At 55.9% G+C, this 57,671-nt stretch carries 50 protein-coding genes, 1 tRNA gene and 1 riboswitch (1 of these 52 running past the window's edge); of the genes, 15 read left to right on the top strand and 36 right to left on the bottom strand.

From position 1 onward, the window contains the following. On the top strand, positions 1-3,335 hold the 3' end of the coding sequence (locus E0486_RS05825; protein WP_131851207.1) for a T9SS type A sorting domain-containing protein. It extends 3,349 nt beyond the left edge of the window; only the last 3,335 of its 6,684 coding nucleotides appear in the window; its start codon lies beyond the left edge, outside the window; it ends in the stop codon at positions 3,333-3,335. A gap of 131 nt (positions 3,336-3,466) precedes the next feature. Here the strand turns inward: E0486_RS05825 and E0486_RS05820 are convergent, their stop codons facing one another. The 4 genes from E0486_RS05820 to E0486_RS05805 all read right to left on the bottom strand — a co-directional run bounded on the left by E0486_RS05820 (position 3,467) and on the right by E0486_RS05805 (position 4,993). Beyond that, positions 3,467-3,871, bottom strand: a complete 405-nt coding sequence (locus E0486_RS05820; RefSeq protein WP_165917208.1) for a putative toxin-antitoxin system toxin component, PIN family — start codon at positions 3,869-3,871, stop codon at positions 3,467-3,469. Then, a complete protein-coding gene (locus tag E0486_RS05815) occupies positions 3,858-4,082 on the bottom strand; it encodes a hypothetical protein (RefSeq protein WP_131851205.1) in 225 nt (74 codons plus the stop codon). Before E0486_RS05815 ends, E0486_RS05820 begins: the two co-directional genes overlap by 14 nt. A gap of 151 nt (positions 4,083-4,233) precedes the next feature. Beyond that, a complete protein-coding gene (locus E0486_RS05810) occupies positions 4,234-4,557 on the bottom strand; it encodes a DUF6984 family protein (RefSeq protein ID WP_131851204.1) in 324 nt (107 codons plus the stop codon). 28 nt (positions 4,558-4,585) lie between these two features. Then, entirely contained in the window at positions 4,586-4,993 is a 408-nt protein-coding gene (locus E0486_RS05805) for a hypothetical protein (protein WP_131851203.1), read from the bottom strand. 615 nt (positions 4,994-5,608) lie between these two features. Between E0486_RS05805 and E0486_RS05800 the strand changes: the two genes are divergently transcribed. Beyond that, positions 5,609-6,406 (top strand): DUF6261 family protein, encoded by a 798-nt coding sequence (locus E0486_RS05800; protein WP_131851202.1) that lies wholly within the window; start codon positions 5,609-5,611, stop codon positions 6,404-6,406. A 140-nt stretch (positions 6,407-6,546) separates the two neighbouring features. Here E0486_RS05800 and E0486_RS05795 read toward each other — a convergent pair whose 3' ends face one another. From E0486_RS05795 to E0486_RS05780, 4 genes are all read right to left on the bottom strand, one after another. Further along, positions 6,547-6,870, bottom strand: coding sequence for a hypothetical protein (locus tag E0486_RS05795; RefSeq protein WP_131851201.1), 324 nt, complete (start codon positions 6,868-6,870; stop codon positions 6,547-6,549). A 288-nt stretch (positions 6,871-7,158) separates the two neighbouring features. Then, positions 7,159-8,037 (bottom strand): hypothetical protein, encoded by an 879-nt coding sequence (locus tag E0486_RS05790; protein ID WP_131851200.1) that lies wholly within the window; start codon positions 8,035-8,037, stop codon positions 7,159-7,161. Positions 8,038-8,069: 32 nt separating this feature from the next. Continuing rightward, positions 8,070-8,552: a hypothetical protein gene (locus E0486_RS05785; RefSeq protein WP_131851199.1), complete on the bottom strand. Its 483-nt coding sequence runs from the start codon at positions 8,550-8,552 to the stop codon at positions 8,070-8,072. 123 nt (positions 8,553-8,675) lie between these two features. Beyond that, positions 8,676-9,170 (bottom strand): hypothetical protein, encoded by a 495-nt coding sequence (locus tag E0486_RS05780; RefSeq protein WP_131851198.1) that lies wholly within the window; start codon positions 9,168-9,170, stop codon positions 8,676-8,678. A 79-nt stretch (positions 9,171-9,249) separates the two neighbouring features. Then, a riboswitch (cobalamin riboswitch) is annotated at positions 9,250-9,535 on the top strand. 111 nt (positions 9,536-9,646) lie between these two features. Here E0486_RS05780 and E0486_RS05775 point away from each other — a divergent pair. The 8 genes from E0486_RS05775 to E0486_RS05740 all read left to right on the top strand — a co-directional run bounded on the left by E0486_RS05775 (position 9,647) and on the right by E0486_RS05740 (position 21,141). After that, positions 9,647-11,608, top strand: a complete 1,962-nt coding sequence (locus E0486_RS05775) for a TonB-dependent receptor plug domain-containing protein (RefSeq protein WP_131851197.1) — start codon at positions 9,647-9,649, stop codon at positions 11,606-11,608. A 1-nt stretch (position 11,609) separates the two neighbouring features. Then, entirely contained in the window at positions 11,610-12,317 is a 708-nt protein-coding gene (locus E0486_RS05770; protein WP_131851196.1) for a Dph6-related ATP pyrophosphatase, read from the top strand. Positions 12,318-12,516: 199 nt separating this feature from the next. Further along, entirely contained in the window at positions 12,517-13,095 is a 579-nt protein-coding gene (locus E0486_RS05765) for a MarC family protein (RefSeq protein WP_131851195.1), read from the top strand. Between the two features lie 207 nt (positions 13,096-13,302). Beyond that, a tRNA-Arg gene (locus E0486_RS05760) sits at positions 13,303-13,374 on the top strand. A gap of 397 nt (positions 13,375-13,771) precedes the next feature. Then, positions 13,772-15,085 carry a site-specific integrase gene (locus E0486_RS05755; RefSeq protein WP_131851194.1) on the top strand — a complete coding sequence of 438 codons (1,314 nt, stop codon included), beginning with the start codon at positions 13,772-13,774 and terminating at the stop codon, positions 15,083-15,085. A gap of 236 nt (positions 15,086-15,321) precedes the next feature. After that, positions 15,322-16,734 (top strand): class I SAM-dependent methyltransferase, encoded by a 1,413-nt coding sequence (locus tag E0486_RS05750; RefSeq protein WP_131851193.1) that lies wholly within the window; start codon positions 15,322-15,324, stop codon positions 16,732-16,734. After that, positions 16,724-19,231, top strand: coding sequence for an ATP-binding protein (locus E0486_RS05745; RefSeq protein WP_131851192.1), 2,508 nt, complete (start codon positions 16,724-16,726; stop codon positions 19,229-19,231). The genes E0486_RS05750 and E0486_RS05745 overlap by 11 nt, the downstream gene beginning before the upstream one ends. Positions 19,232-19,233: 2 nt before the next feature. Next, the gene (locus E0486_RS05740; protein WP_131851191.1) at positions 19,234-21,141 is read left to right on the top strand and encodes a hypothetical protein; all 1,908 of its coding nucleotides are present in this window, start codon (positions 19,234-19,236) and stop codon (positions 21,139-21,141) included. Positions 21,142-21,307: 166 nt separating this feature from the next. Here the strand turns inward: E0486_RS05740 and E0486_RS05735 are convergent, their stop codons facing one another. The 3 genes from E0486_RS05735 to E0486_RS05725 are packed head-to-tail and all read right to left on the bottom strand — an operon-like array spanning position 21,308 to position 22,457. Next, positions 21,308-21,577 carry a hypothetical protein gene (locus E0486_RS05735; protein ID WP_131851190.1) on the bottom strand — a complete coding sequence of 90 codons (270 nt, stop codon included), beginning with the start codon at positions 21,575-21,577 and terminating at the stop codon, positions 21,308-21,310. Positions 21,578-21,595: 18 nt separating this feature from the next. After that, positions 21,596-22,063, bottom strand: a complete 468-nt coding sequence (locus E0486_RS05730; RefSeq protein ID WP_131851189.1) for a hypothetical protein — start codon at positions 22,061-22,063, stop codon at positions 21,596-21,598. Positions 22,064-22,106: 43 nt separating this feature from the next. Then, on the bottom strand, positions 22,107-22,457 hold the full coding sequence (locus E0486_RS05725; RefSeq protein ID WP_131851188.1) for a helix-turn-helix domain-containing protein: 351 nt from the start codon (positions 22,455-22,457) through the stop codon (positions 22,107-22,109). Between the two features lie 184 nt (positions 22,458-22,641). Between E0486_RS05725 and E0486_RS05720 the strand changes: the two genes are divergently transcribed. From E0486_RS05720 to E0486_RS05700, 5 genes are all read left to right on the top strand, one after another. Further along, a complete protein-coding gene (locus tag E0486_RS05720; protein WP_131851187.1) occupies positions 22,642-22,923 on the top strand; it encodes a helix-turn-helix domain-containing protein in 282 nt (93 codons plus the stop codon). Between the two features lies 1 nt (position 22,924). Further along, positions 22,925-23,350 carry a hypothetical protein gene (locus tag E0486_RS05715; RefSeq protein WP_131851186.1) on the top strand — a complete coding sequence of 142 codons (426 nt, stop codon included), beginning with the start codon at positions 22,925-22,927 and terminating at the stop codon, positions 23,348-23,350. Positions 23,351-23,355: 5 nt separating this feature from the next. Then, positions 23,356-24,294 carry a hypothetical protein gene (locus E0486_RS05710; RefSeq protein WP_131851185.1) on the top strand — a complete coding sequence of 313 codons (939 nt, stop codon included), beginning with the start codon at positions 23,356-23,358 and terminating at the stop codon, positions 24,292-24,294. Positions 24,295-24,610: 316 nt separating this feature from the next. Continuing rightward, positions 24,611-25,426, top strand: coding sequence for an energy transducer TonB (locus E0486_RS05705; protein ID WP_165917207.1), 816 nt, complete (start codon positions 24,611-24,613; stop codon positions 25,424-25,426). A 394-nt stretch (positions 25,427-25,820) separates the two neighbouring features. Next, positions 25,821-26,030: a hypothetical protein gene (locus E0486_RS05700; protein WP_131851183.1), complete on the top strand. Its 210-nt coding sequence runs from the start codon at positions 25,821-25,823 to the stop codon at positions 26,028-26,030. Positions 26,031-26,428: 398 nt separating this feature from the next. Here E0486_RS05700 and cysK read toward each other — a convergent pair whose 3' ends face one another. The 25 genes from cysK to E0486_RS05575 all read right to left on the bottom strand — a co-directional run. Further along, positions 26,429-27,340 (bottom strand): cysteine synthase A, encoded by a 912-nt coding sequence (gene cysK, locus E0486_RS05695; RefSeq protein ID WP_131851182.1) that lies wholly within the window; start codon positions 27,338-27,340, stop codon positions 26,429-26,431. An 18-nt stretch (positions 27,341-27,358) separates the two neighbouring features. Next, a complete protein-coding gene (gene epsC, locus E0486_RS05690; protein ID WP_207906207.1) occupies positions 27,359-28,174 on the bottom strand; it encodes a serine O-acetyltransferase EpsC in 816 nt (271 codons plus the stop codon). 300 nt (positions 28,175-28,474) lie between these two features. Beyond that, the gene (locus E0486_RS05685; RefSeq protein WP_131851181.1) at positions 28,475-29,227 is read right to left on the bottom strand and encodes a DUF2490 domain-containing protein; all 753 of its coding nucleotides are present in this window, start codon (positions 29,225-29,227) and stop codon (positions 28,475-28,477) included. 11 nt (positions 29,228-29,238) lie between these two features. After that, positions 29,239-29,436 (bottom strand): hypothetical protein, encoded by a 198-nt coding sequence (locus tag E0486_RS05680; RefSeq protein WP_131851180.1) that lies wholly within the window; start codon positions 29,434-29,436, stop codon positions 29,239-29,241. A gap of 47 nt (positions 29,437-29,483) precedes the next feature. Beyond that, positions 29,484-29,864 (bottom strand): phosphoadenosine phosphosulfate reductase domain-containing protein, encoded by a 381-nt coding sequence (locus E0486_RS05675; RefSeq protein ID WP_207906206.1) that lies wholly within the window; start codon positions 29,862-29,864, stop codon positions 29,484-29,486. Positions 29,865-30,042: 178 nt separating this feature from the next. Further along, entirely contained in the window at positions 30,043-30,348 is a 306-nt protein-coding gene (locus E0486_RS05670) for a hypothetical protein (RefSeq protein WP_131851178.1), read from the bottom strand. A gap of 159 nt (positions 30,349-30,507) precedes the next feature. Then, positions 30,508-31,137 carry a response regulator gene (locus E0486_RS05665; protein ID WP_131851177.1) on the bottom strand — a complete coding sequence of 210 codons (630 nt, stop codon included), beginning with the start codon at positions 31,135-31,137 and terminating at the stop codon, positions 30,508-30,510. Between the two features lie 5 nt (positions 31,138-31,142). Continuing rightward, positions 31,143-33,356 carry a PAS domain S-box protein gene (locus E0486_RS05660; protein WP_165917206.1) on the bottom strand — a complete coding sequence of 738 codons (2,214 nt, stop codon included), beginning with the start codon at positions 33,354-33,356 and terminating at the stop codon, positions 31,143-31,145. A gap of 375 nt (positions 33,357-33,731) precedes the next feature. Continuing rightward, entirely contained in the window at positions 33,732-34,343 is a 612-nt protein-coding gene (locus tag E0486_RS05655; RefSeq protein ID WP_131851175.1) for a response regulator transcription factor, read from the bottom strand. 83 nt (positions 34,344-34,426) lie between these two features. Continuing rightward, a complete protein-coding gene (locus E0486_RS05650; protein WP_131851174.1) occupies positions 34,427-36,646 on the bottom strand; it encodes a T9SS type A sorting domain-containing protein in 2,220 nt (739 codons plus the stop codon). A 318-nt stretch (positions 36,647-36,964) separates the two neighbouring features. After that, the gene (locus tag E0486_RS05645) at positions 36,965-38,920 is read right to left on the bottom strand and encodes a YhcH/YjgK/YiaL family protein (protein ID WP_131851173.1); all 1,956 of its coding nucleotides are present in this window, start codon (positions 38,918-38,920) and stop codon (positions 36,965-36,967) included. A gap of 19 nt (positions 38,921-38,939) precedes the next feature. Continuing rightward, a complete protein-coding gene (locus E0486_RS05640; protein ID WP_207906205.1) occupies positions 38,940-40,412 on the bottom strand; it encodes an MFS transporter in 1,473 nt (490 codons plus the stop codon). A gap of 17 nt (positions 40,413-40,429) precedes the next feature. Further along, on the bottom strand, positions 40,430-41,086 hold the full coding sequence (locus E0486_RS05635) for a bifunctional 4-hydroxy-2-oxoglutarate aldolase/2-dehydro-3-deoxy-phosphogluconate aldolase (protein WP_165917205.1): 657 nt from the start codon (positions 41,084-41,086) through the stop codon (positions 40,430-40,432). After that, positions 41,076-42,092, bottom strand: coding sequence for a sugar kinase (locus tag E0486_RS05630; protein WP_131851171.1), 1,017 nt, complete (start codon positions 42,090-42,092; stop codon positions 41,076-41,078). Before E0486_RS05630 ends, E0486_RS05635 begins: the two co-directional genes overlap by 11 nt. Positions 42,093-42,112: 20 nt before the next feature. Beyond that, positions 42,113-43,555 (bottom strand): glucuronate isomerase, encoded by a 1,443-nt coding sequence (uxaC, locus tag E0486_RS05625; RefSeq protein WP_131851170.1) that lies wholly within the window; start codon positions 43,553-43,555, stop codon positions 42,113-42,115. A 17-nt stretch (positions 43,556-43,572) separates the two neighbouring features. Continuing rightward, complete coding sequence (locus E0486_RS05620; RefSeq protein ID WP_131851169.1) at positions 43,573-45,222, bottom strand: UxaA family hydrolase; 1,650 nt, start codon at positions 45,220-45,222, stop codon at positions 43,573-43,575. After that, positions 45,219-46,736: a tagaturonate reductase gene (locus tag E0486_RS05615; RefSeq protein ID WP_131851168.1), complete on the bottom strand. Its 1,518-nt coding sequence runs from the start codon at positions 46,734-46,736 to the stop codon at positions 45,219-45,221. Before E0486_RS05615 ends, E0486_RS05620 begins: the two co-directional genes overlap by 4 nt. Positions 46,737-46,746: 10 nt before the next feature. Beyond that, positions 46,747-47,784 (bottom strand): pectinesterase family protein, encoded by a 1,038-nt coding sequence (locus E0486_RS05610; protein WP_165917204.1) that lies wholly within the window; start codon positions 47,782-47,784, stop codon positions 46,747-46,749. Further along, entirely contained in the window at positions 47,781-48,812 is a 1,032-nt protein-coding gene (gene pelA, locus E0486_RS05605; protein WP_207906204.1) for a pectate lyase, read from the bottom strand. Before pelA ends, E0486_RS05610 begins: the two co-directional genes overlap by 4 nt. After that, a complete protein-coding gene (locus E0486_RS05600) occupies positions 48,809-50,710 on the bottom strand; it encodes a DUF4350 domain-containing protein (protein WP_131851166.1) in 1,902 nt (633 codons plus the stop codon). The genes pelA and E0486_RS05600 overlap by 4 nt, the downstream gene beginning before the upstream one ends. Positions 50,711-50,725: 15 nt before the next feature. Then, complete coding sequence (locus E0486_RS05595; protein WP_131851165.1) at positions 50,726-52,393, bottom strand: glycoside hydrolase family 28 protein; 1,668 nt, start codon at positions 52,391-52,393, stop codon at positions 50,726-50,728. Between the two features lie 270 nt (positions 52,394-52,663). Then, the gene (locus tag E0486_RS05590) at positions 52,664-53,707 is read right to left on the bottom strand and encodes a Gfo/Idh/MocA family oxidoreductase (RefSeq protein ID WP_131851164.1); all 1,044 of its coding nucleotides are present in this window, start codon (positions 53,705-53,707) and stop codon (positions 52,664-52,666) included. An 84-nt stretch (positions 53,708-53,791) separates the two neighbouring features. Next, positions 53,792-55,429: a glycoside hydrolase family 43 protein gene (locus E0486_RS05585; protein ID WP_131851163.1), complete on the bottom strand. Its 1,638-nt coding sequence runs from the start codon at positions 55,427-55,429 to the stop codon at positions 53,792-53,794. A 17-nt stretch (positions 55,430-55,446) separates the two neighbouring features. Beyond that, entirely contained in the window at positions 55,447-56,400 is a 954-nt protein-coding gene (locus E0486_RS05580) for a pectinesterase family protein (RefSeq protein WP_131851162.1), read from the bottom strand. 65 nt (positions 56,401-56,465) lie between these two features. After that, positions 56,466-57,671, bottom strand: a 1,206-nt coding sequence (locus E0486_RS05575; protein WP_131851161.1) for a T9SS type A sorting domain-containing protein, incomplete at its 5' end; no start/stop codon positions are given.

Genomic DNA, 57,671 nt, shown 5'->3' with positions numbered 1-57,671 from the left:
TAAAGGCCGGCACCTTCGACTTCTCCGGCCCCACCTCCATCCTCGGCGACGTGACGGTGCAGCCGGCCGCCTTTGCCACCAACCGCACCTCCATCAAGATCGGCGGCAACTGGTACAACAACGGCACCTACCTGCCCAACGGCGGCGTGGCCACCTTCAACGGCAGCGGCAACCAGAGCATCGCGGCCACCTCCTTCAACAAGCTGGTGATCGACAAGCCTTCCGGCACCGCCACGCTGGCCGGCAACATCACCCTCAACAGCGACCTGCTGGTAACCGCCGGCACGCTCGACCTCAAAACCTTCAGCGCGGCCCGCAACACCATCGGCGGCACCCTGCAGGTGGCCGACGGCGCGGCGCTGTACGTGGGCGGCGCGGCCAACTTCCCCGCCAACTACACCTATTACACCTTCGGTGCTTCGAGCAACACCTACTACAACGGCAACATAGCGCAGAGCGTCACCGGCGTATCGTACGGCCACCTGGCGCTGTCGGGCAGCGGCACCAAAACGCTGGCCGGCCCCACCACCGTGCAGGGCAACCTCAGCATCGCCTCCGGCGCCACCCTCGACGGATCGGTCCACAACCTGTCGCTCTACGGCAACTGGACCAACAGCGGCACCTTCGCCCCGGCAACGGGCGCCGTGCTGGCCATGGGCACCGGCAAGACCATCACGGGCAACACCACCTTCAACAAGCTGACGGTGTACGGCTCCTACTCGCTCTCCAGTGCCGACATCACACTGCAATCGTTGCGCGTGCTGACCGGGGCTACTTATGCCGCAGGCCCCAACACCAACATCATCTACGGCGACTTCTACAACAGCGGCTCCATCACCGGCAGCGGCGTTACGACGTTCATGGGCACGCAGGTGCAGACCATCTCGCTGATCAACGCGCTGGTGAACACGTCGACCGGCGTGGTGAACTTCAACGGCACGGTAGCGCCGGTGCTCAACTCCACCAGCACGCCCACCTTCGCTACCCTCAACATCAACAACACGGGCGGTATCACGCCCAGCGTGGACTGGAAAGTGCTCGTGGCCTTTAATGTGAATGCAGGCGCCACCTTCAACACGGGCTCCTCCACCCATACCATCGCGGGCAGCTTCAGCAACAACGGGATCGTAACCGGCCCCGGCACGATGCTGTTCAGCCCCTCCTCGGCGAAGACCGCCTACCTCGGCGCCAACACGGGCACCAACTATTTCAGCAGCACCGGCACCGTCACCTTCGGCGGCACGGGCGCCCTCAGCGTCACCGGCACGCCCGGCGCGCTCAACAACGTGACCATCGCCAATTCCAACGCCGTGACACCGGCGGCCAACTGGAGCAACATCGGCGGCACCTTCTCCATCTCCGCGAACGGCGTGTTGAATGCCGGCTCCTATACCTATACACTGGCCGGCGACATGGAATCCGACGGCACACTCAACGGCGGCACGTCCACCTTCCTCTTCACGTCGCCGACGGCCCAGATCTCGGGCTCGTCGGCCACCAACTTCTACAACGCTACGGTGAACACGGGCGCGGCCCTCACGGTCAACTCGGAGTTCAACGTCATGCACGACCTGACGATGAACGGCACGATCGACGCCACCCTCGCCGGCGTCACCTTCAACGGCGCGATCAACGGCAACCTCACGGGCGCCGCCGCCACGCTCACGCTGGCCGACTTCGACGTGGAAAAAAGCAGCGGCAACACGCTGACGCTGCAGAAGAACGTTGCCGGCGTAGCCGACCTCAACATCACCTCGGGCACGCTCGACATCGGCGCGCTGACCCTGGCGCAGGACGCCACCGCGGGTGCCGTCAACACGCTCACCATCGAGAACAACGCCCGCCTCCGCATTGGCGGCACGAGCGCCATCCCCGCGTTCACGCAATACGCGCTGGACTCCTTCAGCATCGTCGAATACAACGGCGCCGCGCAGGCCTTCACGCCTTCGATCGTGTACGGCTCGGTGGAAATCAGCGCCGGCACGAAGACCACCTCCGCCGCGCTCACCGTGCTGAAGCACTTCACCATCAGCGGGGGCACCTTCACCGGCGGCGCCTTTACGCACAGCATCGGCGGCGACTTCACGCAAACGAGCCCCGGCGTATTTACCGCCACCGGCACCACGCTGCTGTTCAACGGCGTGCAGGCGCAGCACCTGGCGGCCGCCTCCACGCTCAACGTGGTGACGCTCAACAACGCCCTCGGCCTCAGCCTCGGCAGCCACGTGGCCCTCAGCGGCTCGCTGGCGCTTACGAGCGGCAAGCTGACGCTCGGCGACTACAACCTGGCCATCAGCAGCGGCAACTATACGAGCAGCGCCACGAACTACGTGGTGGCCACCGGCGCGGGTGCCTTCACCCTGCCGATCGCTGCCGGCGCGGGCAAGACCTTCGCCGTGGGTACGGAGGGCGCTTACCTGCCCGCCACGGTGACCCTCAACAGCGGCTCGCTGGCCGACAACATCTCGGTGCGCCTCCTCCCGACCGCGCAGATCAACGGCAGCACGGGCGGCGCCCTTTCGAGCTATGCCGTCAACGCCACCTGGATGATCTCCGAGGCAACGCCTGGCAACCTCAACGCCACCGTGCAGGTGCAGTGGCCCGCGGCCCTGGAGCTCCCGAGCTTCGCCCGCAACAGCTGCCGCCTGGCGCACCATACCGGCGGCGCCTGGGACTATGGCACGAGCGCCCTCATGGCCGCCGGCTCCAATCCTTACAGCGTATCGCGTAGCGGCTTCACGAGCTTCTCGCCCTTCTCGGTGCGGATGCTCAACGCCGTGCTCCCCGTTACCTGGACTTCCTTCAGTGGCGAGCGCCGCGCGTCGAACGACGAACTGCAGTGGGGCACCGCCACCGAAAGCAACAACGCGGGCTTTACAGTAGAAGAAAGCACCGACGGCCGCAGCTTCACGGCGATCGCGCAGGTTGCCGGCGCGGGCAACAGCACCGCCGGGCAGCACTACCGCTACACGCGCCGTAATGCACAGGGCACGCTGTACTACCGCATCAAGCAGACCGACCTCGACGGCCGCAGCGCGTATACTTCGATCATCCGCCTCACGGACGGCAGTAATGCCGCGGCAGGCACGGCTACGTTTACCACGAACCCGGTGCGCGGCAACGCGGCGCTGCAACTGGCCGCCGGCACGTCCGGCACCGTGCAGCTCGCCCTCTTCGATGCCGCCGGCCGCAGCCTGTGGCAGCAAACGGCGCGCGTCAGCGCCGGCACTCAAACGCTGACCGTCCCGATGGACAGCCGCGCCGCGGGTGTGTACTTTGTGACGATCGTGGATGCCGAAGGAAGCAAGCAGACGATCCGGCTGGTGAAAGAGTAAAGGTTCCGGTCGCATGGTCCCTGTTGCAGGCGACCGGGATGACGATGACGAAAAGATGTGTGTGAAATAAAAACGCCGGTCGAATGACCGGCGTTATTGGCGCTATAGAGCAAGTATCTACGTGCGATGCATCAGGAGGCGAGGTACTCCTTAATCGTCAGAATCCGGGTCTTGCCAAACTTCAGAAGATCCAGCAGATCCTGGTCGCCGGTAAGTAGGTGTGTTGCCCGCCCATCTTTACAAAGGGAAAGGAGAAAATTATCTTTCGGGTCGCGGCAGGCGGCCACGTTGCTCTGCACATCGACAAATTCCGCTTTTTCCTGCAGCGCCAACATCAATGCTTCGAGGTCAGGCAGGTTAAAGTATTTGCGAAACTTTGGACGCTGTGCCACCGTAAGGAACTCTTCTAAAAGCTCCTGGCTGAACAAGAGCACATGATTATCGGACAGCAGTGCCTGGTCCCATTTACGAGGAGCCGATCCTAGTAAAAAAGAGATCCACAGGTTTGTATCGACAACGAGCCTATGCTTTGCCACGTTTGGCCCGTTTGCTGCGAACGGCTTCAACCTCTTCACTGATTTCGTCCAACGATGGAACCTGCTTGCCGGCTTTAGCGCGGACTCGCTTTAATACCCGGGCGAAATCATCGCCACCCTGCTCCTCGATGCTGATAAGCTTCAGGTCGGCCAGGCTTTGAAGCAGCGCCGCCGCCTTTGGATTCAATATGTTCACCTGTACACTGCGCATACTCAAATTTACCGACAAATCTGTGAATAGGGGGCATCGCGGTTTCTGCGAACAGGCCGGACGCTTCTAATTGGAGGGTGACCTGAAGTGTTAGTCGTTTTAGACAGAACGTTTAAAAAATGATTCACCGCGACGGCTGCTGCTGTTGTGATCACTCCGCAAGCGTAACCTGTCCGGGCTTCGGGAACCGCCGCAAAGGCGTGAAGTCGACCTTCCAGATATCCAGGTCGAAGAGCTCGTCGAATTGATTCCGGGTAAGTACCAGGAGCACGGCCTGCCCATCTTCATCGATGTAGTTCACCTTCACCAGGTCGCCGGCATGCTGCCCGTTGCGGGAGAGCTGAATGCTGCCCATTCCCCCGTCATCGAGGTCCTCCACCTCGCCGGGTATGCGATAGGTACTGCCGGCCCCGATGAGCAGGAGGAGGTGCGCTATCAAAGCCTGTTCGTCTTGCCGGATGGGTCTTGGAGGCATAGGAGGAATGTTTTTTTCTGATAAATGCTTATTGCCGCACGTACGCAATGACCGCGGGCAAATTGCCCAGCGGGGCATACCACCCATTCCCCTCATTGAACCGGACGCCGTACACGCCGGCGTTCGCCAGCTCCAGCAGGTAGCCGATGGCCTTGCCGGTGTCCATAGATAGTATCAGCGCACTGCCGCTGCTGTCGATAAAGCCTTCGTTTTGCGGCATCGAACCAAAGGACTGCGCCTTCTGCCTGTCGGTGAACACAAATACCCAGGGTTTGTCGTCGATCACCCCGACAAAGGGCTTCCGGTCCTGCAGCGGCTCCCCGACCTTGGTAATAAAGTGCCATTGCTCCAGGTTCAGCGCCGCCTTCCAAAGCTGTTTGAGATCGTCTGCGCTCCCGGAGGTTGAGGCTTGCTGAACAAGCTTATCTATATCCACATCTTGCATCGGTGTTACGGTATTAGTTAGGTGAGGGTCAGGGGGTGTATTAGCTGAGGCAAGCTACGGCCGGTCGCCTAACGACCAGGCTTTGCGCTGGCCGGGAATGAAATTAAGCAAATAGTAAGACCGCCCGGAGGCCAAAGCGCAGCAGGCTTTGTTGGCCGCTGCACGGGGCAACCCGGAAAACGCAACCGGCTGTTCCTAAACCTACGCAAAAGCCCGCCCGCGCATTTCATAGTAGCCTTCGTCCGCACGCAAAAGCCATCCGCGAACCTGCAAACGCCCTCCGCAGAAAGGAAAAGCCACCCGCGAAGTTGCAAGCAGCCTCTGCGGAGCCGGAAAAGGGGCGCGCGAACTTGAAAACGGGCTCTTCGCCGCCGCGGAGGCACCCGCGAAGCTGCAAACGGCCTTTGCAAACCCCGCAAAGGCACCCGCGAAAGAGAAAACCGGCTTTGCCGGTCGTGAAAAGGCAGCCGCGAAGTTGCAAACGGCCTTCGCAGATCCACGGAGGGCACTTTCCGGTTCGCGGGTGCCCGTTGCCGTAATAAAAGCCAGGAATTCTTTTTTCTTCCGGGAAAAGAGTAAATTGGAGTAACCAAAAACCACTGTTTTATGTTGCAACAATTGTATTTCGAACGCCTTCCTCAGGCCGAAGCCCTCCGCTACCTCGAACAATTCATCCGCGTCATCCGCGCCGGCGGCAACTTATCCGATGCGCTCAGTGAAAACCTCACCGAATTGGAAGGCCGCCTGCAGGAAGGCAAGAGGGCCTTCCGCCAGGCTACCGGCGCCTCGCAAAGCGGACGGATGGAGGAACTGGAGGCCGAGCGCGACGGACTGGTGAGCGGCCTCGGCAAAATCTGCGACGGCCATCGTATGGATCCTGATGCGGCCTGCAAGCTGGGCGCGCAAAAGCTCCATGACAACTTGCGCCTGTATGGCGGCGCCGGCACCATTATCCGGATGACCGTGAAGGCCGAAACCACCACCATCAACTCCTTCCTCCGCGACTGGCGCGAAAAGCCCGGGCTCGCCGCCGCCGTGGCCGCCCTCGGCCTGCAGCGCTGGGCCGACCACCTGCAAACGGTGAACACCGAGTACGACACGCTGTCCATCGCCCGCGGCCAGGAGCGCGCCAGCCAGGAGCTGCAGGTAGACTATTCGGTTAAAGACAAACTCACCGAGGCCCGCCCCCTCTACGAGGAGGTGGCCACGCACCTCAATGCCGGCCGGGCCGCGGCCAAACGCCTGCGGCAGGACGACCGCCCCTGGCTCAACGCCATCGGCGCCGCCAATGCCATCACCGAGGAATACAGCGCCCTGCTGGCGGCGCGGGCGACGCAGGCCGAAAAGGCCAAAGCCGCGGAAGCCGCTTCGGGGACGCCGGGCACAGATACGCCGCAAGCCTGACTCAATGATCTTTGGGCACACAAACGCCGGTCTGCCGACCGGCGTTTTTTATGGAAGAACGATCAATACCCGAAGGTTTCCCTGGTGGGCCTGTCCCGCTCCTTTCAAAAGAGGCGGCGAGGTGCCGTCCACTTCAACCCTCACTCACCCAGCAGGCTCCGGAACAACCCGTATTGGTGCCCGACCTGGTTGAGCAGGAGGACGAGCACGCACAGGACCAGCACGGCCCGGTATTTCCGTTGATACAACAGCGCGGCCGCGGCCAGCCCTGAAGCGAGCAGGAAAGCGGCCGATACCAGGAACGGCCGCGACAGGGAGCGGACGATCGACACGGGGATCAGCGGCGACTCCAGCTCGTAGCGCGTTCTGAAATACGCGAACAGCTGCAGCCCCACCAGCAGGAAGAGCAGGCCGAGCAGGATGCGCGCGGCCAGGATGCGGGAACGTGTGGGAGGCGTCGGCATGCTGCAGGTTAAAAAGGTAAATGGGTTTAGATTACTCACCCGGCACGAACCCGGTGAGGTGGCCGTTCCGGCGGATGTAAAACGAATCGGAGTTCTTCGCCTTCAGCAGCAGGTCGTCGTTTTTTTTTTGCGAAATCGGGGTAAATGCGCCGATTGTTTTTTTTTAGTTTCATAACGAAAAACGTTGCTGCTGAAAACCGATCTGTTCCAAGGTAGGGCCTTTCGGCTGGTCGTGGATGCGGCAGCGCTGGTCTACCTGCAGCAGGCCTGTGCGCCGCCCCTCACCACTTACTGCGGCGACAAGGAAAACTTCTTCGTGGAAGCCTGGGTCACCACACCCGAAGCGGCGATCGAAATGAACCCGTTGTAACTGCTCCAGCGCCCCTTTTCTACGGAAAACTCCCCGACAGCCTGGTACGTCACTTTCATCATTGTTTTACTGCCTTTGGCTGTGCCGAACATGGGGCTATTGAAGTCGCCGGAAATAAATTCCTCCAGGTCGTACTTCAGCACCGCGATTTTACCCGCGCCGGACTCTTTCACGTCGAGCAACGTCACTTTGTTTTTCCGGTACGCTGTGTCACATTTGAAATTTTGGTCCATAGAAATGAAATTCACATCCAACGACCAGGAGTCGCCGACTTTTACCGGCTTGCCGGGCAGTTGAAAGAAAACAGCGATAAGGTTCCGCTGGTCGTTCTTGACGTAAAAGCTCTCGATGGCGCCGCTGTCATAAACCGCTCCTCTCAGCATCACGGCACCGGTCATCTTTCCCATCAAATCGACCATAGCGCTCACCGAGCTATCCTTGCTCTTTTTAGCCGATGGCTTGTCGTCCAGCAGCATTTCAATGTCCACAACGTGCTCCTTCTTTCTGGAAAGCCGGGTTATCAGGGGCATGTCATCGACGGCCTTATTCAAGTCCTGGAAAAAAGCATTTGCCCGCGACAATCCCGCATGGATGCTGTCCTTATTCAATAGTTCGAATATGCCCCCGAGATTGATGGAGAAATTCGCCACGCCGGAAGTATCCACCTCCTGCATGGTCGTTTTGTAATGCACCACTTCATTCGTCTGCAGTTTCCATCGGAGCGCCAGGGAGGGATCCATTTGTCCGTAGCCGTGTGCTGAAAGAAGAAGGGCAAGCAGGGAGAGGAGTTGTTTCATGAGTTGATTTATGGTCGTTCTGCGGGCCCGGGTTACTTGACCTCGTGCCCCGCGTAATAAAAGTCCGCGCCGCCCTTGTACTGCAGGATGCGCTCCACCAGCTCCTCGCGGCCGATCTCGAGCGCGTCGATCCGCAACACAAGGTCGGCAAAATCGCGGAACTGCAGCACCAGCTCCTCGTCGCCGTTTTCGCTGTGGCGGTAATATACCGTTTTAAAGCACTGCATCCGGTGCCATTCAAACAGGCCCTTGTCGCGCAGCTCGATCCCTTCGGCGCTCAGTACGAGCTCCGCCTTCCGCCGGATCAACTCCGACAGGAAATAAAAGAACAGGGCGAAGAAGACAACGCCGACGATGCTGGCGAGCACCGGGCTATGCCGGTAGAAGATGCGCGTCTTCTGATAAGGACCCAGGAAGTAATAAAGGAGCATCGCGCCACCGAGCAGCACGAAGCCGAGCAGCTTCGTCCGCGACTGGCGGACCACGAGCGGTTCTTGCGGCACCGGGCTACTCATGGCAAACGCACGGGTAATGGGCCAACGGGCAATGCTTCATTTCAAAAAAAGTTTTTAACGCGTCTTCCCGTTCCTGGCAGGAAAGAAGGGGCGCAAGGACCAGCGCGCAGCGGCTGCCGCGGATCAGGCCGTTGGGGCAGGAACGCCCGTAGGCTCTTCGATCGTAAAGACGTATTGCCCCGGGTTGCTGCGGCTGACGTACAGGAATACATGCCCTTCGAGCACGTGGTACTTCAGCGTGGTGGCGTCGAGGGGCAGGGCCTGCGCCAGCCGTTTGCCGCCGCACAGGGCGGGGTCCTGGTAATACAGCAGGGTGCGTACGGTTTCCTGCAGCTCGGCGCGGTTGGCCAGCAGCACCAGCGTGCCCGCGCCCATAACGGCCGCCGCGGCCTGCAGGTCGGAGCCATCGCCGGGCACTTCCTCGGCGTAGGAGCGGTCGCGGAAGTCGCAGTGATCGAAGAGCACCGGGTAGCGGTCGGCACTGAGCTTGAACAGGTGCAGGCGTGCAGCTCCTTCGCCGGGGTCGGCCGCCGCCGGCTGCCTGCGCCGCCGCGCCAGGAAGTAGAGGATGTAGACGGTGAGGGTAAAAAGCCCGAGCAGTTTGAGGTAAGGTGACATAGATGCAGATAAGGTTTCAAGATACAAAACAAAGCGCGTCCTGGATAGCGATCTATCTACGCAAGGAGCCGTTTCCCCTATCTTCGCCCCCGCAATCGGTTCCCGGTGCGCAATCGCCGGGATGAAAAGGGAATCCTGTTGGAATCAGGAGCTATCCCCGTAGCTGTAAGATCCGAGGCGGATCATTGAATAATGTCTATTGAATAATGTTTATTGAATAAGTGCATTTCCCTGCGTTATTCAATATTGATTATTCACTATTCAATGCCCACCTCCCAGGCAACTTGCCACTGTGGCGCCACAAGCGCCATGGGAAGGCGCCCGAAGGATTGAGCCAGAAGACCTGCCTGTTGCGATGGTCCCGGCCTGTGCCGGGATGACGATTCAATTTTGCTTTCGGGTGAAAAGCAAGGAATGGAAAGTTTGCGCTTTTTAGTTCCCCTTTTACCGGAAGCAGTCACCACAAAACCCTTTTTATGAAAAGAGTTTTCGCCGTGGCTGCCATCCTGGGCTGCAGCCATGCATTTGCACAAACCGACAGTGCCCAGCGCGTTTTAGCGGAGGTCGTAGTGACGGCCACCAAGTTTCCGAAGAATGTCAATGAGACCGGCAAGGTCGTGACCGTGGTCGGCCCCGACGTGCTGCGCCGCAGCAGCGGCCGCTCGGTGGCCGAAGTGCTCAACCGGCAGGCGGGCTTCGTCCTCATCGGCGCGCAGAACAACCAGGGCACCTACCCCGACCTGTACCTGCGCGGCGCCGGCATCGGCAAGACCCTTATCCTGCTCGACGGCGTTCCGATGAACGATCCCTCCACCATCGTCGGCTCTTTCGACCTCAACAGCCTGCCGGTGGAAAACATCGAGCGCATCGAGATCGTGAAGGGCTCGCTGTCCACGCTCTACGGCTCCGACGCCGTGGCCGGCGTCATCAACATCATCAGCCGCAAAGGCGCCGCCACCGGCCTCGAAGGCTCGGGCACCCTCGCCCGCGGCTCGTACAACACGTTCAAGGGCGCGCTCAGCGTGGCCGGCCGCAGCAAGCGCCTCTCCTACAACGCCTCGTACAACCGCCTGACGTCGGAAGGCTTCTCGAGCGCCGAAGACACGCTGCACACGGGCAGCTTCGACAACGACGGCTTCCGCCAGGACGCCTTCCAGGCCTCGGTGGGCATTCGCCTGTCGAAGAACGCCCAACTGCGCGTCTTCGGCCAGGGCTCGCACTACGTAACCGATCTCGACAACGGCGCCTTCAGCGATGCGAAAGACTACAGCGTCAAATTCGACCAGGCTTCCACGGGCGCCAGCGCCGACATCCGCTACGGCGCCGAAAACCGCCTCGTACTCAACTACAGCTACAGCGTGGCCGAGCGCCGCTACTGGGACGACTCGCTGTTCGTGGGTGCCTTCTCCGACTGGACGAAGCAACGGTATACGGGCCGCGCGCACTTCGCCGAAGCCTATACCAGCGTGCGCCTCGCCCCGCACTTCGAGCTGCTGGGCGGCGCCGACCTGCGCCTGCAGAACACCGACCAGTTTTACCTCTCGCACAGCGCCTTCGGCGACTATAAATCGGAGCTGTCGAAAGACTCGAGCAAGGCCACGCAGACCGGCGTCTTCGCCTCGCTGCTGCTCAGGGACCTTAAAGGTTTTAATGCCGAACTCGGTGGCCGCTACAACCACCACTCGCTGTACGGCGACAACTTCACCTGGAGCTTCAACCCGTCGTACCGTATTGCGGGGCAGGTAAAGCTGTTCTTCAACATCGCTTCCGGCTACAAGGTGCCCACGCTGTACCAGTTGTACGACGGCTCGGCCGGCACCCGCACGCTGAAGCCCGAAGAGTCGACCACGATCGACGCCGGTGTGGAAGTACGCCCGCTGCGCCAGCTGATGATCCGCGGCGCCTGGTTCAGCCGCGACACGAAGAACGGCATCGACTACAACAGCGCCACCAACCAGTACTTCAACTACAACCGCCAGAAAGACCACGGCGTGGAGCTGGAGCTGCAGGCCCGCAACGAGCGCTACTTCGCCTCCGCCAATTACACGTGGGTAACGGGTGAAGTGAACACGCTCCAATATGTATACGATCCTATCACTTTCAGCTACTCGGTAAAAGGCGATACGAGCTACAACAACCTGTTCCGACGCCCGAAGGACCTCGTGAACCTCACGGCCGGCTTCTATCCCTGCAAGTCGTGGACGGTGAGCGCTTCTTTCCGCTACGTGGGCGCGCGCGAGGAGTTCATCTTCGGCGGCTCGCCGAAGGAGCTGAAGGCCTACAGCATGGTGGACTTTTATACGGATTACCAGCTGCACCAGCAGCTGCGCCTCTTCGCCGACCTGCGCAACCTGTTCGACACGAAGTATACCGATGCCTATGGCTACAACTCCCGTCGCTTTAACTTCACGGTGGGCGCGACCCTTCAATTCAAGTAATATGAACGCCTTCCTCAACTGGAGCGGCGGTAAAGATTCGGCCCTCTGCCTGCACTATGCCGGGCAGCAGGGCCTTTCTTTTGACCGCCTGCTGACAGCCGTCAACGAAGCCACCGGCCGCATCGCCATGCACGGCGTACCACGCCCGTTGCTCGAAGCGCAGGCCGCCGCGCTCGGCAAAAAGCTCTCGGTCATGGAGCTCCCCGCGCAACCGGGCATGGAAGCCTACGAGCGCGTGCTGCTGGACACGCATGCCGGACTCAAAGCGCAGGGCTACGACTGCGCTGCCTACGGCGACCTGTTTCTCGAAGACCTGAAGCAGTACCGCCTGCAGCAGCTCGAAAAATCCGGTCTGCAGGGCCTCTTCCCGCTCTGGGGGCGCGACACGAAGGGGCTGCTGGAAGCGTTCATCGCTCTCGGCTTCCGTGCCGTCATCGTGGCCGTGAACGAAAGCTTTCTCGACCGCTCCTTCTGCGGCCGCGCGCTCGACGCCGCCTTCCTGCGCGACCTCCCCGCCGGTGTGGATCCCTGCGGGGAAAACGGCGAGTACCATTCCTTCGTTTACGACGGACCTGTATTTCTACGTCCGGTGCCGTTCCGGACCGGGGCGGTGCTGCAGCGAAGCTACCCGGCACCGAGAAGCTGTGATGACTGCTTTGCGGAGCCGCAGCCGGAAACGGTGTTTTCGTTCCTGGAGCTGGAAACGTGAGGCGTGAACCGTCAGGCGTGAGGCGTCAGGCGTGAGGCGTCAGGCGTGAGCCGTCAGGCGTGAGTGCTGACGCCCGCTTTGAATAACGTTCCGCTTGCGGGACATTTTTAATTACCGTGCATCGCGGCCTGACGACTCACGCTTCACGGCTGACGCCTCACGACTGCCGATTCCCGATATTTGCCGCAAACCCTTCGCCATGGAACTCAACCTCAAAGACCTCCTCACGGTGACCTTCACGCTCTTTGCCGTTATCGACATCGTGGGCGCAGTGCCGGTGCTGGTGACGCTCAAGAACCGCCTGGGCGACATCCATGCGGCGCGGGCCACGCTCATCTCGGGCGCCCTGATGATCGGCTTCCTCTACCTGGGTAAGCCCTTCCTGAGCCTCCTCGGCCTCGAGGTGAATTCCTTCGCCGTGGGTGGCTCGATCGTGATCTTTATCGTGGGGCTGGAAATGGTGCTGGGCGTGGAGTTCTTTAAAAGCGAAGGCGAGGCGCGCGCGGCAACGGTCGTGCCGATCGCCTTCCCGCTCATTGCCGGCTCGGGCACCCTCACCACCATCATCTCCCTCAAGGCCAACTTCGACTACACGACGCTCCTGCTGGGCATCCTGGCCAACCTGCTGTTTGTGTACCTGGTGCTGCGCTCGCTGCGCCACATCGAGCGGTTGCTGGGACCGTCGGGGCTCATCGCCATCCGCAAGTTCTTCGGCGTCATATTGCTGGCCATCGCGGTGAAAATCTTCGCCACCAATGCGCATGGGTTGCTGAAGTAGCGGGGAATAGTTTATTGGTATATTGATTTATTGGCAACAGGAATTTACCAACGGCGACCGACCACTGGTACTTAGCAACGGGCGGCGGCAATCAGGTCTGCCAGCCTTCAGAACCCTGAAAACCTTTAGAACCACCCGCAGCTCCGCTCCTCTGGAGAACCTTAGTTTCCCTATCTTTGTCGCCCGCCGGGCATTTGCGGCGGTATTGGCCTCGTAGTACAATGGATAGTATAAGAGTTTCCGAAGCTCCAGATCCAGGTTCGATTCCTGGCGAGGCCACAAATAACTACCGCTCTTTGTTTTTGCTTTCACTGCCTTCTCCGAAAACCCTCTACAGGCGTGAGTTACAGCCAAACAAAGAAAAACTAAGCAAAGCGCGGTATAACTAAATGCGACAACGAAACCGACTACCGACCCTTAAGTGGTCGGTTTTGTTTTATTAAGCACTATTTGCAAACAGACTAAAGCCGGAGCCCATTCGTTGCTTTTGCAAATTCTTAACACATTCAATTGCCTTCCTTTCCTTTCATTTTTCGGTTTCAATCTACCCATCTAGGCTAACAGGAAAACTGAGATAAACAACGGAAATCTAGTGCGTTGCACGCATCGTATGCACATTTTCACTCATGCGTTTTCCAGTCTATCAAACTAGTTTTGTTATTCAAAATTGAACCCAATGGCAAGAACAACCTTAAATGTAAATTTCAACCTTCGGGACACGCAAAGTACCACAGACACACCGGTAAACATGGTTATCCGCTACTGCAATCAAAAGCTCATTTACCCTACCAACGAACGCATTCACCCTAAGCACTGGCAGGGCGATAAATCCAAGAAGGGGTATCAACGTGCAAAAAGCACCGCCGACTTCTCTGAGTTTAACCGGTCGTTGGAAAAAATAAAGCACATAGCAGGTGAAGTGTACACCCAGTACAAAAACGATAACAACGGCGAAATACCTAGTCCAAACAAACTAAAAGACCTCTTGGATATCGCTTTGGACCGCAAATCGGGACCGGTACGCGACTTTATCCCCTATATCAAACAGTTTATTGAACAAGCAAAGGGGCGCAAAAACGCAAAGACCGGTAAATCGCTGGCTTACCCAACAATCCAGAAATACAAAACCACCCTAAAGCACATTGAGGACTATATCAAGGACACAGGCCATCGGGTAAACTTTGCAGAAATCGATATTGACTTCCGGAGCCGCTACATGGACTACCTAGTAGCAAACCGTGGCCTTTGCCTAAACTCAGTTGGAAAGTCGCTGAAAACGCTCAAACGATTCCTAAACGCCGCAACCGAAGCTGGCATCAACAAATACACGAAGTTTAAGCACCACGACTTTACAGCCCCTAGTGAAACAGCAGATAGCATATACCTAAATTGGGAAGAGATTGATGCCCTAGCTGAGCTCGACTTAGTCAACAACCCCAAACTCGACAAAGCGAGGGACCTGTTCCTTATTTCATGTTATACAGGCCTGCGCTACGCCGATGTGGTAAGACTTACAGTTGAAAACAATGTGGTTGACGGCCGGATCGAAATCGAAACCCAAAAAACCGGGGAGCCTGTCAAAATCCCTATCGATCCAGTGTTACACCAGATCATGGCAAAATACAACAACTCGTTTCCTCCCGCCATATCAAATCAAAAGCTAAACACGTACCTCAAGGAACTCGGGCAAAAGGTCGAATCGCTTAAAGTGAAAGTCGCCAAGCGCCGGACCATCGGGGATAAGAAAGTAACAAAGCAGTTCGAGAAGTGGCAGCTTTTAACCTGCCATGTAGGCCGCAGGTCTTTTGCTACCAACCTCATCAAAACAGGAGAGTTTACAACACATGATGTAATGCGCTTTACAGCACATACTAAAGAGGATACGTTGCTTAAATATGTAAAAATTACGCGCGAAGAGGTACACAACAAACTCGCAGATTACTTAGCTAAGAGAAAGGAAGAGAGTAAAACAGACCAAAAAGCTGCTTAATACAACCACCTTGGCATATGCCTACCTACCGTACGTATACCCGAATTTTCCCGACTTAAATTCGGCAAGTAACCGTAATAAAACCACTGTCATTAACCAGGCAGGTGCGGAAATGAACATTAAATCTGACTTTAAGTACTGTTTATCAAATACTTACAACAAGAGATACCTCAATCAGGGCCCTATAGGAAAATAACCAGAATATAAATAGATTTGCTTGACTTACTACCTCAAGAATGGAACCAATTGCTAATGAGCCTGTTAGGGAAAGGGATGCACCTGGTAATGTACGAGCTTTATTGCCGCAAGAAATCGATTTGTTGATAGCTGAAGAAATTAGCGCATTAACACAAACTGATAACAATTTCTGGTCATCGCCAGATCATGATAGAAAGGAGTATTTACACTGTTTTTTCCAGTATCCTGCAATGATGGTCCCTGTCGTCCAAAAAAAGCTGATCGAAATAATCATCAATTGCAAGCCAGGGATTTCGAATGTATTGGACCCGTATATGGGTTCAGGGACATCGTTGGTTGCATGCATGGAAAATGGACTCGATTGCTTTGGTCAGGATATTAATCCGTTAGCTGTATTGGTAACTAGAACAAGAACCGGCCCTTTTTACGTAAAGGCAATTGAAGAAAGGAAGTCAGATTTATTTAACTCAATTGAAAACGATCAATCAGAAAATATTGAAGCGAACTTTACCGGCTTGCACAAATGGTTTAAGCACTCTACGGCAGTTGAACTATCGAAAATAGTCAGGGCAATTCGAAAAGAAAAGCGACCGGCAATTCGACGTTTCTATTGGGTTATCCTTGCCGAAGTAGTTAGAATCAATTCAAATGATCGCACATCGACCTATAAACTACATACTCGGCCTGCAGACGAAATACAAAAACGAAGCTTATCATCGATCAATCTATTCAAAGAACATTTCGAATCTTGCTTAAAAGACCTTCTTTGGTATTCCAATCTCTTGACAAACGCAAACAAACTTTCTAAAGGCGCCTACCTGGGAGAGGTAAGCTTACGCCTTTTAGATAGCAAAACAAAGGTCTACACCCCTAACAACCAATCTAATTATTTTGATTTGCTCGTAACGTCGCCTCCCTATGGAGATAATAAAACCACTGTTACGTACGGCCAGCATTCGTATCTACCGCTACAATGGATTGACTTGTCTGACATTCATGAATTAGCAACCAGTGACTTTTTGAGGACAACATCCGAAATTGATAGCCGAGGGCTTGGCGGCAAGCTGCAAACCTTAGATGAAAAACAACTACAAGAATTGTTTAGGTGTTCACCATCGTTTTATGCTACTTATCGCTCATTAGAATCTAAATCTCCCGACAAATTGAAAAAGGTCGTAAGCTTTATCTATGACCTATCACTATCTATCCAGAATATACATGACTCCCTTAAACTTGATTCCTACCAAATTTGGACGGTTGGAAACAGAAACGTAGGCGGCATTGAAATTCCCAATGATAGAATAATTGAAGAACTCATTGTAAGTAAGGGTGCAATTGTCGTAACAAGAATCGAAAGAGAGATTTTAAACAAGAGGATGGCTTATCGTAACAAGGACGCTGAATTGATGAGCTACGAAGACATATTAATATTTAGGAAAATTGGAAACTAAAATAAACACTTCAGCCCACTTTGACATCAGCGCCGCTGTTGTGAAACAACTAGGCGAGGAATTAGTTACAGATGAGGTGACTGCAATTATGGAGTTAGTAAAAAACTCCTACGATGCTTGCTCAAATTGGGTAAGGATTGAAATTGACACGCGGGGCAAATTGTCAGAGGAACCATTTCGATACGTAAACGACAAAGGCTATATTATAATTGAAGATGGCGGCTTTGGAATGAATGAAGATGAGATAAAGAATGGCTGGCTAGTTATTTCATTATCGCACAAGAGGCAATTGAAGGAGCAAGGCCTTAAGACTCCATGCGACAGAACTCCGCTTGGAGACAAAGGTTTGGGAAGATTGAGTACCCAGCGATTAGGCAACAAACTGGAAATGCTCACAAGTAGAGTCGAAGAAAACCACATCCACCATATTGCTTTCAATTGGGACGATTTTACAGAAGATGTGGCACTAACAAGCGTACCAACTTATTTCAATAACATCGAGAAACGTTTCCAACCTAAAGGAACTAAGTTAGTTATACGTTGTTTGAAAGATCCTAATTTATGGGAAGGCAAACTTGCGGACAGAGTTAAGGGGCAACTATCTCAGTTAATTTTTCCTTTTAAGCAAAAGAGAACATTTCATGTTTACCTAACCATTAATGGTGAAAAAATTGACTTGGATGAAATAGGCGAAGCACTTAGGAGCCAAGCCGTGTCGCGTTATAAGGTAGAATATGCTTCTGGAAAACTTACTATCTCCGGAAGTGTAAAAATGTATAAGCTCTTCGGGGGCAATAACCCAGCCGATGATCGAGCTGTTTACCAAAACTTAGTTGCGGAAGACCAAGGAAAAAGCTTTTTCAGATTTCTTACAAATAAGGAAGAAAACCGGGCGTTCTTCCTTGATGGCTTAGAGTATAAAGGGACCAATGGCGTACTTTATACTTTTAAGAAAAGCTTTGATCTGGCAAACTTGCCGAAACGAGCATTAACTATGATAAATGGCAACGAAGAATTAGCGGACCCAGGGGATTTCTTCGGCGAAATTGATGATTTCAACTTACGAGAAAATGATTCGCTAGACTCTGTTTTTGACGACTTTTCTCAATTCAAAACCCTAGTAAAGAATCAGAAAGGCATTCGTGTTTTCCGCGATGGGTTTGGCATCAAACCATTTGGCATTGATGGGCAGGATTGGCTAAAGCTTGGTGGATCATGGACATCTGGCGGGTCTTATTATGGCCTAAAACCTAGCAATGTTATTGGCTTTATTTCTTTGAGTGCAGACAAAAACAAGTACCTCAGAGAAAAAACCGACAGAGAAGGTTTTATGGAATCTCCATATTCTCAAAACTTTTTCTTGTTGATGACAAAAATAGTAGATCAAATCAACGACTTATTGGAGAAGACAAGAAGAAGTTATTCAGAATACCGAAAGCAAATTGCCAAAAGCTCGGGAGGAATAACCGACATACGCGATTCTTTCGCAAGAATAAAAAATACATCAAGCCAAGCTAAAGACTTACAAGACCAAACCCATAAACTAACCCCGGTTTTAGCTAGGGTTGCGCAAGTCGTTCGACAAACGGTCAATCACTCTAAACAAACAAAGGCTAAAGATGAAAATGAACAACGTCAAAGAGATTTGCTGTTAGAAATTGATGACGCGCTGCAACGAGCAATGGAAGTATTAATCAAAGTTGACTCAATTCTAGAGATCGCAAAAAAGCTCGAACAAGATGCCAATTATATTAAGCCCAAAGTGGAGGATCTGGAAAGTCAACTTACAGAATTTGCGGAACTCGCCGGCCTGGGATTAACTGCCGAAGCATTATCACATGAAATTTCCCATATTGTTGATAGATTACTTGACCAAACTAATACAGTACAAAAGAAAATCAAGGGGAAAGAAATTGTTGATACTTCTTCCGTATTCGTCTACATCGAATACGTCAAAAATGCGATTCAATCTTTACGAAAACAACTAAGCCACCTCGCTCCTTCGTTGAAATTTGTTCGTGAAACGAAGCATGACATAAACTTGAACTCGTTTATCGAAGAGCTTGGGTCATACTATCAAGATCGTTTCGGCAATCAGATTAAACTCAAGATCAACTATTCGAAATCAGGGTTCGTAATAAGGATGAGTAGAGGCAAACTAACCCAAATAATAGACAACATCGTACTAAACTCTGAATATTGGCTTAAAGACAGAATGCGAACTAATAAAGGTTTTGAGCCGACCATAAGTATTGAACTGAACAATCCGTTTTTAGTTATTTATGACAATGGGCCTGGCATAGACCCTGAATTAGCAAAAAGGGTTTTTCAGCCTTTTGTAACGGGAAAACCAAGAAGTCAAGGCCGGGGTTTAGGGTTGTTCATTGTACAGCAGTTGCTTGATACTGTTTCTAGTGAAGTGTATCTTTTAGAAGATCGCAATGAACATAACCGGCAATTCAAATTCCAGATAAACTTTTCATCTATACTTGTTTAATCATGCCTAACGACCAAAAACCAACTGTTGACAGACTGCAGGATTTACTTGCTTTATTGAACATAACTAGCGTTTATTATGTTGACGACGAGAACAATCTCTCGGACATCGATTTCCAAGTAATATCTGGCGAAATAGAAAAGATATACGGCTTCAACAAACAAGATGCGTTACAAGCGATAAATTTCGATGGCGCGGATTGGGATATGCCAAAAGAAGGAGTTATTAGTCAGTTTTCAAGCGAATGGCAGACCCTACCATTTGAAAAGAAAAAAGAGATTTATGTAGAAATCTTGAAAATATCAGGTGGGGAGGAAATCAAACTTGACTTTGAAAGAGCAAAACGTGTACAAGAACAACTTCCTGGTGGAATTGTCAAGATTATGTCCCCTCAACAATGGGACACAGAAAAAACTAAACTCAATGAACTTATTGCAGACGGCGAAATGGCGCTTGTGCTTTTTGATGAAGACTTATCGCACGCAGGGATAAAATATCAATCTACAAAAGGTCACAACTTAATTGCTCAAGTAAAACAGTCTGCGGCTAATAACAAAGTCATTTGCTCATTACTAACACATAAAATCTCATCTGCAAGAGAGGAATTAGGATTTAGGGACAGTCTTATTGAGGAAAATCCTGAAATAAACCTCCAAGTAAACGACTTTTTTCCCTTGGCAAAGGAAAGGTTAGACAACCCGGAAGTTTTCGCAGACGGGATTAAGAAGACTCTTTTAAACAAATATTTTGAGACAATTAAACAACACACGAAAGCACTAATTAAGGCAAGCTATGAAGATGCAGCTAAACGTGTTGACTCCTTCGATACCTATGACTTTGACCAGACAATTTTGCAAACTTCTTTAAGAGAAGGTGTATGGGTACCCGAAACTATTATTAGAATTGCTGACATAGAGTTTGAGAACAAACTCAAAGAGCGAATGACCAAAAATGACTATGTTCCGATTATCAATGAACAATTAAAGTACGCAGAACCGTTTGCCGATATTCAATTTGATATTCCAAGTACCATGCAGCCTTACTCAGATAAACTCTTAATAAGGCACGCTGAAATTTATGATTCTGGGGATATTATCAATAAGCTCCGGAAACCGTTAGAAAATGGTGACATCTTCCAAATCGATCAGACCAAATACATTCTCGTAGCCCAACCTTGTGATATGATGATTCGCGGAATGGGCAAAAAGAAGGGGATTAGAAACGCAAAAGTTGCCACTCTGCTACGCATTGAAGAACTCGATTATAACAAAAAGAAGCAGCCCGATCTGGCAAAGGCTAAAGACCAACATCTTTTAGAATATTTCGAAAACGGCACTAACAAATTTGGGTTGGTGCATTTCAACTCTTACTTGATAGTTGATATAGATGTATTAGATCTATGCGTTTTCAATGAAAAGGGCGAAGCAGTTATCCACTTTGGTGAACCTAAAATAGATGTTTCTTACTTATCTAGCTGCTGGGAAACCCGTTTCGGATTCCTTTCTGCTCAGCTCGACGAATTGCGAAAGAAAATACTCTCAGTGAAGGAAATGATTTCAAGCTTACCTAAAGACCACCAAACGGTAATTTTGGACGAGTTTTTCCCTAAAGCTGTTATTGTTGCATCTAATCCGTTAGTACTCCCCATAATAAAAAACGATAATCTAACTACGCTAAACTTTGGAATTACACGCGTTAAACATTACAAAGGGACGGGTGCTAAAACACTATTAGAAAAATATACACAACACTTGTCAAGGACAGCCGAGCTACATGATTTTGCAGCCGGTGAGACAAAGGCTGTTCCTGCACAAGCTGCTTCTGGCGCTACTATTGTAAAAAAGAAGGAGGAAAATAAAGTTGTGGCTCAGGAAATTACAACTCAAACACGACCACCAAGGCTGAACTGAATTGCAAGGCTTTTACTGTTTATTGTTAGACTGTTTACAAAGCGATTTTAAATTCAAAAGGCACGTTTAAAAGCGTGCCTTTTATTTTGACAGCGTTCGTACCCTGAGGTTTTTCCACTTTGCAAATCGATGCTTCCAAGCGCCCAATTGGTAGGCTTTAGGAAACCTAGCTATTTTTCCAACGACTAAGCGGAGGATTGTTAATCTGATTATAATCAAGAATGAGACGATCATAAGCCCCATCATCTTCTACCCACCCTTGTTTTATTAGCTCAAATTGTGGACCACCAGGGTTAGCATCTGAAATTGAGACACTATAACCAGCATCTATCATTTTGTTTATATTCTTTGTTATGTGCATCTCTGTAATTTCCCTTAAGTGTATAAACTTCGTAAAGCGTTTCGTTTTATGATCTAACACCAGTATATGTTTCATATGTTATTGTGTAACGTCCTAAAATGATTTATTCAGGGTCGGCAACCTAGAATTGGCTTTCAAATAATTAAACAGCACCATACTTTCGACATAAGCTGGCGGCACTTCATCTTTAGTGTAAAAGACATGCAAATCTAAAAATTCAATTTTCTGTAAATGCATGAATCGGAACATGAATTTGAATGTTGACTCGTCAATCTTAGTTGTCTTATCTTTTCCCCTTGAAGCGACTAAACGGTTGCAAAGAGCATGCTTACCATATGTACCATCGTTTTTAACAGTTCCAGCCTTGCCACAATAGACAATTCTGCCATCTGGAACAGTCCACAAGTAGATTCCATATAGCTTGGCCTCTATGCTACGTCTTATCATTTCATTATAGCACGCACCCGATAGATCTCTTTCTAAGCTAGAATATTGGATGCGGCAAACTGTTGATTTTACTACATAGGGTGCAATTAAGTTTTTTACTTCATTTAACGTCATAAGCAAGCATTTAATAAATGCATTTTTCGGCGCTCAGAAACAGCTAACCTTTTTCTTGATTCTCTTTGCGTTCTTCAATTAGAATATTGACTTCTTTAAGGATCGCAGGTATTAAACTTTCTAATTCAACCTCATAAAGGCTAGCAAGCTCTGCCATTGTGATAATATCGATTGACTGCTTGCCACTCTCAACTTTTGATAAAGCACTTTGGCTTATTATTCCCGTCTTCACAACCATCGCCTGCGAAAAACCTTCATCTGGATCATCCGGTGATACCCTTGCTTTCCAAAGCAATCTGCCAACCTCTTCCCAAATGCCTTTTCGTTCCTCCGGTGAAAATCGTTTGAAACCCCACCTGCTGGTATCACTCATTACCTTATTACGAAACGGCATATAGATTAATTATTCTCTAATGTAATAAAATATTCTCCCAAGCAATTATTCGATAATCGAATATTTAGTTTGCTTCTTGCAACACTATGTCTTTCAATCATTTAGTGCAAAACATAGTAAATGGGCAGCTACAACTGCCCGAAATTGATTTTTCGAACTAGTTACTAAGTGAAATCAAGGCAAAATGCAGGAAAGATTAATGCTGATCACTGAGCCAGAACTCACGAACCTCATAACTAAGGCCATAAACAAAGCCTTTGAAACGCTAAAAGCCGTCCAAGAACAAAAGGGCGAGGAATGGCTAACATTCGACGAGGCTTGTAAATACCTAGGCGTTTCCAAACCAACGCTCCGAAAGCTAACCAAGGGGTATAAGCTTACGGCTTACCCAGTTGGGAGGCAAATCCGTTATAACAAACAAGAACTCGATCAAAGCATAAAAAGCAAATCACTAAAAGGCAAATGACATGAAGGCCAAGCTAACTACCCCCCTCTACTACGTCTTTGCAGAGGACGATGACAATAAGCGACATTATTCTAGAAAGTTTTCATTTGGCAAGTACGCCCCGTTTGAGAAAGACGTCGACTTGAAAACACTAACACAGATAACGTTTACCGCTGCCCTTGCTGTAAACAGCACCACCATAACAATGCACACAGCATGGCCAACTTGGTACGGCCTATGTCATCTCGCTAAAAACATGGATGCGGGAGTTGCACTCATAACCCCAAACCTGGGCATCATAGAAATTCTCATATTCCCTGAAAAAAATTCTTATAGCGCTTACTTACTTGAAATGGTCCAAACGGGCGCATTTGACAGTAAGCTGCGCAACCTGCGAAAAAGCGCGTCCACCACGTTTCCCTTTATTAACCAATTAATATTACAATAAGTGCCATGTTAGACAGAATAAAGATCAACATAACCAACCATGAGACAATAGCATCTATAACCAGCATTGTGCTCAATAGCCCTAAAACAAGTAACGTTAAGCACACGCCAACAGGCTTCACGGCGAACTATGCAAACCTCCGAGTCATTGCGAGAGCTAAAAGCCTGACAATTGCCGGGAGCATTACTAAGTTCGGCTTGGAATACAATTCGCTCAATGCCGATAAGGTTACCAATATCCAGAACATACAGGCCATAGCTGGTGAACTCAACTTACCGCTTTCTACGCCCATAAGTGAATTAGAGTTCGGCTTTAACATACCTGTACGCCACAATCCCAGCACATATCTGGAAGCTATGGAAATGGCCAAGGGCTATGCCAAATACTTCGGGCACACCAATAAGCAGCGAGTGTTTATGAAAGACACCATCTACTTACGGTTCTATAACAAAACGGAGCACTTTAGAGGAAGCCTCACTGTCAATACAGGTATTCCGTTTGACCTTAAGGTGCTCCGCTACGAGGTACGCCTATTAAACCTTAATGTTTCACCGCAGCGACCGGACTTCACACTAGCTAGCTTGCAATCCTGCAAAGTTCAAAACCACTTGGTCGCGCTTTGGGCAAGAGAATTTAGCAAAATCATATTCGAGTCGCTAAAACTCCCGGCTATCCCCCTACAATCCCCTAAAGATGTGTACGCACATCTCATACTAAAGGGTATTGAGGCTTACGGTGGGTTGAAAAATGTGTTTGCTATCATCAATGCTCAAATGCCAAAGAACTATGTATATGCAAGCCGCACAAAGAGCAAACTCACAGAGTTGTACAGTGATGTAAATCTATCTGAAGAGTGTGAGTTTGCCACCGAACTCGCTCAAAAAGTAGCGTTTACTGCTTGCTACTACATTGCCCAACAAATAAATGCCAGCCAAGCGATCTAATTGACACTTTTAAGCCCTTAAGGCAACTTTTGCCGAACCATGTGCGACCATGTCTCCCAACGCCTCAAAAGAGCCTTAAAATGCCGATTGTGTCGCTCACCGGTTTATTAAGCTATTTGCGTTACTTTGCTACAGTAACATATTAAAAAAGCTGCGACTCTAACGTTCCGCCAGTAGAAAACCGCCAAATTTTTCACAGCAGGAAGGAACGGCTTAGCAGGCGCACCCGTACGGGTGTGTCTCTCTTGCCGTATCATTCTTGCAAGGCGCTTGGCGGTGCCTCTACTGGATGTTAGCAGGGAGCACACCTTATTTTATGCGCTTTATCTACCTACTCCTAGCTGCAACACTACTTGCAACAACTGCATCCAGCCAAGTGCCTCAAATGAAACCTTTCTGGCAAAGCGTTGCCTACCGTTATAAAACCGGGCAACTGAGTCAACTTTCGAAAAGCCTATTAGTCAGCAAAACACTGAATGAAGGCGGCTCTCTATCAAATGCACTTGCACGAGTCGAAAACGTAGCTAACAATACCAAGTTCCAGGACAACCTTTGCTTACAGCTTTTGCTAACCTTGGGCAATGGTGAACTCCTACGCCACCAGCTAGCAGATCTATGCGGGTCTTACAATCAGGGTAACCGTATGGCTAACTACATTGAGCAAGCTTACAAATACGACAAGCGCTATATGGAAGCCCTTCGCCAACGGAAACTTAACGAAGATCAAGCTCGCACAACAGCATCTGCAAGTCCAAAAGACGACCCCAATGCAGAACTTACAAAAACTGATATACCGCCAGAGGCAGAAGTACTTGCAAAAACCGAAACACCCATATTCGATGTAGAAACAAAATATCCTGCTTCATGGAGAACATTCTTAGCAACAACTCCTAAGGTAGACAGCTTAGATAAAAACATACCTCCAGGTACATATACGGCTAAAGTGCAGTTTACTGTTGACACCGATGGAAATGTTACTGATGTTAAGGTCTTAAATAGTGTAGGTTATGGGGTAGAGCGTGAAGCACTAAGGGTTATGAGCCTTGCTCCGAAATTTATTCCCGCAATGTATCAAGGTAAGCCTGTCAAAGCCATCAGAACACAACCTATCACCTTCGTTATTTCGGAATAGTGCATACACATACAAACACATACAGCATACATACGGCTTTGCTTTAGCAGCCACAAAACTTTGGACCCGGAACCACATACAACTCGTGAACGAACGGCTGCTTTTAAACTTCGAGATACAACTAAGTGTAAACTAGTACACCCGGCATACAAATGGTAGCGACGCCAATTAGTGCCCAAAACGAAAACCGACCACCAAACCGACAACGAACACCAGCCCAATCCTGCCAAACTCGCCACAGCACTGAATTGTAGCTAATAATCAAAAGCCCTGGCGAGGCCACTTCACAAAGCCCCGGGTCTTTACAGGCCGGGGCTTTTTTTGTAGCCGATCAGCAACCTCTACGACCCGGCCGGGCTTTGAAAAAAGTGAGGAACAAGTACTACTTTCAACGATGTACCGCCGCACCTTCCTGCAACACAGCGCGCTCCTGCTCACGGATTCGCTGCCTCAGCCGTCCCTGCTATCGGCAAAGAAGCCAGCGGCTGGCCGCCTGTTGCATACCGTTCGCCGGCAAATGGGCCAAGATCCTTCCGCTACGCTGGGCCGCGTGGCCCAAATCGGATACCGCGAAGTGGAGCTCGCCACTTATACCGGCTCGTAATTTCTTTATGGAATGAAACCTGCGGACTTCGCGAACCAGCTGCGGCGCAGCGGGCTAAAGGCCATCAGCAGCCACTACCGGCTGGGCGCAGAATCAATCCCCGCCCAACAACGACAGGGCACCCTGCTTCACGGTTGGGGCCGCGCCGTACATTAGATCGGGGAACGATCGACTTCGCTCGGATCTTCCGGGCCGCAGCGATGGCGGGAAGAAAGGACTTTTTCGTGGAGCAGGACGAAACACCGGGCGACCCGTTCGATAGTACCCGCAGCAGCTACGCTTATGTGCGGAAACACCTCGCCCACCAGTGCGCAACCGGTCGCTTCACAACGACGAACCATTCCCATTGCCAACAACTGCCCCGGAACAATTACAGTCCCCACCGCGGGCGTTATTTGCTAGAATAATCCTTCGATCGAAAAATAGCGCTCGCCCGTATCGTAGTTATACGTAAGGATCTTCGAGCCCTTGGGGAGCTCCGGAAGCTTCTTCGCAACAGCCGCCAGGGCTGCACCGGTGGAAACACCGCCAAAGATGCCCTCCTCACGCGCCAGCCGTCGTGCAAAGTCATAGGCTTCGTCCTTGCCCACCTGGATGACGCCGTCGAGCGCGCCCACGTTGAGGATGGAAGGCACAAAGCCGGCACCAAGGCCCTGCAGCGGGTGCGGGGCCGGCGCGCCGCCACTCAGCACCGGCGACAACTCGGGCTCCACGGCGAACACTTTCAGGTTGGGCATTTTCTCCTTCACCACTTCGGCGATGGCGGTGATGTGGCCGCCGGTGCCTACACCCGTGATCACGTAGTCGAGGCCGTCGGCGAAGTCGTCAAGGATCTCACGCGCGGAGGTGCGGCGGTGCACTTCGGTGTTGGCCGCGTTGTCGAACTGCTGGGGAATCCAGCCGCCCGGCGTTTCCTTCGCCAATTCCTGCGCCCGCTCGATGGCGCCCTTCATCCCCTTCTCCCGTGGCGTAAGAACAAACTCGGCCCCGTATACCTGCATGAGGCGGCGGCGTTCGATACTCATACTTTCCGGCATCACCAGCACCAGCTTGTAGCCTTTCACCGCCGCTACCAGCGCCAGCCCGATCCCGGTATTGCCGGAGGTTGGCTCAATGATGACGCTGTCCTTATGCAGCAAGCCCTTCTGCTCTGCATCCTCGATCATCGAGAGCGCGATGCGGTCCTTGATGGAAGCGCCTGGGTTTTGCTTTTCCAGTTTGATCCACACCTCGTGGTCGGTGCCGAAAAGACGGGCCAGCCGCACGTGCGGCGTTTTGCCGATGATGTCGAGAATGCTGTTTGCTTTCATATGTTGGTTGTTTAAAAATCAGATACTGAAGTTGATCGGCTCGGGAAACGGATCCTGCGTCTTGATGTGCACTTCGCTCTTGTGGTACACCACCGAGTTGGGCGGAACACTATACGTCAGCCATACGTTGCCCCCGATAATGCTACCGGCACCCACCACGGTGTCGCCACCGAGAATAGTGGCGCCCGCATAGATCACCACGCCATCGCCGATGCTGGGATGCCGTTTGGCTGCGGCAGCGCCTTTGGATACGTTCAATGCACCAAGCGTCACGCCCTGGTAGATCTTCACGTCGTTGCCGATCTCGGTGGTTTCACCGATAACGATCCCGGTGCCGTGGTCGATGGCAAAGGAGCGGCCAATCCGCGCGCCGGGATGAATATCGATGCCCGTGCGGCCGTGGGCGTGCTCGGAAAAAAAGCGCGCCAGCAGGCGGCACCCTTCCCGCCACAACGCATGCGCCACGCGGTGCACGTAGGTGGCGTAGAAGCCAGGGTACGAAGCCAGCACTTCTTCGAGCGATCTTGCTGCAGGATCGCTTTCCAGGATCGCCCGCGCATCGTCGAGCAGGAGGCGATACACCTCGGGCAGCTGCGCAAAAAACCGGTCCGTGGCGCTGCTCCCGTCTTCACGAAGCAGGTGACAAAGCTCGGTACGCAACTCGTCGAGACGCTCTTCGAGTTGCACGCGCAGGGGCACAGTGCCTTTTTCATCGCCGAACAGAAACCCGAAAAGATCCTCTACAAACCCGCGTGCCCGCTCCTTCTCCGGCAGCCAGTTCTCCCGGGCGCCCCGCCCGGCCACCAGTGCCTCTATAAGCTCGTTTGTTGCCATAAAAATTCCTTCGTTCAAATTTACCCTTGTGCCAGACCGGTAGCTTATTAAAAAGAAGCGATAAATCCGACCCCAACCGTGCGGTTGCTGAACTCATCGATGAGGTTGGTTCCGTGTTGAAGTAAATAGGTCGTTGCGGGCGAGAGCGCGGCTTCATCCATCCGGTTGAGCGTCGCCGTGAAAGACTGCAAGGGCGCAGGAGCAGCGCCAGCCGGCACGATCATCGTACCGCGCGCACTGTCGACATCGTCTTCAAGCTCCAGCGTTCGTGATGCGCATTCGAATGCGGCCGAATAAGGATCATGGGCGGTTCTTTTTGCGCAGGTCCAGGTTGTGAAAAAACGAGAGGCGCGCCGTATGAAGCGTGCGGTAGCGCCCCGGCGTGCCCAGTTGCTGAAACACGTTGAGGTAGCCTGCCTGGATATTGTCGGCGGCGTTGAGGTTGAAGGCCGCACCCAGGAACGCACGGTTCTGGTCGAAATAGTTCGTTACGATCTCCTTACCGAAATTGACCATCACTTCGTTGTTGGCGATGAGCGAAACGGTGCCCTTGCGCACTTCAGGTGCCAGCGGCATTTGCAGCAGGAAGTTGTAACGCGCGCGGTAATTGAATTGATGCCCCTCGCCCAGCGAACCGTCCGCGGCAATGCGGCGACGATAGCGTTCTTCCAGTCGAAACCACTGCATCGTGCGCAGGCGGCGGTACCTGGTGTGCCACTGAACCTGCTGCCAGACGCGGTGCTCGGGCTGCGAGACGTCAGGGTGATTATCTGCGGGGAAGTGATTGACGAATGCATACCCGGCCGTCGCCTTGGTGTTATCGGCGAGGTAATAGGTAAGACCGCCGCGCAGGATGCTCTGCGACAGACCATCCACGAGGTCGTCTTGCGTGCGCAGTTGGCCTTCGAGCCAAAGCCCCCAGCGGTCGCTGAGACGAGTTTGGTTGAAATAACCGACCCAGGCTTGCGTAGACTGTGTGCGGATCTTGGCTTGCGCCCCGGCGGATAGTGCACCGCAGGCCAATAAGAAAGCAAGGAAGGATGTCTGTTTCATAAGCGTCGAAATTACTTCACGAGCAGGCCTTCTTTGGTGGCCACATGATGCAGGGCGCTATCCGGGGTCAGGCAAGCAGCCTGGGCTTTGATCACATTGAGCCGGGCGCCGAGCAGGATCAGCAGCGCAACCAGCAGCGCCTGCAACAGGAAGCGGCCGATGCGCCGGAGGCGATTGGTATAGAGCATTGAAAAAGGTCGTTGGGTCATAAGCGAATTGTTTTTTGTCCCGTATTTCTACGGTACCAGAAATAGCCTTATTTCTTTCGCTTCTCCAGGGCGGGCTCGAAGCGCTTGTCGTCGATGCGGGCACCGCGCTCCGACAGGGTAGCCGCCTCGATCTCGGCGATCACCGTGTCGAGGCCGGCGGCATCGGAGCGCACGATCAGTTCCAGGCCGCTTTCAGGCGCCATCCGGTCGCGGAATGCAATGGTTTCGGGAAAGTTGTGGCCGGTATCCATAGTAAAAATCCGTATGCCGGGAGCGTTGCGGGCGATGAGATCGGTGAGCACCCCGTCTTCCTGCCCCAGCGAAGTGGAGCAGACGGCGCGCCCCGGAAACAGCTCCGAAACGCGGCGCAGGGCCGACGCGGCATCGCCGCCGGCGAAGAGGTCGTTGAGTTCCTGTAGAAATACCATTCGCATTGTTTTGTCCTACAGCAAGCAATTGTCGGGGCAAGACCCTTTCGGGGCGAAAATAGGAACGGCCAATTAGTCTACCAAATTAATATAGTATAGCACGCAACCGTGACCGCGAACGGCAACGCCCCGTCGGTCAGGACGGGGCGTTGCAAAAGGGTAACGGTCAGGCGCCGGCTTAAACGGCCACGGCGAGACTCATTTCGGCAGGCGGCAGCAGCCGTGTGAGGCGGATCATCTCGTAGATCACCTGGTCTACAAGGTCTTTGGCTTTGGCGAGCAGCACGCGATCGCCGTCGCGCTCGGCCATGTCGAGGTACAGCTTGGCGGCGGCCAGGCTTTGAGCCAGGTTCTCCTGCAGCTCCGCGCGGATCTGCTGGGCGTGACTGGTCCACTGGTAAAGCGGCGCGAGGTCTGCTGCTTCGGTTTCCGTTTGGAGAGGCGTGGCGGCGGTGCCGCCGGATGATGGTGTTGAAAAGAGCATAGGGATTTGGATTTTACAGTCACAGTGACGTGCAGCGGAAAGATGTGTCTTTCCTGCCGGATTGGAAAACACATTTTCCCCGCCTACCGGAAACCGCTTAGGGCGGCTTTGTAGTAAATCCGGAGGCCTCGTAAAAACCCGCGTACTTTTCCGCAGCCCTCAGAGCAGCGAATGATCCATCGCGTAGCGTACCAGGTCGGCGTTGGAGCGGGCGCCCATTTTGGTGAGGATGCGGGCCCGGTAGGTGCTGATGGTCGTAGAGCTCAGCTTGAGCTGCTCGGCGATGCCGGCGATGCCCATGCCCGAGGCCAGCATGCGGAACACTTCAAACTCGCGGTCGGAAAGTGCTTCGTGCTCCATCAGGTGTCCGTCGCGGCGAAGGCTCTCGAGCAGCTTTTCCGCCACGGTCGGCGTGATGTATTTCGACCCCGACAACACCTTGCGCACGGCCCCTACGAGTTCCTGCGGGGCCATGTCTTTGTTGAGGTAGCCGACCGCACCGGCCTTCAGCACCCGGGCGGCGTATTGCTCTTCGGGGTACACGCTGAGCATCAACACCGGCACATGGGGCAGTTGTTCTTTCAGCTGGTACAGCATCTCGAGGCCGCTGCGGCCCGGCATGCTGATGTCGGAAATCACGAGGTCCCATCGCTGGCGCATGCATTCCACGATCACCGCGTCGGCGTCGGACACCTCCACAATGACCGCATTCGTGTATTCGTCCTGTAAAATTTCCCGCAGTCCGCGTCGTACAATCGGATGGTCATCGGCAATTAAAATTCGCAACATAGGGGTCAGTTAGAGTTGACAAAAGCGTCGGGTACAAACACCTGCACCACCGTTCCGCGGCCGGGCCAGCTGACAACGGTGTATTCTCCTTTAATCGATTGCGCACGCTCCTTCAGGCCGAGCATGCCGAGGCTGTCGGCCTTGCGGGCCGTTGCGATATCGAAACCAACTCCATCGTCTTCGATGCGCAGCAGCAGCGAAGTGCCCGATTGCTCGATGCTTACCTGCACCTTGCCGGCAAGCGCATGCCGGGCGATATTGGTCAGCGATTCCTGCACAATGCGGAAGATCACGATCGATATCTGCGGATCGGAAATGGTGCCGGTGCAGCTCGTGCACAGGAACACCTGGAGGTCCATCCGCTTGCGGAAGCCGTCCACGTACCAGCGCAGCGCCTCCACGAGCCCCAGGTCGTCGAGCAGGGTGGGGCGCAGCTCCGTGGCGATCTTGCGCACCGACGACATTGTTTGCTCGGTCAGGGCGAGGGCCTCGCGGATCTTCTCGAGGTTCTGCAACGTTTCTTCGGGCTTGCGCAGGATGCTCGACAGGTTCATCCGCACAGCGGTCAGGGCCTGGCCCAGCTCGTCGTGGATGTCGCGGGCGATCTCGGTGCGCTCTTTTTCCCGCACGTCCTGCAGGTGAACGGCAAGCTCGCGGATCTCTTCGTAGGAGCGGCGCAGCAGCTCTTCGTTCTTCAGCTTTTCGGTAACGTCGAGGCAAAGAAACAGGAGCGCTTCTTCGTTGTTGTGATCGATCAGGTGATGGCTTACCTGCATCTGCATCCGCTGGCCGTCCTTGCGGGAATGCGTTACCACGCGGTCGAACGACTGGGCCCTGTCGGCCAGGCTGTTGCCGCTGGCGCCGAATTCCACTTGCGCATACGACATCCGCAGGAATTCTTCCTTCGTGAACTGGTAGTGCTGCATCGCGGCGTAGTTGACGTCGAGAAACTGCAGGTCTTTGGCGCGCACCATGAAGAGCGGCACCGGGTTGAAGTCGAACAGCATCCGGTACTTCGATTCCGACAGGCGAAGCAGCTGCTCGGTCTCCTTTCGTTCAGAAATATCGATGCCCATGCCCACCAGCGCGTGGCGCGCGCCGTGGCGTACAAGCTTTCCGTTGAAATAAAAGTCGCGGGTGCTGCCGTCGATATGCTGCAGGCGGGCTTCGGCCTTTCCCCAGCCCTGGCGCAGCGCGGCTTCGAATACTTCGAGCACCTGCGGACGGTCTTCGGGCGCCACCAGGTCGAGGGCGGGCATGTTGGCCACCTCTTCGCTGCTGCGGCCGGCTACGCGCTCGAGGTTGCGGTTCCAGCGCTCGAGGCGCCCGCTTTCGTCGAGTAGGTAGAAGACGCCGGGGAGGCTGTTGATGATGGAATCGGAAAAAGCTTTCTCCTGGAGCATCGCCTGCTCCACTTCTTTTTCTTCGGATATGTCGCGCACCGATCCGGCCATGCGGTAGGGCTTGCCGTTCTCGTCGAAGCGGGCCTGTCCGTTGGCTTTGTGCCAGCGATAGGTGCCCGATCGGTGGAGGTGCAGGTATTCTACTTCAAAGGGAACGTTCTCGGCCAGGTGGCGCTGCAACTGCTGCTCCACGAAGCCGCGGTGGCTCGGATGGATGCGGCTGGCCCAGGCGTGGTAGGAGCGCTCCAGCGCCGTATCGTCGGCTGCATAGCCGAGGATCTCGCAGAAGCGCGCCGAGAAGTACATCCGGCTTTCGCGGAAGTCCCATTCCCAGATGCCGTCGCGGGTGGCCTGCAGGGCCAGGTGAAAGCGCTGAACCGATTGCAGCAGCTCGGTCTCCATCTGCTTGCGGCTGCTGATGTCCATCACCATCGCGAGGGTGCCGGTGAAGACGTCGTTTTGCATGATCGGCGTGGCGGCGATCAGCACCCACACGGGCTCGTCCAGCTTATTGCGCAGGCAGAATTCGTATTGTTCGGACTCGCCGTTGCGGCGCAGGAGCTGGTGGGTAACAAAGGAAGCACGGTAGGCGGGGTCAATAAAGCCAAGCACGTCTCCGCCCATCAGATCGTCTACGGTGCAGCCGAGCATCTCGGCCATTTTGCGGTTGACGTAAAGTGTTTGTGTTTCGGGGTTGATCATCCAGACCCCTTCGTGGCAGTTCTCCACGATGAAGCGATAAAGGTTGTCGGGAATGCCGCTCCAGAAGTCAGGCACGCTCCCGGTGACTTTCGGTGCGATGGAGGCGACACTCATTCCATCTGCGATACGAAGTGGCGATACATGATTGGGTGTCATGGCAGGAATCAGTTGGTTCTCAAAAAAATGACCTGAAGCCGTCAATCGCTTCGGGACGGTGTTTTACAGTTGGTAGGCGTAACGAGGCAATGAGTTTCTTGATTCCGAGGCAAAGAGTGGCGGGGCTCCGCTGTATGATAGGGCTTCTACGAGCTTCTACAGTAAAAATACTATGTTAATTTTAGAACTGAACATCATTAACATAGAATTTATCCGTATTCGGTTGTAGTTCTTCGACTACACCGATCCGGGTAAAAAAAAAGACCGCCTGGAAAGGCAGTCTCGGATCCCCCGAAAACAAAAAGTAGTTTATCGAATCAACCCTTGCCCCGTCTAGCGGAAGCGGGTGATGAGTTCAGTTTTGGAATGCACTTTCAGCTTGGAAAAGAGATTCCGGATATGTGCGTTCAGCGTGTCGGCCGTAAGGAAGCAGCGGTTGGCGATTTCCTTGTAGCTGAGGCCGGCCAGCACGAGGTCGAGCACTTCGCGTTCCTGCCGCGTAACACAGAGCGGTACAGACTGGCTCCGAAGCAGGCTCGCGCGGCGCAGCAGCGGGCGGAGCAGGGTGGAGTCCAGGTAGAGCTCGCCTTCGCCCAGCAGCCGGAGCGCCAGCGGCAAGCCCCGCCGCAGGTTTTCTTTGAGCAGGTAGCCTTGCACCTGTTTGTGCAGGAGCGTCACCACGCTGCCCATATCTGCCATCCCGATCAGCAGCAGCACCGGGCTTTCGGGCCAGATGGCCTGCAGTTGCCCGAGCTGCTCTCCGATCATTTCCTTTTCGTCGCCATCGATGATCAATGCCTGAGGTGGAAGAACGCCGGCGGCTTTGAGCGCATCGCGGAGGTTGGCGGTTGCGAAACCGAGGCTCATATCGGAGCGGCCGGCGAGGCAATCGGCGATCGCTGCGCGGAGCCGATCATCGGAACAAACAACATCTACTTGCATCATAGGTTCGTGTTTTGAATCCGGGAATAGAGGGTTCGAAACTCCTTCCAGGGTCCTACTGACGGCGTGGTTCGGCGCCGTTAATCCTATTGCTTCACAAAACGGCTGCTGCTGCTGTTGCCTTGTGCATCCAGCACCTGCAGGAAGTAAGTGCCCGCGGGCAGGTCGTCGGCAGCAACGGCCAGCGTATTGGTACCGGCGCCGGCAGCGGCTTTCCAGCTGCGCATCTGCGCGCCGCTCATCGATACGATGCGCAGGGTCAGATCGCCGGCTTCGGCTACTTCCACCGACACCTGGGCGCTCTTGCGTACGGGGCTCGGGTAGAAGGCACCGATGCTGAGGGCCCCGCCTTTATCGGCATTCAGCAGCACCGTCTGGCTCAGGTGTGCGCGGCCGTCGATATCCAGCTGGCGGAGGCGGTAGTAGATGCGGCCACGGAAGGGCGCATTGTCAGAGAACGAGTAATTAAGTGTGTGGCTGCTGTTGCCGCCGGCGGCCAGGCTCGACACAAAGCCGATGACGTTGAACGTGATGCCGTCGGAAGAGCGCTGTACTTCGAATCCGCTGTTCATCGACTCGCCGGCCGTTGCCCAGGTGAGCAGCGAGCCCGAGGTTTGCTTGCGGCCCGAGAAGGAAAGCAGGCGGATGGGCAGGGGCGAGGCATTAGTGCTGGCAGCGAAGGGTGAAAACTGGCTTTGTGAGGTCAGTGCGATTGTACGGGCGCTGGGCGTGCCTCCCACCGTAATATCGTTGCCATTGGTGGCCAAGTACCAGCCGGCGCCTACATTGTACGGGTTCGGGCTCGGTACTCCGTAGTGGTAGACATCCATCTTAGCAGGCGAAGTAAAACTAACCTGGCTTTCCGAATACTGGAAGGTAACGTTGGCCGTTGCGGAGGCAGAAGGTGTGATGTGCCATACCAGTTTCAGCGCGCCGCTCATGCCCGTGCTCGGGTAGCCGCTGAATGAATTCTGAACACGTACGGACCAGTCGCGGTTGGTGCCGGATACCGTTACAGGAGAATAGATGGAAGAGGTGGGACCTACTGGAAAAGCTTGCGTACTGGCGGCCGTCACTTTAAGAACACCTGTGCCATTCGTGACTACATAGTTGGTAGAGCTTCCGCCCGAGAGGGTTCCAGCGGTAAGGCTACTGCCACCAAGACTGAGACGGGCATTGGTGCCCAACTGCAGCGTACTGGCTGTTACATCCCCCGCCAGGGTCTTAGCATTGACGACCCCAAGTGTGCCGTAGGTTTGCGCGGGAATAGCTACACTCGTCGAGTTGTTGAAAGTTACGTTGACGCCAGTCGGGAACGTACCGGTATTAGTCCAGTTGGCGCTCGTGGTGATGGTACCTGTCCCTTTGGTAATGGTGCCGGTTCCGGTTACATATCCGGTTACTGTGGCGTTGGGATTATTGGAAGAGAGGTTGGTGGCTGAATTGATTGTCCAGTCGCCGGCAATTGTAAGTGTACCGGAGTTGACGGTTTTGGTGCCGCCGGTGAACAGCAGTTTCGGATAAGAAAGCGCCGTGTTGACGTTCTGGCCTGACGAAGCAAAATATTCTACGGTTGCCGTAGTGCCAGGAGTCCAGCTACCATCCGATGTATTGCGCGAAATGGCACCGCCGAGACGCAGTTTGCCGCCAACTTCCGTTCCACCGTTCGTCAAATCAAGTGACGCTGAATTGGAGCCGCCTGCACCTGAACCAATGGTTACATCCCCGCTGACATTCAGGATTCCAGCGCCCGAAAAAATGACCTTTGCAACGCGATTCGAATTGCTGCCGCCGTTGATCGCCAGGTTGCCGGTAATATTCAATGTAAAAGCACCGATGATCAGCGTGGTGGTGCCCGTTGAGCTATTGTATGCCTGTAGGGTCAACTTATTGATGGTGGCAGTTTGATTAAGCGTTACATCAAAGTGATTGCCGATGGTTACATCGTCACCCGCTTGCGGCACTGCCTCCTTTCCGTATGCCAGGGCGGAGTTATCATTATTGGCACCGGAATAAAGCTTTAAGGAGGTGGCGCTGGTAATAGATTGAATAGTGCCGATCACCGAGCCGTCAGCCGCATAAAGCGTACTGTTTACAGTCAGATCGGTGGTAAAGGACGTACCTGTGCCGGTTATAGTGGTACTGTGGTCCACTGTGCGGATCGTTCCCGACAAAGTGCGCACCCAAGTAGAAGCAGTACCCCAATTCCCGGAGGTACGGGCAATGACATTGTTGGCCGACACTGTTGCGACCAGGAAAAGGCACAGAATGAACAGGATTGTTGCGAGTAGATTTTTGGCTTGCATAAGTGGCGGTTTGGTTTAGAATGAATGAAAGACGATTCGTCTGCCGTAGGAGCAAACGGGGCTTGTTCAGGAGGATTGGACCAAACGGCTTTAATCAGGATAGTTGGACGGTTCTACAGTTGGCGATGATCGGCGACAGGGAAGGAAGGAAAGAATTACCGTGTCATCTATGAATACAAAGCAACATCATTCAAACGAGGTCATTTGTAGCACAACTAAGTGAGATCCTGCCAATTTTATTTGCAGGATGTGTACGCAAAAAGAAGGCGGCCTGTAGTTGTACAACTACAGGCCGCCTTACAAAATTTGCCCCCGCGCTTACGGCGCCGCCAGGATCTTGATCACCATCTTGCGCACGTTTCCTTCCGCCACGCGGATGTTGGGCCGGTGCACATCCTGCGGAAAAAAAAGAAAGAAGGCCGTCGGATCGGCGATGTGAAAAGTGCCTTCCGCGCTGTAGTTAGCCACATCTTTCGTTTCGTTGTAGGCCATCACTTCCTTCGCCGCGGCCAGCGGGGCCACACCCATCTTTTCCTTGCCTTCAATAATATATTGCAGGTCGATGTACCTGCGATGGGCTTCCCACTTAGTAGAATCAAAATCTTTTTCCGGTCCGTAGGTAACGCTTACGAACACACTATCGCCCAGCAGCGGGTATTTACCCGGCGCCAGCTCTGCGAGCCTGCGCGTGCGGAGGAACTCGAACGCCTTGTCCCAAAGTGCTTGCCGGGCGTGGTATTGGCGCGAAAACTCCTTCATATCCACCGAAAAATGCGGACGCATCGGAAGTCCGAAAAACGCCGGTGCGGGCGCTTTGCCGAGGTCGCGCTCAACGCCACCGGGCAGCAGCACCTTCGAATGCTGGAACACGATGTTTTGCGTATCCTGCGCTTCGAAGGCATTCTGCGCCGACACCAAGAAGGAATCGAAGAGGATCTGCCGCACCGGCATCTGGGGCAGCCCCCGCATAAACACAGCCGTGCGCGCGCCGCGGCAAACGATGTTCTTCAATACGAAGCCGCGGAACTCGGGCACTTTGTCCTGTGCCGTAGTCTTCACATCCCTGGCTTCCTTGCCGGCCGTTACGTCTTCATAATACGTATCGAAAGAAACAGCTTCCTCCTTGATGTCGCGCATGAAAATGTCCCGTATAAATACGTTGCGCACAAGGCCGCCACGGCCGGCATTGCTCTTTACGCGGATGCCGATGTCGGTGCCGATGAAGTTGCAGTCGGCCACGCTGATGTTGTTCATGCCGCCATCCGTGTTGGAGCCGATCACGAAGCCGCCATGGCCGCGGTATACGGTGCAGCCCGCTACAAGCACGTTCTCCAGGCGCGGAGCGGTGCTGTTGGCCGAAGAGCTCGACTTCATGCAGATGGCGTCGTCGCCGGCCGAAACCGTACACTTGTAGATCAACACATTTTTGCAGGCGCTGATGTCGATACCGTCACCATTCTGCGCCCACTCTTCGTTGAAGATGGTTACGTGGCGCATGGTGAGGTTGGTGGAAGCGGTGGGATAGAACACGAACTTGGGCGAGTTGCGGATCGTGACGCCTTCCACGAGAATGTACTCGCAATTGCTCAACTGCACCATGTGCGGACGTAAAAAGTCGCGCGCGGGCTCATAGTCTGTTGCGGTGAGGGCCGTCTTTCCCTTCAGTGTTTTGAGGTACTCCTCTCCCGCCATCGCCCCGGCGCTGGGCCACCACAGCTTTCCGTCGGTGCTGATGGTGCCGCCGCTCTTGCTGAGTGCAGACCATTGGCTCGCCGTCACCTTATCTTTTTTGACAGGCCGCCAGCTGTCGCCGCCGCCGTCGATAATGCCTTCGCCCGTTATGGCCACGTTCTTCGCCTTGTAGGCAAACAGCGGCGGACGTACCGCGTACGACGAGGAGCCCGGCAACTGCTCTACCGGGTATTGGCTGCGGTCGGGTGTGAACTGGATGATCGCGCCACGCTCCACCACGAGGTTGACGCCACTCTTCAGCTCGATGGGCCCCGTGAGCCAGAGGCCCGCGGGCACCAGCACCTTGCCGCCGCCGGCTTTCGCACAGGCATTGATGGCTTTGGCAAAGGCCGCCGTATTGAGGGTCTGCCCGTCGGAAACGGCTCCATAACTGCGCAGCGAAAAGGTCTTGGCTGCAAACTTCGGCAGCACGGGCGCCTGCATCTTGAAAGGCGTTGCCTTCAGGTAGTATTGTTCGTTTCGGGTCTGGGCAGAAAGGACGGTGGCGCCGAAAAGCGCCACTCCAAGTACGATTGATTTCATCAGGTATTCTTTGAACTGTTTATTCGCCAATGGGCTGATATTTCGGCACAAGCGATTTCATCACGATCCAGCCAATGAGGTAGGCAACGGCGCAAATAGAGAAGATAATGAAGTAGCCGGCTTCCTTGCCATGAAAGCCGAGGAAACTCATCCCGGTATTATCGGCATGCGTAAACAGCACACCCGAGCCCTTGTTGATGAGGAACGACCCGATGCCGCCGGCCATGCCGCCGATGCCGGTAACGGTAGCCACCGCCGACTTTGGGAACATATCACCAACGGTCGAGAAGATATTGGCCGACCAGCTTTGGTGCGCTGCACCCGCAACGCCGATGATCACCACCGGGAACCAGGCGCTGTAGCCGCCGAGCGGCTGCGCGAGCAGGGCCAGCAGCGGGAAGAAAGCGAAGATCAGCATCGCCTTCATCCGGCCTTCGTAAGGGTTCATCCCCAGCTTGTTCACGAAGTAGGTAGGCAACCAGCCGCCAATGATCGAAAGCAGCGTGATGGCGTACAATACAAAGAGGGGCAAGGAGCTTTTGGTGCCGGTCATGCCGTAGATGTCGGCGAGGTAAGCCGGGGTCCAGAAGAGGTAGAACCACCATACGCCATCGGTCATGAATTTACCGAAGGCAAAAGCCCAGGTCTGACGATAGCGGAAGCATTCTCCGAACGACATGCGGCGGGGCGGGGCAGCCGCCTGCGCGATGGTGCCGGGCCGTGCGTTGTCCTGCTGGATGTAGGCGAGTTCCGCCTTGCTCACCCGCGGGTGGAGGTCGGGCTTTTTATACAGGAAGGTCCAGAAGGCCATCCACACGAAGCCCAATGCGCCGATGACCACAAAAGCCATCTCCCAGCCCCAGGCGTCGGCAATGTAGGGGATCGTCAGCGGGGCCAGCAGCGCGCCTACGGTGGCGCCGGCATTGAAAAGGCTGGTGGCGAAGGCGCGGTCCTTCTTCGGAAAATATTCGGCCGTAGCCTTGATTGCGGCAGGGAAGTTTCCAGCCTCACCAAGGGCCAGCACCACGCGGGCGAAGATGAACAACGATACGCTGGTGGAGGTGATGACGGCCGCCTTGTCGAAGCCGGCGAGCGCTTCTTTCGCGCCCTCGAAGCTCACCATCCAGTGCCCGGTGAGGATACCGGACGTGGCAATGCCGCACAAGGCGTGGATGCAGGCACCCGCCGACCAGATGCTGATGGCCCAGAGGAAACCTTTCTTCGTATCCATCCAGTCTACAAAACGGCCGGCCAGCAGCATCGACACCGCGTAGAAGATGGAGAACAGGGCGGTGATGGTGCCGTAGTCGCTGTCGGTCCAGTGAAATTCCGGGATCAGGTATTTCTTCCACGTGAGCGAAAGCACCTGCCGGTCGAGGTAGTTGATGGTGGTTGAAAAAAAGAGCAGCGTGCAGATCGTCCAGCGGTATTTCGTCATGGCCGAAACAACCTGTTTGGCTTTGGGCGGTGGCGCCGTTTGTAGTTCAATCATATGGCAAGTTTTTCGTGTTACCGTATTTGCTGCACGAGGGCGAGCGCCTGTGCGGCGGCGTCCCGGATGCGGTCCCTGTCGGGGTTGTCCATCAGTTCTTTCGACAGCAGCTTGCTGCCCATGCCCACGCCGGAAGCGCCGGCCCTGAACCAGCCTTCGAGGTTGGCGGTTTCGGCTTCCACGCCGCCCGTTACCAGGAAGCGCAGGCCGGGGAAGAGGTCGCGCACGGCCGAAATAAAGGCCGGCCCGAGCACGTTGCCCGGGAAGATCTTCACCACCTGCGCACCTGCGTTCTCGGCATCGGCGATCTCGGTGGGCGTCATGCAGCCCGGGATCCACGGCTTGCCCGCAGCAGCGGCCAAAGCACCTACCCCGGTGTTTACCGAGGGGGCGATGAGAAAGTCGGCACCGAGGTCGAGGTACTGGCGGGCCTGGTCATCGTTCTTGATGGTGCCGATGCCCAGCTGCAATCCGTCGAGCCCGTCGGCCGTTGCGCGCAGCGCCTTGAAGTTGGCCGGGGCCGCAGGACCGCGGTTGGTGTATTCCACGTAGCGGATGCCGCCGGCATAAAGGCCTTCGAGCACCGCCACGCTGGTGTTCGCACACTCGTGGTACCACAGCGGCAGCAGCCGCTGCGCGAGCAGTCCGGACAACAACGGATCGTTAGTAGACATAATTGTTATGAGCTTTGGTGATCTCCTCCACCGACGAAGTGGTGGCGTCGCCATAGATGAATAATTTGTTGAAGGCGGCGGCGGCGGCGAAGTCGATCACTTCCTGCGGCCACCAGTTCTGGCAGTTGCCGTAGATCAGGCCCGCCATGAACGTATCGCCGCTGCCCACTTTGTCCACGATCGTTGCGGCCTGCTGTTCGGGCGACACGTAAGAAGCATTCCCATCGTAAAGCGTGGCGTAGTAGCGGATGCCACCCTCGCCCGCATCGAAGCGGAAGGTGTTGGCCACCTGGCGGCAGCGCGGGTAGCGGCGCAGGATCTCACCGGAGCTTTGCCAGGATTGCTCCAGGCAGGCTTCCTTCGCATCCACCAGGCTGGCGGGTACGGGGATGCCAAGCATTTGCTGCTCGGCCCAGATGTTGCCCATCACTACATCGCAGTGTTGCACCAGCTCGGGCATCACGTCGATGGGCTGCTTACCGTATTGCCACAGCTTTGCGCGGTAATTGAGATCTACGGACACGGTGATACCGCGGCGGGAGGCGGCCATGGCGGCTTCGAGACATACGGTGGCGGCCTGTGCATTGAGGGCCGGCGAGATGGCGCTGAAATGAAACCAGTGCACGTCGGCAAACACTTCGTCCCAGTTGATCTCACCGGGTGCGAGGTTCCAGAACGACGAATAGGCGCGGTCGTAGATGACGCCGGCGGCCTTCATATCGGCACCCTGCGGCAGGTAGTACGTGCCGATGCGTTCGCCCGAGCGGCGGATCGCCGACACGTCGATGCCCTGCTCGCGTACGAACGAGATCACTTCGTCGGCAAGGCCGTGGGCGGGCAGTGCGGTGCAATAACCTACCGGCAGCCCCCAGCGGGCCAGGGCGCGGGCCACATTGAGCTCGGCGCCCCCTATGTATACCGGCATCTGGTGCTCCGCGATCCACGCGCCATTGAGGCGCGGCGACAGGCGCAGCAGCAGTTCACCGAAGCAAATAACCTTTTTCATGTCGCTCAATTTCGGACAATTCAGCCGTTCGTCACCGGCAACGTTACCGGAGCGGATGCCTCTTTCCAGTTAAAATAATTCGAGGCGTTGTTGTAACAGATGTCGCGGATAACCTGGCCGGTCCAATCGATATCGGCCGGCAGCTCGCCGTTTTCGATCTCTTCGCCGAACATATTGCACAGGAGGCGGCGGAAGTATTCGTGGCGCGGGTACGAGAGGAACGAGCGGCTATCGGTGAGCATGCCCACAAAGCGGCTCAGGAGGCCCATGTTCGACAGGGCGTTGATCTGCCTCGTCATGCCGTCCTTCTGATCGAGGAACCACCAACCCGACCCGTACTGGATCTTGCCGGCCACGGAGCCGTCGTTGAAGTTGCCGATCATCGTGGCCATCATTTCATTGTCGGCCGGGTTGAGGTTGTAGAGGATCGTCTTGGCCAGCTGGTCTTTCTCGTCGAGGCGGGCGAGGAAGGTGGCCAGCGCGCGGCCTTGTGAGAAGTCGCCGATGGAGTCCCAGCCGGTGTCGGGGCCGAGGCGGCGCATCATCCGCAGGTTGTTGTTGCGCAGGGCGCCGAGATGGTATTGCTGCACCCAGCCTTTTTCCCAATCCCAGACGGCGAAGATCTCGAGCATCGCCGATTTGAACTTGAGGTTTTCGAGCGCCGACAGCTCGCCGCCGGAGCGGATTTTGGAGAAGATGCCGCGCACTTCGCTTTCGCTCCAGGGCTCGGCGTAGATCTGCTCCAGGCCGTGGTCCGACACGGAGCAACCCATCGTGGCAAAGAAGTCGTGGCGCGATTTCAGCGCAGCGAGGTAATCGTTGAAAGAAGAGATCGACAGGTTGGTCACCGCCTCCAGTTTGCCCAGGTAGTCATTGAACGTAGCAACATGGTCTACGTTCATGGCCTTGTCGGGACGAAAGGCCGGCAGGATGCGGGTTTCAAAGCCGTCGGCCTTGATTTGTGCATGATGCTCCAGCGTGTCGATGGGGTCATCGGTGGTGCACACCACTTTGACGTTCATCTTGCGGAGCAGGCCGCGTACGGAATACTCCGGTGTTTGCAGCTTAGCCGAGCACTCTTCGTAGATGCGTCCCGCCGTGCCGGGATTCAGGATGTCCTGCACGCTAAAATAGCGCTGAAGTTCGAGGTGCGTCCAGTGGTAGAGCGGGTTGCGCAGTGTATAAGGAACGGTTTCCGCCCACTTCTGGAACTTTTCAAAGTCGGGTGCATCGCCGGTGCAGTAGCGCTCGTTGATGCCGTTGGTGCGCATCGCGCGCCACTTGTAGTGGTCGCCGTAAAGCCATACCTGCGTGAGGTTGGCGAAGTTGCCATCGGCCGCGATCTGGTCGGGCGGCAGGTGACAATGGTAGTCGATGATGGGCATCGGCGCGGCGAACTCGTGGTAGAGGAGCTCCGCCGTTTTGTTATTCAGGAGAAAGTTTTCGTCGAGAAACTGTTTCATAGCAAGTTGATGGGAGTTTATAACGACACGCCCCGCTTCCATGGGATGAAGTCGTCCTGGTTTAGGATTACAGCTTTAGGATGCACCTCGCCGGAGGCGGCGCGGATGCAGTATTCGAGGATCTCCTCTCCCATCTCTTCGATGGTTTTTTCGCCGGAGATCACCGGGCCGGTGTCGATGTCGATAATGTCTTTCATGCGGGCCGCCAGCTTGGAGTTGGTGGCCACCTTGATGGTGGGGCACACGGGGTTGCCCGTGGGCGTGCCGAGACCGGTGGTAAACAGAATGAGCGTTGCGCCTGAAGCGGCCTTGCCCGTAGTGGCCTCCACGTCGTTGCCGGGGGTGCACACGAGGTTCAGGCCCGGCTTCACGGCGGGCTCTGTATAGTCCAGAACATCTACAACCGGCGAGGTACCGCCCTTGCGGGCCGCGCCGGCACTTTTAATGGCGTCGGTAATGAGGCCATCCTTGATGTTGCCGGGCGAAGGATTCATATGAAAGCCCGATCCTACGGCGGTTACGATCTCTTCGTAACGCTTCATCAGGTGTATGAACTTGCGGGCGATGGGCTCGTTCACCGATCGGTCTACGAGCTCCTGCTCCACGCCGCAAAGCTCGGGAAATTCGGCCAGCAGCACTTTGGCGCCCAGGGCTACGAGCAGATCGGAGCAGTAGCCCACTGCGGGGTTGGCCGAGATGCCGCTGAAGCCGTCGGAGCCGCCGCACTTTACACCGACGGTAAGTTCCGTCAGCGGGGCAGGCTGCCGCTCGATCTTGTTGATCTCCACAAGCCCTTCAAAGGTTTTGCGGATCGCGTCGGCGATCATTTGTTCTTCACTCTGCGACTGCTGCTGCTCGAAAATATACAGCGGTTTGCTGAACGAAGGATTGCGTTCTTTGAGGTCGTTAAGAAAGTCGTTCGACTGCAGGTTCTGGCACCCGAGGCTCAGCACGGTGATGCCGCCCACGTTGGGATGATCGGCATAGGCCGCCAGCAGTTTGCTCAGGATGGCTGCATCCTGGCGGATGCCGCCGCAGCCGCCCTGGTGGTTGAGGAACTTGATGCCGTCGACGTTGCGGAAAACACGCGGCCCCTCCCCGACCCTCCCCGAAGGGGAGGGAGCAAGATCCAACCCGGACAAGTCTTCGCCCTTGTTATAGGCCTCTACCAGGGCACGGGCATACTGCTTGTACTTCGCCGTCACGGCGTAGCCCAGCTCGTTGTGCAGGGCTTCGCGGATAACGTCGAGGTTGCGGTTCTCGCAAAACACGGTGGGGATGAACAGCCAGTAGTTGGCGGTGCCCACGCGCCCGTCGGCGCGGTGGTAGCCGTTGAAGGTGCGGCCCGCGAATTTCGACACGTCGGGCGCCTTCCATTCGTATTGAACACCGCGGTAATCGTAAGGATCGGCGGCGTGCTTTGTATTCTCAGTGCTCATACGGGCACCAGCGGGAATGGCGTATTGCGCCTTGCCCACCAGCACGCCGTACATGATCACGGCGTCGCCGGCCTGCATATCCTGCATAAAGAACTTGTGCTTGGCGGGGATATCGTCCACCAGCGTATAAGCCGTTCCGTCATAGGAAACCCGCTCGCCGCGGGAGAGATCCTGCAGCGCTACGAGCACATTGTCGGCACGATGAACTTTCAACACACGGGCACTCATGCTACGTTCACTTTTTTAATGGGTTGGGCCTCCAGCGACTCGCGGACGCCGTTGTGGAGGATGGAATTCAGCTTGTCGGTCACGGCATCGGCAAAGCCGGGAAGGTCATACAGCGACACACCCCAGAAGGAGTCGCGCAGTACGTCGCGCACCAGCGCGGGGACGGAGAGGCCCGCCCAGCGGCGGAAGAATACCGGCGCCTGGTCGTCCTGGATGTGGTAGCGCTCGCCGGCGAGCTCGCCATAGTATTTGCCGTCGATCAGTTCCACCGCCTTCATAAAGCGCAGGTATGCGGCAAAGCCGAGCGTCATCAGTTCGGGCACCGATCCCTGCCGGCGGTAGTGTTCCCGCAGCAGTGGCAGGCAACGCATCTTCATCTTCGAGCTGTAGTTCATCGTGATCGACAGCCATTGGTGCTTCAGGAAAGGGTTGGCGAAGCGGTCCAGCACCTTGCGGCCAAAGTCCGCGGCCAGCGCGGGATCCAGGTTGTAAGGAATGGCCGGCGCGATCTCCACCTGCATCAGGTCGGCGATAAAGGTGGCCACAGCCTCGTCGTCCATCGCTTCCTTCACCGTTTCGCAGCCCGCCAGGAAGGCGAGGCCGCAGCTCAGGGTGTGGGTGCCGTTGAGCACGCGCAGCTTCAACTCGCGGTATACACCAATATCGGGGGTGATCACCACACCGGCGTCGGCGCCGGAAAAGCTCAGTACGGAGCGCACGTGTTCATCGCCCTCGATGGCCCACAGTCGGTATACTTCAGCCACGGTGAGCAGCTTGTCGCTGTAGCCGGTGGCTTCCTGTAGCTGGGCGCTGTCGGCTGCTTCGGGGCGGCCGGGCACGATGCGGTCCACGAGCGAATTGCAAAAATGATTATTGGTTTCCAGCCATTCGATGAACGTATCCTCGAGGCCATTGAGGTGCGCGAGCTCCAGCACGATCGACTGCAGCTTCGACCCGTTGTCGGGAATAAGCTCGGTGGGCACGATCACCATTCCGCTGACGGCCGAGCCCTCGAAGGCGCGGAAGCGCTCGTACAAAAAGGCCAGCAGCTTGCCGGGAAAAGACTTCGGCGGGTGGTGGCGGATATCGTCCTGCACGAGCTCGATGCCGACCTCGGTGGTGTTGGAAATGATGATCTGCATGTCGGCGTTGTGGGCGCATTCCAGGATCTCCTCCCACTGTTCGCCGGCGCTGAGCACGCGGCTGATGGAGGCGTTCACCTGGAGCTCGTCGACCTTGCGGCCGTCTTCGAAGCCGCGGATGCAGAGCGTGTAGAGACCGTCCTGACGGTCGAAGTCGCGCGTATCGCCGTGGGTGGTCGACTTGACCACCACTACGCGGCCGTTGAACAGCCCGGCGCGGTTGGCCTTGTCGATAAAGTAATCCGGCAGGCCGCGGAGCAACACGCCGGTCCCGAACTGCAGCACTTTCTCGGGCAATTCAAAGATCGCCTCATCGGGCACGCTTGCCACGTCGCCGGGAATGTTTTTGAGTGTATAGCGGGAAAGGATCATACTAGGTGGATTAGGGAGTGGTTTGTTGAAGCGGGTTCCAGGTATCGCCGAACAGCCAGCGCACTGTCACCTCGGAAGGTTTCGTGACCCGGCCGTCCTGCTGCATATTATCCGCGAACCAGGCAAAGTCGCCGCCGTTGCGATGGCAGCCGCTGTAATACACGCGGCGGCCCCACTGCAGCACATTGGCCGTTTTGACCTGGTAGAGATCCGTGTCGCTCATCGCTTCCGAAAACCGGCAGTCGACGAGGTAGAATTGGGCGTCTTTGTGATAGCGTCCCAGCTTGAATCCCGGGTAGCCATCGAAGCGGCAACCTTTCAATACGGTCTTGAAGGATGCGTTGCCCGAGCCGTCGTGCCAGATGGCTGCCGGCCCGGTGTTGGCGAAGAAGCTGCAGTTCTCCGCCCAGGCCCAGCCGCGCGGGCAATAGAAGTCCACGCCGCCTTCCATCAGGCAGTCCTTGAAGTAGAACATGCCGTTCTCGAGGTTCCAGGGGCTGACGGTGTCGCCGGCCCAGGCACGGAAGCGGCAATTGAGGGCGCGCAGGCGCGTTGCCTTCATGCTGCGCAGCGCCATCTGGTGGCCGTCTTTTGTGATCACCTTTTCGTGCGTTACCGAATCGGCGGCGCAGGCCACGGTGCGGGGCGCCTTCTGGTTGAAGCCGTACTCGTTGGCCACCGTCAGGTTTTGCAGCGTGAGGTCATTCCCATTGAGGTTCATCGTAGCCACGCCCCAGTCGTCGGGGTGGTCGCAGCGCCACTCGTCGCGGGCAATGTCTTGGGTGATCACGGTACCGTCACGGTCCTCGCCGAGCAGCATGATGTTGTGCTTGCTGATGAACAGCTTCTCTCTGTAAACACCGCGGGCGATGCGGATAACGCGCGGCGCGGCCGCCGAATCGGGCAGGCTGTTGATCGCCTCCTGGATGGAATGGAAATCGGCCTTGCTGCCCGGAAGAGCAACCGTAATACTACGGTGCTGCGCCGCGCAACCGGTGGCCGAAGCGAGCAGTACTGCCCCCAATGCTATGGATGCGAAGCGCTTCATGGCAGGTCGTTGCGTTTTTTCCATTCGTGGTACTTCTTCCCGAGCAGCTCTTTGGGCCAGGTGCCATACCAGCCGTAGCCGGTGCGGCGCTCGTATTCGATCTGCGTCAACTCCCACTTCTTCACGCCGTCGCGGCCGCTGAAGAAGGGGCGATTGGAATCAATGTCGTAAAAACGGGCCCAGATAACCGCGCCGGTATCGGGCTGCGGCAAGCGGTCGAACCCTTTGGGACTGCCCGGCGCCGGCACGTCGCCGTAGCTGTAGCCATCGATGCGGCTGCGCTGGAACCAGGCAACGGCGCTTTCAATTGCCGTCCGCACCCCGGCCGAAGGCTTTTCCTGCTTCATCAGGAATTCAACGATACCCACGCTTTCGGAGCCGCTCAGCGACACGAGCTCGAAGGCACGCGCTTTTACCGGTGACAGCGTATACTTGTCGTGCTGGGCGCACCAAACCGTCAGCTGGCCGTTTACCCGCACCTGCGTTTTCAGGATGCAGGCAATGCCGCGGTCCACGGCCTTCTGCGCGGGAGCAACCAGCCGCGGGTCCATCAGCTCGAAACCGTTTTGCCGGTGTGCCACGTCCCACAATACGTTGAGCGCGTTCACCATCGCGTTGTCGTTATACGTGATCTGCTTGCGGTAGCCGCTGGTGTCGGGCCAGAACTGCGGGAAGCCCCCGTTGGCATACTGCATGGCCAGCAGGTAACGCAGGCCGGATTCGGCGGCATCGATATAGGCTTTGTTGCCATGGCGGATGAACGCTTTCAGCAGGTAGCGGATCTCTTTGGTGGTCGCCCCATTGTCGATGGTGGCGTCGTTGCGGCCTTTGTCGTCCAGCAAGCCGGCGCGCTCGTTGTCGCTGATGGACTTGCTGTAATCGATCTTTACCTCGCCGATATGCTTCGGCCAGCCGCCCACGGAGCGCTGGTACAGCAGCATGTTGTCGGCCAGGGAATCCTGGGCGTTCAGTAAGGATGCCGAAAACAGCAAACCCGCCAGCATCATATGGTGCAGCCGGGTGCTCATTTGGAATATTTTTCGGTGAGCCAGAGAACGAGGTCAATGGCGGCAACGTAGTTATCGTATCCCGGCGGCAGCTTGCGGCCATCGGTGTATTCGTTGTACAGCCAGGGATCGCCGAGCGCAAGCACGCGGCCTTTCCCGTAGCGGGCCAGGGCCATGATGGCCTTGCCCTCTTTTTGAAGCAAGACGGTGGCTGGTGCTGTTACGTCGAGCGTAGCCAACTCCTTTATGTACAGGTTGCGCGCCCTCGGAAAAACCGGGTTGCCCGGCGCCACCGTCACCGAACCTTGCTCAAACTGGTCTTTCTGCACCAGGTTGAAATGGTCTTCGTTGAAGCGGATGCCGAATTTCGACGCCAGGATGTTGAAGCGCTGCAGCTCGCAGTTGCCGGCATCGTTGCCCAGCAGCATGAGCGTGCCGCCATTCTTGACCCACTGCGCGATGGCCGTAGCCGCCGTATCGTTCATGTAGTGCGGATCCGCCGTTTCCTTTTCGGTATCGGGATCCACGATCACGTATACCGAGGCGCCCTTCAGGTTTTGCGTCGTGGGCGCCACCCCGAGCGACGCGGTGCGGAAGCCATTGTAGCGAAACAGGTCGCCGAGGAATGAAAAGCCGCTGTTGCTGCGGTCTTCCCAGGTATAGTGAAAGCGCTGCGGCTTACCGTTGTATCCTTTTTTCCATTCGTTGTTGAACCAGTAGTCGAGCAGCACAGTGCCGCCGGTGCCGGGGCGTGCGGCGGAAAGCAAGGCCATCTCGTTGGCCATGTTGATGAAGGCGCCGACACCTTTGGGGTCGTTCACGATCACCGGCTCGCTCATATAGTAAGCGAAAGATCCGTCACGGTAGGGATTCCCACCGAGGCCCGACACGGCTACCGTTCCTTTCAGATCGGTGCGCCCGTTTTCGGTGCTGATAAAATGACGGATGATCCCTGCATAGCCTTTTTGGGCGGCAGCCGTATACCTGCGCGGCAGGTAGCCCAGGCGAACGCCCTTGGCCAGCGTATACACCAGCATAGAAGAAGCGGATGCTTCGAGGTAGTTCCCTGGTTCCTTCGGCAGGTTCGGCACATCGTACCACGCACCGCTCGTATCCTGCACGTTCACCACCGCAGCGGCAAAGCGGTTGAGGATAGCGATCAGCGAATCGCGGCCGGGATGTTTTTCGGGGTAGCATTCGAGCGCGTCTACCAGCGCCATTCCGTACCAGCCAAGGGCGCGCCCCCATACGTGGGGCGAGCGGCCGGTGATTTGGTCCGCCCACTTCTGCTGGCGCGTTTCGTCCCAGCCGTGGTACAGCAATCCCGTCTTCGGGTCGCGGGCATGGCCTTCGATGAGGACAAATTGGCGGGTGATATCGTTGAAGGCCGCTTCATTGCCGGTAGCCTGCGCATACTGCGCATAAAAGGGCTGCCCCATGTAGAGGCCGTCGAGCCACACCTGGCCGGGATACACCTTCTTGTGCCAGAAGGAACCTTCCGAAGTGCGGGGATGCGTGGCGATCTGGTGGAAAAGGTTTTCCGCGGCCTGGCGGTACTTCTCCTGGCCGGTTACCTGCCAGAGCGTGAGCAGCACCTTTCCGTTGTTGAGGTGGTCGATGTTGTATTCATCGGGCTTGTAGCCGCGGATGCTGCCATCGGGCTGCACGAACACGTCCATGCTGCGCTGCATATAGCGGAACCACTTGCCGTCGCCGGTCCTGCGCCAAAGACCTTCCACGCCCTTGAGCACCACGCCCTGGTCGTAGCGCCACTTGGCGGCTTTGTCGCCGGGCAGCAGCATCGAGTCGGGCCACAGGCTCATAGCCGTCCCGGCAAGCGCGGCGGCCTGTGCGGCAGGAGCCTGCGCGCGGGCGGCGGTGCCGAGCAAGAGCAATGCAATCGTCCAAACGTGTTTCATGCGCACAGGGCGGTTTTAATTCCAGGTCACCACGCCGGGGCGGGCTCCGTAGGACAGTTCAAGATCCTTCGTGGCTGCTGCCTTGTCGGTAGCGCTGACCGTGATGCGGTCGCTTTTCTCTCCACTGACGTTGAGCAGCAGTTCGGCCTTTTCGTATTGAATTCCCTTGAGGGAAATATCCTGGCTGTTGTGGATGTTGAGCACGGGGTTCAGCTCGCGGGTGATGAACCGCACGTTGTTGATGCTGATGCCGGAGCCCTCGGTCATGTCGAGTCCCTTGCGGGCTTCGAGCACCATGTTTTCGAGCACCACGTCCTTGATGGCCATCTCGGGCAGGCCGCGTACGAAGATGCCTTTCTCGGCGCCGTTGCACACCACACCGTTGATGCGGAAGTTGCGGAACTGCGGCGTTTCTTCGGTAACAGGCTTCATTTCCACCACCGGCGGTTTGCGCTCTTCGCCGGCCAGCGGCACCGGGTCCTGCGCGGCATAGTACATGTCGAACAGGATGGCTTCGCCCACGATGTCTTTCATCACCGTATTGGTCACGTAGATGTTCTCCACGATGCCGCCCCGGCCGCGCGTGGATTTGAAGCGCAGGCCGATGTCGGTGCCGATAAAGGTGTTGTTGTCCACCCAGATGTTGCGCGCGCCGCCGCTCATCTCGGAGCCGATCACGAATCCACCGTGGGCGTGGTAGACCGTATTATTACGGGCGAGGAGGTTTTCGGTAGGCATGCCGCGCTTGCGGCCGGCGGCGTCGCGGCCCGATTTGATGCAGATACCGTCATCGCCGACGTCGAAGGTGCTGTTCTCGATGAGCACATTCTTGCAGCTCTCTACGTCGATGCCGTCGCCGTTCTGCGCGTACCAGGGGTTCTTCACATACACACTGCGCACCACCAGGTTCTCGCACATCAGCGGATGAAGGCCCCAGGCGGGCGAGTTCTGAAAGGTGACACCTTGCAGCAGTACGTTCCTGCAACGCGAGAACACAAGCAGGTTCGGACGCAGGAAGTCTTTGACGGAGGCGTAGAATTCAGGGGTTTTGCCGGCTTCGATGACGCCGGGGTTTTTCAAGGCGGCACCGGCCTTGCTTTTGGCAGACGGGTACCAGGTCTTTTTATCATCACTCAGCACACCGCCCGAAGCCACGAGGCGGCGCCATTGCGATTCGGTGAGCTTGTCTTTTTTGACCATGCGCCAGGCGTCGCCGTTGCCGTCGATGACGCCGAAGCCGGTGATGGCGATGTTTACGGCGTTCTGCGCACTAAGCGGCGACTGGTTGCGCATCTGCGGGCCACCCTCCCACTCGCCTTCCACCAGCGGGTACTGGTCGAAGTCGGAAGTGAACTGCAGCAGGGCGCCCTTGGCGAGGTGGAGGTTGACATTGCTCCGGAGTGTTACGGGACCGGTGAGCCAGAAGCCCGAAGGCACAAGCACTACGCCGCCGCCCTTGCGGCTCTGGGCGGCGATGGCTTCGTTGATGGCCTTCGTGTTCAGTAACTGACCGTCGGCCCTGGCGCCGAAACGGGTAATGCGCACGGTATCCTTCCGGAAAACGGGGTCTTTCACCACCACCGGCATGCGCCCGTCGGCCTTCACCTTTGCGGAGACGGATCCTTTCTGGGCGAGCAGGGAAGCAGAGAATAGCAAGCTGGTGATGAAAAGTATATGTTTCATAGAATTTGATAAGTAAAAGGCAGTATAGGGAACTATGCCGCCGGAATAACGATTGCTTGCATCAATAGCCTCAGGTTTGAGAACGGTTGATTGCACAACAAGTCTACTTGAATTGGGCCTAAGCGCAAGAAGTTGAAAAGGCTTTTTTTACGCAATCGTTACCGAAAACGTTTCCGGGACGAAGAAGGTCCCGCGCCAGAGCCCTCCCTGGCCGAAGACCGCGTCGCGGCGCGGTTTTCCCCGGATGTGGTATTGCGGTCAAAATGCTGTTCAAAGAGGTACGCGGCAACCATTTTCCGCGCTGCGCTCCGCGGCCTCGAGCACGCGGATCACATCGAGCCCTTCGGCGCCCGTTACCGGCAGTGCGGCTCCTTCGCGGAGCGCCTGGCAGATGCCGTCGAAGTACGCGGTGTAGTCGCCCGGCTCGGTGGGTACGGTGCGGCGCCATGCTTCGTCGGCGGCACCCGTGTAAAGAATGCCCTGCGCTGCTTCGGGCTCAAGGCCCCAGCCTGAGCCACCGGGCGTTGCGCCCGCCAGCAGGGCCGCTTCCTGAACATCCGCCCTTGCCTTCAGAAAGGTGCCTTCTGTACCGAACAACTGGAATGCGGGCAGCGGCTCACGCACGAAATAGCCGGCATGAAGCCGCACGCGCAAGCGCGGGTAGAACAGCAGCAGGTCCATGTCGTCGGGCACCTGCGAGCCAGCGCGCAGGCGACGGAGCGAGGCGAATACCGATTGCGGCAGCCCGAACAGGTGCAGCGCCGCATCAATGATGTGCGGCCCCAGGTCGTAGTGCACGCCCACACCAGGCCTGGCGGTTTCTTTGTGTTCCTTCACGCTGAGCGCGGGATTGTATCGGTCGAAATGAAACGCGGCTTCCACCACTTCGCCCAACAATCCTTCGCGTAACACACGCTGCGCGGTGCGGAAGTCGCTGTCCCAGCGCCGGTTCTGGTACACAGAAAGCTGGAGCCCGCGGGCATGGGCGAGTTGCAGCAGCTCCGCTCCTTCCGCAACCGAAGCAACGAACGGCTTTTCCACGATCACGTGTTTGCCGGCCTGCAAGGCCGCCCGCGCATATTCATAGTGCGTGTGATTGGGCGTGTTGACCACCACGAGCTCGATGTGCTCATCTTCGAGCAGGTGCTCGAGCGACGCGTAAGAACGAATGCCGGGGTAGCGGCTTTCCGCCTCCTTGCGGCTGCGTTCCCACACCGCTACCAGTGCAAAGCCTGGATGCCGGTGCAGGAAAGGTGCATGAAATACTTTTCCGGAAAGTCCGAACGAAAGAAGTGCGGTGCGTATGGGGTTCAAGGGAGAAAAAGTTTGGGGTTTGAAGTTTAGGGTTTCCAGTTAAGGTCTCAAAGCTAAATCCAACCGCAAACTACCAACCAGAAACTACAAACTTTCCAGGCGGAACCAATCCACATCCAGGTAACCGGCGTCATTGGTACTGCTGGGGCGTACGCAAAACAAACCCAGCTTGGCGCCTTTCCAGCGGCCGGGCTGTGCGACGAAGAGCTGCGGCCATTCGGTGAAGTGCGTTCCGTCGGTGCTCCAACTGAAGCGGCATCGCGCGCCGGCGGCGACCGTCACCCGTAGATATACGTTCGCAGGCAGGCCCGTGGCCAACACGGTGCTTTGCTCCGCCCCGCCTTTGTCGGCATCGGGACAGTGCAGGCCGAGCAGGCGCAGGCCGATGCTGTCGCGTTGCAACGCAAGCCCGGCATAAGCAAGTCCCATCACCGAAAGCCCGGCGCGCTCCTGCAGTTTGGCGTTTGGATGAAAGGTCACTTGGGTGGTGGCGGTAAAGGATTCGGCAGGGAACTTCTGCTGCAGCACATTTGCGGCGCCCCAGAGGTTGCGCGCACTGTCCGGCAACACATCGGAAAAAAGGCGCAGTACGCCCGAGGCCGCGTCGGCAAAGGCCCAGGTGGCTTTCGAATTGGCGGGCCATTGCCACTGCCTGCCGATGCGGGTGCTATTGAACTCATCGCTTTCCGGCGGTGTTGCTTTTGGCCAGTTGCGGCCGACGTTGGGCTTACGAAAGCGCAGTACCGGAACGCCCTTGCCGCTCCCTGCGGAATCGACGCCGATCACGGGCCATCCCGAATTCCAGCGCATTGGCTGGAGGTGCAGCACGCGGCCGTATGCCTCCTTGTCCTGGAAGTGCAGGAACCAGTCCTCTCCTCCCTGCGTGCGCACCCAGGCGCCCTGGTGCGGCCCGTTGATGGGCGTACTGCCCTGGCCCATCACCACTTTGCGCTCGTAGGGACCGTAGATATTTTTCGAGCGCAGCACGAGCTGCCAGCCGGTCGAAACGCCGCCGGCAGGCGCAAAGATGTAGTACCAGCCCTCGCGCTTGTACAGCTTAGGTCCCTCGATGGTGGGATCGGTGGCATGACCATCGTACACAAGCACGCCCTCATCCAGCGTGCGGGTGCCGTCGGGGCTGAGGCGACGTAAAACCAGCACGCTCTTAATGCCCGCACGGCTGCCGGCGTAGGCGTGCACGAGGTAGGCCTGGCCGTCGTCGTCCCAAAGTGGACAGGGATCAATGAGGCCTTTACCTGCGGCTACCAACACCGGTGCGCTCCAGGGCCCTTCAACCTTCTTCGCCTTGAGCAGGAAAATGCCGAAGTCGGGATCGGGATAATATAGGTAAAACTCACCCTTGTGATAACGGAGCGAAGGCGCCCATACACCGCAGCCGTGGCGGGGTACAGCAAAATGCGCCGCCGGGTCCAGCCGCGGCAACGCGTGCCCGATGAGGCGCCAGTTTACGAGGTCTTTAGAATGCAATATCGGCAGACCGGGGATGTCCTCGAAAGATGAAGCCGTCAGGTAGTAATCATCCCCCACGCGGATCGCATCCGGATCGGAATAATCCGCATGCAGCACCGGGTTGATGTAAGTGCCGTCCCCCTGGTCCGAAACCCAGGTCCTGGAAAGCGACTCCTGCGCCTGCGAAGTGCCCAGTAGAAATACGGACAAGATCCAAAGGCTGCCCCTGCGCCAGTAATTCTTTTTTTCCATCACGTATGATTCATTACTCATTGCTCCGGCTCCCAGTCGCCCAGGATCTTTTTCACGGTATACTGGTCAGCCTGTTCCTTCGTCAGCTGCCGTGCCCATGGAACGCGTGCTTCCGGACGTGCGCCGGGACCCGTGCTGCCATACTCGGCATAGCGGGCCGTGGCTTCATTTGCGGGATTCTTCCAGTTGTTCCATCCTTCGGGCACAATGTGGCTTCCCATCCAGCAACGGATGTACGTCACCGATGCGGTCGGGCTCCAGGGGCGGCCCAGGGATACTTTATTGATGTTGGAATCGGCCGTGAGGAGGCAGTCGAGGAACACGAAGCCGTAGGGAATGATGCTGTTGGTGGAAGCGGCTGTTACGTGCGAATTCTTCTTGCTGTGAATGTGGCACTTCCGGAATACGGCCGTCGCCGCCCCAAAAATAAAATCCGTCGTGCCGTCAATTTCGCAGTCACGGAAGTAGTGCTTCACCCCCGAGCCGCTCAGGAAGAGCACATCCTGGAAGCCCGTCATCCGGCAGTTGCGGAAGGCGGCACGGTTGCCCTCTACCCGAAGCGCCACGGCCTGCCCGGCGTTGAACCCGGCGTCGTTGCGGAAGGTAATATTCTGCGCGCGGAAGTCGTTGCCATAGACGAAGGCGGTGGCGCAGGTCCAGGTGTTGAGCGTATCTCCGTTGGGAAGGCGCGTGCCGGCGTGGTTGTTGAAGGTGATGACGGTAGCGTCGCGGTCCTCACCCACCAGGCGCACGAAATTCTTGGTGGCGTCCACGATGATCACTTCAGAGTAAACGCCCTTTTTCAGAAAAATGGTGAGCGGCTTGCTGTTGCCTTCGGGAACGGCGTTGAGCGCGGCCTGCACGGTGCGAAAGCGGCCACTGCCGTCCTGCGCCACCACCCAGTCGCCTTTTTTCTGCGCCGCGGTGGCCAGCGCCGTCAATAGTAGAAATACGGATAAAATCTGTTTCATTGGATAAGTGGTCAGGCTACAAAGGGAACAAAAAAAAGATGCCGGTCCCGGACCGGCATCTTGTATTACTTCTTGATAAACTGCTGGGTAATGCGCTGGCTGCCGTCGTCGAACACCGCGAGGTACATGCCTTGCGGCAGGTCCCACAGGCGGATCACCGTTTCGGCAGATCCGGTCGTGGCGGCGATCGTTTTGATACGCTGGCCGCCAGTGCCGTAGATCGTGATCGTGGCCGCGCGGTGATCGCTCGGGTGCACAAAGTAGATCTGGCTGTAGGCCGGAACCGGGTACAGGGCGTACGCACGGTTGGCCGTGCCCGACGTGCTTCCCGTTACAGCCACATGGAGCACAGCGGTGCCGGCAGTGGCGTGGGTGATGGTACCGTTGTAGATGCCTACGGTGCCGGCGTTGAGCCGTACGCTCACCAGCACCACACCGCCCGTGCCGTTGATCACGATCGGCTGGAACGACCAGGTGCGGCCAGTGTCGATCGAGACCTGGTAGCCCGACGGCGGGGTCACGGTCGTGTTGCCCACCAGCGAAGAGCCCGTCAGCACATAGGTCTGTACGGCAGAGGGTTGGCCGAGCTGCTGCAGGAAGGGCTGCAGTGGCGTGCCGGTAACGGTCAGCGAAGGCGGTGCCACGGCGGTGCCGCTCAGGGTCACGTTGCGGGTAGCGGCGCCCGTGCTGGCATTGCTGATGCTGCCACCGTAGTTGCCGGGTGTTGTTGCGTTGAGGCGCACCGAAACCGTCACGGGCGCGATGATGCCTGCGGCCGGCGTTACCGTGGCCGTTATGGCCCAGGTGCTGCCGCCATCGATCGAGATCTGGTAGCCCGCCGGTGCGGTGATCGTTACGGGAGCCGTCAGGTTTTGTCCCGACAGGGTGTACGATTGCGTGGCGCTCGGGGCGCCGATCGTTTGTGCGAAGCTGTTGAGCGCGGCGCTCACGGTCACCGTGGGCGGCAGCACGGCCACACCCGTTACCGGCACGTTCACCGTGGTAAAGCCGCTGCCGGTGTTGACGATGTTCCCGTTGAAGGTACCGGCCGTAGCGGCGTTGAGGCGCACGCTGATGGCCGTGGTGGCGACGGTGCCCGATGCAGGCGAAAGCGTCAGTGCGGGCGACGAGGTGCTGCTGAACCAGTTGGTGCCCCCGTCAGCCGAGATCTCGTAGCCTGCGGGCGGCACGATCGTCACACTGCTCACGAGGTTGGCGCCCGAGATCGTATAGGTCTGCACGGCCGAAGGCGTGCCCACCGTCTGGCTGAA

Source organism: Flaviaesturariibacter aridisoli (genome assembly GCF_004343705.1).
GTDB lineage: Bacteria > Bacteroidota > Bacteroidia > Chitinophagales > Chitinophagaceae > Flavisolibacter > Flavisolibacter aridisoli.
This window is presented reverse-complemented; position numbering and strand designations above follow the sequence as displayed.

Excerpts from the sequence above, each read along its gene's own strand:
- E0486_RS05815 (WP_131851205.1), bottom strand. The coding sequence starts at position 4,082 with ATGCGCAGTGTACAGGTGAACATATTGAATCCAAAGGCGGCGGCGCTG.
- E0486_RS05810 (WP_131851204.1), bottom strand. The coding sequence starts at position 4,557 with ATGCCTCCAAGACCCATCCGGCAAGACGAACAGGCTTTGATAGCGCAC.
- E0486_RS05800 (WP_131851202.1), top strand. The coding sequence starts at position 5,609 with ATGTTGCAACAATTGTATTTCGAACGCCTTCCTCAGGCCGAAGCCCTC.
- E0486_RS05795 (WP_131851201.1), bottom strand. The coding sequence starts at position 6,870 with ATGCCGACGCCTCCCACACGTTCCCGCATCCTGGCCGCGCGCATCCTG.
- E0486_RS05790 (WP_131851200.1), bottom strand. The coding sequence starts at position 8,037 with ATGAAACAACTCCTCTCCCTGCTTGCCCTTCTTCTTTCAGCACACGGC.
- E0486_RS05785 (WP_131851199.1), bottom strand. The coding sequence starts at position 8,552 with ATGAGTAGCCCGGTGCCGCAAGAACCGCTCGTGGTCCGCCAGTCGCGG.
- E0486_RS05780 (WP_131851198.1), bottom strand. The coding sequence starts at position 9,170 with ATGTCACCTTACCTCAAACTGCTCGGGCTTTTTACCCTCACCGTCTAC.
- E0486_RS05775 (WP_131851197.1), top strand. The coding sequence starts at position 9,647 with ATGAAAAGAGTTTTCGCCGTGGCTGCCATCCTGGGCTGCAGCCATGCA.
- E0486_RS05770 (WP_131851196.1), top strand. The coding sequence starts at position 11,610 with ATGAACGCCTTCCTCAACTGGAGCGGCGGTAAAGATTCGGCCCTCTGC.
- E0486_RS05765 (WP_131851195.1), top strand. The coding sequence starts at position 12,517 with ATGGAACTCAACCTCAAAGACCTCCTCACGGTGACCTTCACGCTCTTT.
- E0486_RS05755 (WP_131851194.1), top strand. The coding sequence starts at position 13,772 with ATGGCAAGAACAACCTTAAATGTAAATTTCAACCTTCGGGACACGCAA.
- E0486_RS05750 (WP_131851193.1), top strand. The coding sequence starts at position 15,322 with ATGGAACCAATTGCTAATGAGCCTGTTAGGGAAAGGGATGCACCTGGT.
- E0486_RS05740 (WP_131851191.1), top strand. The coding sequence starts at position 19,234 with ATGCCTAACGACCAAAAACCAACTGTTGACAGACTGCAGGATTTACTT.
- E0486_RS05735 (WP_131851190.1), bottom strand. The coding sequence starts at position 21,577 with ATGAAACATATACTGGTGTTAGATCATAAAACGAAACGCTTTACGAAG.
- E0486_RS05730 (WP_131851189.1), bottom strand. The coding sequence starts at position 22,063 with ATGACGTTAAATGAAGTAAAAAACTTAATTGCACCCTATGTAGTAAAA.
- E0486_RS05725 (WP_131851188.1), bottom strand. The coding sequence starts at position 22,457 with ATGCCGTTTCGTAATAAGGTAATGAGTGATACCAGCAGGTGGGGTTTC.
- E0486_RS05720 (WP_131851187.1), top strand. The coding sequence starts at position 22,642 with ATGCAGGAAAGATTAATGCTGATCACTGAGCCAGAACTCACGAACCTC.
- E0486_RS05715 (WP_131851186.1), top strand. The coding sequence starts at position 22,925 with ATGAAGGCCAAGCTAACTACCCCCCTCTACTACGTCTTTGCAGAGGAC.
- E0486_RS05710 (WP_131851185.1), top strand. The coding sequence starts at position 23,356 with ATGTTAGACAGAATAAAGATCAACATAACCAACCATGAGACAATAGCA.
- E0486_RS05705 (WP_165917207.1), top strand. The coding sequence starts at position 24,611 with ATGCGCTTTATCTACCTACTCCTAGCTGCAACACTACTTGCAACAACT.
- E0486_RS05700 (WP_131851183.1), top strand. The coding sequence starts at position 25,821 with ATGTACCGCCGCACCTTCCTGCAACACAGCGCGCTCCTGCTCACGGAT.
- cysK (WP_131851182.1), bottom strand. The coding sequence starts at position 27,340 with ATGAAAGCAAACAGCATTCTCGACATCATCGGCAAAACGCCGCACGTG.
- epsC (WP_207906207.1), bottom strand. The coding sequence starts at position 28,174 with ATGGCAACAAACGAGCTTATAGAGGCACTGGTGGCCGGGCGGGGCGCC.
- E0486_RS05685 (WP_131851181.1), bottom strand. The coding sequence starts at position 29,227 with ATGAAACAGACATCCTTCCTTGCTTTCTTATTGGCCTGCGGTGCACTA.
- E0486_RS05680 (WP_131851180.1), bottom strand. The coding sequence starts at position 29,436 with ATGACCCAACGACCTTTTTCAATGCTCTATACCAATCGCCTCCGGCGC.
- E0486_RS05675 (WP_207906206.1), bottom strand. The coding sequence starts at position 29,864 with ATGGTATTTCTACAGGAACTCAACGACCTCTTCGCCGGCGGCGATGCC.
- E0486_RS05670 (WP_131851178.1), bottom strand. The coding sequence starts at position 30,348 with ATGCTCTTTTCAACACCATCATCCGGCGGCACCGCCGCCACGCCTCTC.
- E0486_RS05665 (WP_131851177.1), bottom strand. The coding sequence starts at position 31,137 with ATGTTGCGAATTTTAATTGCCGATGACCATCCGATTGTACGACGCGGA.
- E0486_RS05660 (WP_165917206.1), bottom strand. The coding sequence starts at position 33,356 with ATGAGTGTCGCCTCCATCGCACCGAAAGTCACCGGGAGCGTGCCTGAC.
- E0486_RS05655 (WP_131851175.1), bottom strand. The coding sequence starts at position 34,343 with ATGATGCAAGTAGATGTTGTTTGTTCCGATGATCGGCTCCGCGCAGCG.
- E0486_RS05650 (WP_131851174.1), bottom strand. The coding sequence starts at position 36,646 with ATGCAAGCCAAAAATCTACTCGCAACAATCCTGTTCATTCTGTGCCTT.
- E0486_RS05645 (WP_131851173.1), bottom strand. The coding sequence starts at position 38,920 with ATGAAATCAATCGTACTTGGAGTGGCGCTTTTCGGCGCCACCGTCCTT.
- E0486_RS05640 (WP_207906205.1), bottom strand. The coding sequence starts at position 40,412 with ATGATTGAACTACAAACGGCGCCACCGCCCAAAGCCAAACAGGTTGTT.
- E0486_RS05635 (WP_165917205.1), bottom strand. The coding sequence starts at position 41,086 with ATGTCTACTAACGATCCGTTGTTGTCCGGACTGCTCGCGCAGCGGCTG.
- E0486_RS05630 (WP_131851171.1), bottom strand. The coding sequence starts at position 42,092 with ATGAAAAAGGTTATTTGCTTCGGTGAACTGCTGCTGCGCCTGTCGCCG.
- uxaC (WP_131851170.1), bottom strand. The coding sequence starts at position 43,555 with ATGAAACAGTTTCTCGACGAAAACTTTCTCCTGAATAACAAAACGGCG.
- E0486_RS05620 (WP_131851169.1), bottom strand. The coding sequence starts at position 45,222 with ATGAGTGCCCGTGTGTTGAAAGTTCATCGTGCCGACAATGTGCTCGTA.
- E0486_RS05615 (WP_131851168.1), bottom strand. The coding sequence starts at position 46,736 with ATGATCCTTTCCCGCTATACACTCAAAAACATTCCCGGCGACGTGGCA.
- E0486_RS05610 (WP_165917204.1), bottom strand. The coding sequence starts at position 47,784 with ATGAAGCGCTTCGCATCCATAGCATTGGGGGCAGTACTGCTCGCTTCG.
- pelA (WP_207906204.1), bottom strand. The coding sequence starts at position 48,812 with ATGAGCACCCGGCTGCACCATATGATGCTGGCGGGTTTGCTGTTTTCG.
- E0486_RS05600 (WP_131851166.1), bottom strand. The coding sequence starts at position 50,710 with ATGAAACACGTTTGGACGATTGCATTGCTCTTGCTCGGCACCGCCGCC.
- E0486_RS05595 (WP_131851165.1), bottom strand. The coding sequence starts at position 52,393 with ATGAAACATATACTTTTCATCACCAGCTTGCTATTCTCTGCTTCCCTG.
- E0486_RS05585 (WP_131851163.1), bottom strand. The coding sequence starts at position 55,429 with ATGGAAAAAAAGAATTACTGGCGCAGGGGCAGCCTTTGGATCTTGTCC.
- E0486_RS05580 (WP_131851162.1), bottom strand. The coding sequence starts at position 56,400 with ATGAAACAGATTTTATCCGTATTTCTACTATTGACGGCGCTGGCCACC.